Annotated in this window: 67 protein-coding genes and 6 pseudogenes (2 of these 73 running past the window's edge); 47 read left to right on the top strand and 26 right to left on the bottom strand. The window is 38.9% G+C overall.

Translation table 11 applies throughout. The features are described from left to right. Both LJF29_RS05815 and LJF29_RS05810 read left to right on the top strand, forming a co-directional pair. A protein-coding gene (locus tag LJF29_RS05815; protein WP_229147514.1) for a Rap family tetratricopeptide repeat protein crosses the window boundary here: on the top strand, window positions 1-1074 show its 3' portion. It extends 42 nt beyond the left edge of the window; 1074 of the gene's 1116 nt are visible here — the last part of the coding sequence; the start codon falls outside the window, past its left edge; it ends in the stop codon at window positions 1072-1074. Then, entirely contained in the window at window positions 1071-1223 is a 153-nt protein-coding gene (locus tag LJF29_RS05810; protein WP_167552222.1) for a PhrK family phosphatase-inhibitory pheromone, read from the top strand. The genes LJF29_RS05815 and LJF29_RS05810 overlap by 4 nt, the downstream gene beginning before the upstream one ends. A gap of 921 nt (window positions 1224-2144) precedes the next feature. On the opposite strand, the pseudogene LJF29_RS05805 reads toward LJF29_RS05810, so the two are convergent. Both LJF29_RS05805 and LJF29_RS05800 read right to left on the bottom strand, forming a co-directional pair. Further along, window positions 2145-3153: pseudogene (locus LJF29_RS05805) on the bottom strand (site-specific integrase). A 344-nt stretch (window positions 3154-3497) separates the two neighbouring features. Beyond that, window positions 3498-4010, bottom strand: a complete 513-nt coding sequence (locus tag LJF29_RS05800) for a hypothetical protein (protein ID WP_116315469.1) — start codon at window positions 4008-4010, stop codon at window positions 3498-3500. Window positions 4011-4475: 465 nt separating this feature from the next. Between LJF29_RS05800 and LJF29_RS05795 the strand changes: the two genes are divergently transcribed. Further along, window positions 4476-4949 carry a hypothetical protein gene (locus LJF29_RS05795; protein ID WP_229147512.1) on the top strand — a complete coding sequence of 158 codons (474 nt, stop codon included), beginning with the start codon at window positions 4476-4478 and terminating at the stop codon, window positions 4947-4949. Between the two features lie 42 nt (window positions 4950-4991). On the opposite strand, the pseudogene LJF29_RS05790 reads toward LJF29_RS05795, so the two are convergent. Beyond that, window positions 4992-5869: pseudogene (locus LJF29_RS05790) on the bottom strand (thermonuclease family protein). A 178-nt stretch (window positions 5870-6047) separates the two neighbouring features. Between LJF29_RS05790 and LJF29_RS05785 the strand changes: the two are divergent. The 10 genes and pseudogenes from LJF29_RS05785 to LJF29_RS05740 all read left to right on the top strand — a co-directional run bounded on the left by LJF29_RS05785 (window position 6048) and on the right by LJF29_RS05740 (window position 13579). Then, a complete protein-coding gene (locus LJF29_RS05785; RefSeq protein WP_229147509.1) occupies window positions 6048-6299 on the top strand; it encodes a PH domain-containing protein in 252 nt (83 codons plus the stop codon). Window positions 6300-6387: 88 nt separating this feature from the next. Beyond that, a complete protein-coding gene (locus LJF29_RS05780; RefSeq protein WP_229147506.1) occupies window positions 6388-6924 on the top strand; it encodes an SMI1/KNR4 family protein in 537 nt (178 codons plus the stop codon). Between the two features lie 372 nt (window positions 6925-7296). Further along, window positions 7297-7436, top strand: a pseudogene (locus tag LJF29_RS05775) (T7SS effector LXG polymorphic toxin); the annotation flags it as partial. Beyond that, window positions 7436-7935: pseudogene (locus LJF29_RS05770) on the top strand (SMI1/KNR4 family protein); the annotation flags it as partial. The pseudogenes LJF29_RS05775 and LJF29_RS05770, both read left to right, overlap by 1 nt. Window positions 7936-7969: 34 nt before the next feature. Continuing rightward, entirely contained in the window at window positions 7970-8503 is a 534-nt protein-coding gene (locus tag LJF29_RS05765; protein ID WP_229147504.1) for a GNAT family N-acetyltransferase, read from the top strand. Between the two features lie 208 nt (window positions 8504-8711). Further along, entirely contained in the window at window positions 8712-8906 is a 195-nt protein-coding gene (locus LJF29_RS05760; protein ID WP_229147503.1) for a hypothetical protein, read from the top strand. Between the two features lie 560 nt (window positions 8907-9466). Beyond that, window positions 9467-10756, top strand: coding sequence for a Na+/H+ antiporter NhaC family protein (locus LJF29_RS05755; RefSeq protein WP_229147501.1), 1290 nt, complete (start codon window positions 9467-9469; stop codon window positions 10754-10756). 356 nt (window positions 10757-11112) lie between these two features. Beyond that, entirely contained in the window at window positions 11113-11406 is a 294-nt protein-coding gene (locus LJF29_RS05750) for a YolD-like family protein (protein WP_229147588.1), read from the top strand. Further along, window positions 11399-12649 carry a DNA polymerase thumb domain-containing protein gene (locus tag LJF29_RS05745; protein ID WP_229147499.1) on the top strand — a complete coding sequence of 417 codons (1251 nt, stop codon included), beginning with the start codon at window positions 11399-11401 and terminating at the stop codon, window positions 12647-12649. The genes LJF29_RS05750 and LJF29_RS05745 overlap by 8 nt, the downstream gene beginning before the upstream one ends. Window positions 12650-12823: 174 nt before the next feature. Next, window positions 12824-13579: a YqcI/YcgG family protein gene (locus tag LJF29_RS05740; protein WP_229147498.1), complete on the top strand. Its 756-nt coding sequence runs from the start codon at window positions 12824-12826 to the stop codon at window positions 13577-13579. Window positions 13580-13783: 204 nt separating this feature from the next. Here the strand turns inward: LJF29_RS05740 and bglS are convergent, their stop codons facing one another. Next, entirely contained in the window at window positions 13784-14515 is a 732-nt protein-coding gene (gene bglS / locus LJF29_RS05735) for a beta-glucanase (RefSeq protein ID WP_229147496.1), read from the bottom strand. Window positions 14516-15570: 1055 nt separating this feature from the next. Between bglS and LJF29_RS05720 the strand changes: the two genes are divergently transcribed. Next, window positions 15571-15954 carry a UPF0715 family protein gene (locus tag LJF29_RS05720; protein ID WP_229147494.1) on the top strand — a complete coding sequence of 128 codons (384 nt, stop codon included), beginning with the start codon at window positions 15571-15573 and terminating at the stop codon, window positions 15952-15954. Window positions 15955-16082: 128 nt separating this feature from the next. On the opposite strand, the gene alr is transcribed toward LJF29_RS05720, so the two are convergent. Continuing rightward, on the bottom strand, window positions 16083-17264 hold the full coding sequence (gene alr / locus LJF29_RS05715) for an alanine racemase (protein ID WP_229147491.1): 1182 nt from the start codon (window positions 17262-17264) through the stop codon (window positions 16083-16085). 574 nt (window positions 17265-17838) lie between these two features. On the opposite strand from alr, the gene LJF29_RS05710 reads away from it, so the two are divergent. Beyond that, complete coding sequence (locus LJF29_RS05710) at window positions 17839-18750, top strand: VanW family protein (protein WP_229147489.1); 912 nt, start codon at window positions 17839-17841, stop codon at window positions 18748-18750. Between the two features lie 300 nt (window positions 18751-19050). Here LJF29_RS05710 and LJF29_RS05705 read toward each other — a convergent pair whose 3' ends face one another. The 4 genes from LJF29_RS05705 to LJF29_RS05690 form a co-directional block, all read right to left on the bottom strand. Continuing rightward, complete coding sequence (locus LJF29_RS05705; RefSeq protein ID WP_229147487.1) at window positions 19051-19842, bottom strand: DUF817 domain-containing protein; 792 nt, start codon at window positions 19840-19842, stop codon at window positions 19051-19053. A gap of 99 nt (window positions 19843-19941) precedes the next feature. Further along, complete coding sequence (locus tag LJF29_RS05700) at window positions 19942-20163, bottom strand: helix-turn-helix domain-containing protein (RefSeq protein WP_229147484.1); 222 nt, start codon at window positions 20161-20163, stop codon at window positions 19942-19944. A 10-nt stretch (window positions 20164-20173) separates the two neighbouring features. Next, window positions 20174-20656, bottom strand: a complete 483-nt coding sequence (locus LJF29_RS05695) for a DUF2975 domain-containing protein (RefSeq protein WP_229147482.1) — start codon at window positions 20654-20656, stop codon at window positions 20174-20176. A 316-nt stretch (window positions 20657-20972) separates the two neighbouring features. Further along, window positions 20973-21647: an SOS response-associated peptidase gene (locus tag LJF29_RS05690; RefSeq protein ID WP_229147479.1), complete on the bottom strand. Its 675-nt coding sequence runs from the start codon at window positions 21645-21647 to the stop codon at window positions 20973-20975. Window positions 21648-21691: 44 nt separating this feature from the next. Here LJF29_RS05690 and LJF29_RS05685 point away from each other — a divergent pair, with 44 nt between their 5' ends. Further along, window positions 21692-21901, top strand: a complete 210-nt coding sequence (locus tag LJF29_RS05685; protein WP_229147476.1) for a hypothetical protein — start codon at window positions 21692-21694, stop codon at window positions 21899-21901. A gap of 176 nt (window positions 21902-22077) precedes the next feature. Here LJF29_RS05685 and LJF29_RS05680 read toward each other — a convergent pair whose 3' ends face one another. From LJF29_RS05680 to LJF29_RS05670, 3 genes are all read right to left on the bottom strand, one after another. Continuing rightward, complete coding sequence (locus tag LJF29_RS05680; RefSeq protein WP_168747931.1) at window positions 22078-22800, bottom strand: YrpD family protein; 723 nt, start codon at window positions 22798-22800, stop codon at window positions 22078-22080. A 301-nt stretch (window positions 22801-23101) separates the two neighbouring features. Then, window positions 23102-23305: a spore coat protein CotC gene (gene cotC, locus LJF29_RS05675; RefSeq protein WP_168747932.1), complete on the bottom strand. Its 204-nt coding sequence runs from the start codon at window positions 23303-23305 to the stop codon at window positions 23102-23104. A gap of 192 nt (window positions 23306-23497) precedes the next feature. Then, entirely contained in the window at window positions 23498-23686 is a 189-nt protein-coding gene (locus tag LJF29_RS05670; protein ID WP_010334390.1) for a twin-arginine translocase TatA/TatE family subunit, read from the bottom strand. A 258-nt stretch (window positions 23687-23944) separates the two neighbouring features. Here LJF29_RS05670 and LJF29_RS05665 point away from each other — a divergent pair, with 258 nt between their 5' ends. After that, on the top strand, window positions 23945-24346 hold the full coding sequence (locus LJF29_RS05665) for a hypothetical protein (protein WP_168749435.1): 402 nt from the start codon (window positions 23945-23947) through the stop codon (window positions 24344-24346). Between the two features lie 130 nt (window positions 24347-24476). On the opposite strand, the pseudogene LJF29_RS05660 reads toward LJF29_RS05665, so the two are convergent. Then, window positions 24477-24844 (bottom strand): annotated as a pseudogene (locus LJF29_RS05660) (SRPBCC domain-containing protein). A 187-nt stretch (window positions 24845-25031) separates the two neighbouring features. Here LJF29_RS05660 and LJF29_RS05655 point away from each other — a divergent pair. The 7 genes from LJF29_RS05655 to LJF29_RS05625 all read left to right on the top strand — a co-directional run bounded on the left by LJF29_RS05655 (window position 25032) and on the right by LJF29_RS05625 (window position 30037). Further along, window positions 25032-25301: a hypothetical protein gene (locus LJF29_RS05655; RefSeq protein WP_010334393.1), complete on the top strand. Its 270-nt coding sequence runs from the start codon at window positions 25032-25034 to the stop codon at window positions 25299-25301. 26 nt (window positions 25302-25327) lie between these two features. Then, window positions 25328-25516 carry a hypothetical protein gene (locus LJF29_RS05650; protein WP_010334394.1) on the top strand — a complete coding sequence of 63 codons (189 nt, stop codon included), beginning with the start codon at window positions 25328-25330 and terminating at the stop codon, window positions 25514-25516. A gap of 65 nt (window positions 25517-25581) precedes the next feature. After that, entirely contained in the window at window positions 25582-26391 is an 810-nt protein-coding gene (locus LJF29_RS05645; protein WP_229147474.1) for a hypothetical protein, read from the top strand. Then, window positions 26388-27008 carry a DUF4166 domain-containing protein gene (locus LJF29_RS05640; RefSeq protein WP_229147472.1) on the top strand — a complete coding sequence of 207 codons (621 nt, stop codon included), beginning with the start codon at window positions 26388-26390 and terminating at the stop codon, window positions 27006-27008. Before LJF29_RS05645 ends, LJF29_RS05640 begins: the two co-directional genes overlap by 4 nt. Next, window positions 27002-28630: a YndJ family protein gene (locus tag LJF29_RS05635; RefSeq protein WP_229147470.1), complete on the top strand. Its 1629-nt coding sequence runs from the start codon at window positions 27002-27004 to the stop codon at window positions 28628-28630. The genes LJF29_RS05640 and LJF29_RS05635 overlap by 7 nt, the downstream gene beginning before the upstream one ends. 109 nt (window positions 28631-28739) lie before the next feature. Continuing rightward, window positions 28740-29051, top strand: a complete 312-nt coding sequence (locus LJF29_RS05630; protein ID WP_026014714.1) for a hypothetical protein — start codon at window positions 28740-28742, stop codon at window positions 29049-29051. Window positions 29052-29278: 227 nt separating this feature from the next. Further along, entirely contained in the window at window positions 29279-30037 is a 759-nt protein-coding gene (locus tag LJF29_RS05625) for a poly-gamma-glutamate hydrolase family protein (RefSeq protein ID WP_229147469.1), read from the top strand. 22 nt (window positions 30038-30059) lie between these two features. Here LJF29_RS05625 and LJF29_RS05620 read toward each other — a convergent pair whose 3' ends face one another. From LJF29_RS05620 to LJF29_RS05610, 3 genes are read right to left on the bottom strand one after another with little or no spacing between them, the layout of a single operon-like run. Next, window positions 30060-30512: a YndM family protein gene (locus LJF29_RS05620; protein WP_229147466.1), complete on the bottom strand. Its 453-nt coding sequence runs from the start codon at window positions 30510-30512 to the stop codon at window positions 30060-30062. An 8-nt stretch (window positions 30513-30520) separates the two neighbouring features. Then, complete coding sequence (locus LJF29_RS05615; RefSeq protein ID WP_010334401.1) at window positions 30521-30820, bottom strand: spore coat protein; 300 nt, start codon at window positions 30818-30820, stop codon at window positions 30521-30523. Beyond that, window positions 30817-31029, bottom strand: a complete 213-nt coding sequence (locus LJF29_RS05610) for a DUF892 family protein (protein ID WP_410033825.1) — start codon at window positions 31027-31029, stop codon at window positions 30817-30819. Before LJF29_RS05610 ends, LJF29_RS05615 begins: the two co-directional genes overlap by 4 nt. A 293-nt stretch (window positions 31030-31322) precedes the next feature. On the opposite strand from LJF29_RS05610, the gene fosM reads away from it, so the two are divergent. Both fosM and LJF29_RS05600 read left to right on the top strand, forming a co-directional pair. Next, entirely contained in the window at window positions 31323-31745 is a 423-nt protein-coding gene (fosM, locus tag LJF29_RS05605) for a FosM family fosfomycin resistance protein (RefSeq protein WP_010334403.1), read from the top strand. An 81-nt stretch (window positions 31746-31826) separates the two neighbouring features. After that, window positions 31827-32255, top strand: a complete 429-nt coding sequence (locus LJF29_RS05600; protein ID WP_229147463.1) for a hypothetical protein — start codon at window positions 31827-31829, stop codon at window positions 32253-32255. A 393-nt stretch (window positions 32256-32648) separates the two neighbouring features. On the opposite strand, the gene lexA is transcribed toward LJF29_RS05600, so the two are convergent. Beyond that, entirely contained in the window at window positions 32649-33266 is a 618-nt protein-coding gene (gene lexA / locus LJF29_RS05595) for a transcriptional repressor LexA (RefSeq protein WP_010334405.1), read from the bottom strand. A gap of 155 nt (window positions 33267-33421) precedes the next feature. Here lexA and yneA point away from each other — a divergent pair, with 155 nt between their 5' ends. From yneA to LJF29_RS05565, 6 genes are all read left to right on the top strand, one after another. Then, window positions 33422-33733 (top strand): cell division suppressor protein YneA, encoded by a 312-nt coding sequence (gene yneA, locus LJF29_RS05590; protein ID WP_229147462.1) that lies wholly within the window; start codon window positions 33422-33424, stop codon window positions 33731-33733. A gap of 17 nt (window positions 33734-33750) precedes the next feature. Next, complete coding sequence (locus tag LJF29_RS05585) at window positions 33751-34404, top strand: YneB family resolvase-like protein (protein WP_010334407.1); 654 nt, start codon at window positions 33751-33753, stop codon at window positions 34402-34404. A gap of 63 nt (window positions 34405-34467) precedes the next feature. Then, window positions 34468-34701 carry a DUF896 domain-containing protein gene (locus tag LJF29_RS05580; protein WP_029441406.1) on the top strand — a complete coding sequence of 78 codons (234 nt, stop codon included), beginning with the start codon at window positions 34468-34470 and terminating at the stop codon, window positions 34699-34701. A 174-nt stretch (window positions 34702-34875) separates the two neighbouring features. Further along, a complete protein-coding gene (gene tkt, locus LJF29_RS05575; RefSeq protein ID WP_229147460.1) occupies window positions 34876-36879 on the top strand; it encodes a transketolase in 2004 nt (667 codons plus the stop codon). 152 nt (window positions 36880-37031) lie between these two features. Continuing rightward, window positions 37032-37478 carry a sporulation inhibitor of replication protein SirA gene (sirA, locus tag LJF29_RS05570; RefSeq protein ID WP_029441408.1) on the top strand — a complete coding sequence of 149 codons (447 nt, stop codon included), beginning with the start codon at window positions 37032-37034 and terminating at the stop codon, window positions 37476-37478. Between the two features lie 85 nt (window positions 37479-37563). After that, the gene (locus tag LJF29_RS05565) at window positions 37564-37782 is read left to right on the top strand and encodes a YneF family protein (RefSeq protein WP_003221221.1); all 219 of its coding nucleotides are present in this window, start codon (window positions 37564-37566) and stop codon (window positions 37780-37782) included. Window positions 37783-37855: 73 nt separating this feature from the next. Here the strand turns inward: LJF29_RS05565 and ynzD are convergent, their stop codons facing one another. Next, complete coding sequence (ynzD, locus tag LJF29_RS05560) at window positions 37856-38029, bottom strand: aspartyl-phosphate phosphatase YnzD (protein ID WP_024121579.1); 174 nt, start codon at window positions 38027-38029, stop codon at window positions 37856-37858. A gap of 220 nt (window positions 38030-38249) precedes the next feature. Between ynzD and LJF29_RS05555 the strand changes: the two genes are divergently transcribed. The 3 genes from LJF29_RS05555 (at window position 38250) to LJF29_RS05545 (ending at window position 39980) form a co-directional block, all read left to right on the top strand. Beyond that, window positions 38250-38957 (top strand): cytochrome c biogenesis protein CcdA, encoded by a 708-nt coding sequence (locus tag LJF29_RS05555; protein WP_229147458.1) that lies wholly within the window; start codon window positions 38250-38252, stop codon window positions 38955-38957. 89 nt (window positions 38958-39046) lie between these two features. Continuing rightward, window positions 39047-39409 carry a response regulator gene (locus LJF29_RS05550; protein WP_229147455.1) on the top strand — a complete coding sequence of 121 codons (363 nt, stop codon included), beginning with the start codon at window positions 39047-39049 and terminating at the stop codon, window positions 39407-39409. Window positions 39410-39488: 79 nt separating this feature from the next. Beyond that, on the top strand, window positions 39489-39980 hold the full coding sequence (locus LJF29_RS05545) for a CcdC family protein (RefSeq protein WP_081720869.1): 492 nt from the start codon (window positions 39489-39491) through the stop codon (window positions 39978-39980). 30 nt (window positions 39981-40010) lie between these two features. On the opposite strand, the gene LJF29_RS05540 is transcribed toward LJF29_RS05545, so the two are convergent. The 4 genes from LJF29_RS05540 to sspO all read right to left on the bottom strand — a co-directional run bounded on the left by LJF29_RS05540 (window position 40011) and on the right by sspO (window position 41465). Next, window positions 40011-40439 carry a DUF2621 domain-containing protein gene (locus tag LJF29_RS05540; protein WP_229147453.1) on the bottom strand — a complete coding sequence of 143 codons (429 nt, stop codon included), beginning with the start codon at window positions 40437-40439 and terminating at the stop codon, window positions 40011-40013. A 230-nt stretch (window positions 40440-40669) separates the two neighbouring features. Then, the gene (cotM, locus tag LJF29_RS05535; protein WP_229147587.1) at window positions 40670-41062 is read right to left on the bottom strand and encodes an outer spore coat protein CotM; all 393 of its coding nucleotides are present in this window, start codon (window positions 41060-41062) and stop codon (window positions 40670-40672) included. A gap of 78 nt (window positions 41063-41140) precedes the next feature. Further along, window positions 41141-41287, bottom strand: coding sequence for a small acid-soluble spore protein P (locus tag LJF29_RS05530; RefSeq protein WP_003221237.1), 147 nt, complete (start codon window positions 41285-41287; stop codon window positions 41141-41143). Window positions 41288-41318: 31 nt separating this feature from the next. Beyond that, a complete protein-coding gene (gene sspO / locus LJF29_RS05525) occupies window positions 41319-41465 on the bottom strand; it encodes an acid-soluble spore protein SspO (RefSeq protein ID WP_003244839.1) in 147 nt (48 codons plus the stop codon). 226 nt (window positions 41466-41691) lie between these two features. Between sspO and acnA the strand changes: the two genes are divergently transcribed. The 7 genes from acnA to LJF29_RS05490 all read left to right on the top strand — a co-directional run bounded on the left by acnA (window position 41692) and on the right by LJF29_RS05490 (window position 46516). Further along, window positions 41692-44421: an aconitate hydratase AcnA gene (gene acnA, locus LJF29_RS05520; protein WP_168747947.1), complete on the top strand. Its 2730-nt coding sequence runs from the start codon at window positions 41692-41694 to the stop codon at window positions 44419-44421. A 73-nt stretch (window positions 44422-44494) separates the two neighbouring features. Then, entirely contained in the window at window positions 44495-45004 is a 510-nt protein-coding gene (locus tag LJF29_RS05515) for a redoxin domain-containing protein (protein WP_229147447.1), read from the top strand. Window positions 45005-45082: 78 nt separating this feature from the next. Continuing rightward, window positions 45083-45208, top strand: a complete 126-nt coding sequence (locus LJF29_RS05510) for an FbpB family small basic protein (protein ID WP_003244964.1) — start codon at window positions 45083-45085, stop codon at window positions 45206-45208. A gap of 64 nt (window positions 45209-45272) precedes the next feature. After that, window positions 45273-45419, top strand: coding sequence for an acid-soluble spore protein N (locus LJF29_RS05505; protein WP_010334417.1), 147 nt, complete (start codon window positions 45273-45275; stop codon window positions 45417-45419). Between the two features lie 33 nt (window positions 45420-45452). Continuing rightward, window positions 45453-45704, top strand: coding sequence for a small acid-soluble spore protein Tlp (gene tlp, locus LJF29_RS05500; protein ID WP_229147446.1), 252 nt, complete (start codon window positions 45453-45455; stop codon window positions 45702-45704). A gap of 80 nt (window positions 45705-45784) precedes the next feature. Then, window positions 45785-46213: a YbgC/FadM family acyl-CoA thioesterase gene (locus LJF29_RS05495; protein WP_229147440.1), complete on the top strand. Its 429-nt coding sequence runs from the start codon at window positions 45785-45787 to the stop codon at window positions 46211-46213. Between the two features lie 3 nt (window positions 46214-46216). Next, the gene (locus tag LJF29_RS05490; RefSeq protein WP_229147438.1) at window positions 46217-46516 is read left to right on the top strand and encodes a hypothetical protein; all 300 of its coding nucleotides are present in this window, start codon (window positions 46217-46219) and stop codon (window positions 46514-46516) included. A 32-nt stretch (window positions 46517-46548) separates the two neighbouring features. Here the strand turns inward: LJF29_RS05490 and LJF29_RS05485 are convergent, their stop codons facing one another. Together LJF29_RS05485 and plsY are read right to left on the bottom strand one after the other, a co-directional pair. Further along, complete coding sequence (locus LJF29_RS05485) at window positions 46549-46836, bottom strand: HesB/YadR/YfhF family protein (RefSeq protein WP_029441412.1); 288 nt, start codon at window positions 46834-46836, stop codon at window positions 46549-46551. A 93-nt stretch (window positions 46837-46929) separates the two neighbouring features. Beyond that, a complete protein-coding gene (gene plsY / locus LJF29_RS05480) occupies window positions 46930-47511 on the bottom strand; it encodes a glycerol-3-phosphate 1-O-acyltransferase PlsY (protein ID WP_010334422.1) in 582 nt (193 codons plus the stop codon). 168 nt (window positions 47512-47679) lie between these two features. Between plsY and LJF29_RS05475 the strand changes: the two genes are divergently transcribed. The 3 genes from LJF29_RS05475 to parC all read left to right on the top strand — a co-directional run bounded on the left by LJF29_RS05475 (window position 47680) and on the right by parC (window position 52866). Continuing rightward, complete coding sequence (locus LJF29_RS05475) at window positions 47680-48087, top strand: CoA-binding protein (RefSeq protein WP_229147436.1); 408 nt, start codon at window positions 47680-47682, stop codon at window positions 48085-48087. A 390-nt stretch (window positions 48088-48477) separates the two neighbouring features. After that, window positions 48478-50445 (top strand): DNA topoisomerase IV subunit B, encoded by a 1968-nt coding sequence (gene parE / locus LJF29_RS05470; protein ID WP_229147435.1) that lies wholly within the window; start codon window positions 48478-48480, stop codon window positions 50443-50445. Between the two features lie 3 nt (window positions 50446-50448). Then, a complete protein-coding gene (gene parC / locus LJF29_RS05465; protein WP_229147433.1) occupies window positions 50449-52866 on the top strand; it encodes a DNA topoisomerase IV subunit A in 2418 nt (805 codons plus the stop codon). A gap of 52 nt (window positions 52867-52918) precedes the next feature. Here the strand turns inward: parC and LJF29_RS21165 are convergent, their stop codons facing one another. Together LJF29_RS21165 and LJF29_RS05460 are read right to left on the bottom strand one after the other, a co-directional pair. Continuing rightward, window positions 52919-53044 (bottom strand): hypothetical protein, encoded by a 126-nt coding sequence (locus tag LJF29_RS21165; RefSeq protein ID WP_010334426.1) that lies wholly within the window; start codon window positions 53042-53044, stop codon window positions 52919-52921. Between the two features lie 24 nt (window positions 53045-53068). After that, window positions 53069-53422, bottom strand: coding sequence for a hypothetical protein (locus LJF29_RS05460; RefSeq protein WP_229147432.1), 354 nt, complete (start codon window positions 53420-53422; stop codon window positions 53069-53071). A gap of 479 nt (window positions 53423-53901) precedes the next feature. Here LJF29_RS05460 and LJF29_RS05455 point away from each other — a divergent pair, with 479 nt between their 5' ends. Further along, window positions 53902-55299 carry an alanine/glycine:cation symporter family protein gene (locus LJF29_RS05455; RefSeq protein ID WP_168747955.1) on the top strand — a complete coding sequence of 466 codons (1398 nt, stop codon included), beginning with the start codon at window positions 53902-53904 and terminating at the stop codon, window positions 55297-55299. Between the two features lie 330 nt (window positions 55300-55629). Next, window positions 55630-56206: pseudogene (locus LJF29_RS05450) on the top strand (cellulase family glycosylhydrolase) (it continues 922 nt past the right edge of the window).

Genomic DNA, 56206 nt, shown 5'->3' with positions numbered 1-56206 from the left:
GAATGGTATATGGCCATAAAACAGCAGAATGTTGAGGCTGCTGAAAAATATTTTAAAGAAGTCAAATCTTTATTTGATGACATGGAAGAAGATCAGGAAGTATTAATGTATTACTCTCTACTTGAAGAAAGACATAAAATGATGATGTATCAAGTTAAAGGAACAGATTTCCCAAAGCATTCATACTTCAATAAAAGACATGCAAGAGAAATTCAAAAAACAGATAACATGATTGAGTACTACTTCTTTTTGTTTGAAGCGTTATACGAATCCTACAATCGAAACTTTGAGAATGCCATTAGCTTATTTAAAATTGCAGAGAAAAAGTTATCGATTATTCCCGATGAAATTGAAGTCGCTGAATTTTATTCTAAAGTTTCGTCAATGTACATGATGCTACGTCAAAGTATTGTTTCATTAAATTATATAAACAACGCACTCAACATATATAAAGGGAATGAAAATTACAAAAGGAAGTATGCAACTGCACTTATGGTTGTAGGAACTAACTATACAGATCTTGGCCAATTTGATAAAGCTGAAGAAGCTTATTTCCAAGCAATTAGAATTTCAAAAGAGCTTGATGATAAATTTTTCGAAGCGCAAATCCATCACAATTTAAGTATTACATACTCAGCAGCAAACAGATCCCAAGACTGTCTCAACGCACTGAGAAAAGCCATAAGAAATAAAGAGTGGAGACATTCAGTTTATTACATTAACTCTCTTTACATGGCTACCAAAGAGTTATTCCTCATGGATCAAAAAGATAAAGCTGTATATTATTACAAAAAAGGACAGGAAAATTTAACCCAGAAAGAGAATAAAGTGTATGAGGCTAAAATAAACATCATTTATGCACTTCTTCAAGATAATCAATACGAAACCATTGAGCAATGTTGGAGTTACATTCATTTCCTTCAAGAAAAGAATGACTTAGACAGTGTTCTTGATCTTTCCTTGATTATCTCACAGTACTGCGAGAAGAAAGAATGTTATAAGGATGCTCTTGAATTTTCTAAGCGAGCTATTTTAGCCGAAAAGAAAATGAGGCAGTTGGAGGGAATAGGATGAAAAGATTAATACTTCGTGTGTCTGTTACAGCTATTATCTTAAGTGGGTTAGCTGCTGGCGCTAGTTTGTTTACTAAGTCAGACATTCAATTTAGTGAAAAGCCAGTCGGAACTGATATTCAAATTGCAGAAAGACCAGTTGGAACTTAATAAAAAGTGAGGGGCATAAGATGACAAAAGGCGTTAAAATAACGTTATGGAGCATCCTAGCCGTATTCATCGTGTTAGCAATAATAGGAGTTGTATCTTATTATCAGACTCCGTCAGCGTAAGATAGCAGATCTCTAAAGTGCAGCCCAATAATGGGCTTTTTTGTATTAGATAAGAACTTGAGCTATTAAGTGCGAGGTGAAAAAGATGAGCAAAAAGATAAAAATAAAAGAGCTGATGAGGCACTAAAAACAATAATAAAAAGGCCCTTCTTATATGAGAGAGCCTTTTTTATTTAACCACCTACTCTTATCTCACGACCTAATCCCATTCCTACAGGTGGGTCATGATGTGTTCCTACAGGTAACTCACGTTGAATTTTCATCTTGATCACTCCTCTCAATAATGACAAATACTACATCTTTCCCAATTCTCCTTTTTTAATTTAAATAGATTCCGTAAAAGATTTGTAGCAGTAACATCCTCTGAATTTTAGCCGACTTGTGCTGATCTTACTTTGCCGAGAATCATATCGGATACAATCTCCATTTTCTAAGTAGTTACTATAAAATGCATCAGAGCTTTTTTCAGCTTGAAAGTTTTTGACCAAAATCATGACCAAAATTTGACCAAAAAATATTGAGATTTATAAAGATTCTATTTCAGATTAAAAATAATAAAGCACTGAAAAATCCTTTGTTTTCAAGGGTTCTCAGTGCTGTATATTATTTATTTAAATTGAAAGTTATGTTCCGCACACAAGTTCATCCTTGGGAGCGCGAACAGTATATGTCTCAATATTAATCTGATAAACCTTGATTTGATAGGGTTTTAGATTAATAACTAGGTGGTCAAGTCAAGTGGGATAACTAGAAACAACTAGTTTAACCACTTTTTGACCACCAAAAAAATTAAAAAAATTTAGGACAAAAGTGAATTCATGTAGTCTTCATAACCATCCACTGATGTATTTTCAAGCTTCTCAGATATATGAGAGTATACGTCCGATGTGATGGTTATATTTTTATGTCCGAGTCTTTCTTGAACAAACTTCATACTTGCACCTGATTCTAGAAGAAGGACAGCATGAGTATGCCTTAAACCATGAATTGGCATTTTTTCTAATCCGGCTTTCTTCAGAATGCGATTGAGTGCATTGAAGAGGGTAGACTTTGGTAAAGGTTTTCCATCCTGTCTTACAAAAAACAAGATCTAAATCATGCTCGTAAATCTCATTGAAAACTATTCTATTATCATTTAAATAGTTCATGTGTGTTGTTAACTCTTTTGCTAATGAATTGCTGATTTTAATTCTTCTTTCGGATTCATATGTTTTTGTTTCCCCGAATATTTCTTCTCCTTCTTTAACCTGGAAGTCTAAAGAGTTGTTAATGTTGATGAAGTTATTTTTTAGATCAATATCCTTTCTTTGTAAAGCAGCTGCTTCTCCCTTACGCATTCCTGTTTCAAGTAAAGTTTTAAAGAAGATATAGTACAAATAATTATCTTGTCTTGCAACTTTAAGGAAGAGGGAAATATCATCTGACTTAATGTATTCTAACTTTTCTTTTTTCTTAGATTTAGCCCTTGGAATTGTTACCCCTCCCTGGTCTGCTAAATAATTAATAAATTTTTGATAACGTAAGGGTTTAATATCTTTTAGTTTAATCTCCTTAAAATAGGGGAGAATTTTTGTATTAACATTTCGTTCATGAAGAATGTAAGTGTTTTTCCTAACATTACCTTGTTTGTATTGAGCGAGCCAATCTTTAAGATAATGCTTTAAAAGGGTTTCTCCTCCGTTAATTTCTAAATCACCTATCAATCTTTGCTCTTCTTGTCTTGCAGCTATCTGTGCCTCTTTTTTTGTTTTAAATCCACTTTTGGAGACTTCGATTTGTTCTTGAGTTAAAGGGTCTTTATGTTTTATTCTGTATTGCTATGTAGTTCCTCTTTTTCTGAAACTAGCCATATTATTCCACCTTTCGTTTGTAACATATCCCATTTTAGCACTTAGTTTTTTGAGGGACATCAAAAAATTCAGATAAGTAAGTCTCTAGCATGTTGGAACATTTCTCCTCTTGACTCTAAATAAAATTCCCATTTTTATTCAAACCTAAAAGCTGCTTGAATACATCCTAAATTTAAAGTATCCTGTATATGTATCATAGTTGGTGTATCAACCACTATAGGCCAGAGAGTTCCCTCACATACTCTCTGTCTTTTTGTTTAAAAAGCTAAAAAGCCCTATAAAAGGGCTTTATATCTGACATATTATCTAGGGGTTCTGAAAACTTTATAATCATAACCTATTTGTTTGCTATATTTACTGTCTTTGTAGACGTACATATCAACGATTGTGTATCTATACTTTTTGTCGTAGGCTAAGTATTGGGTTGTTGAGTAATAACGAGTTGGTTTTTTGTGATAAAATGTTCCAAACACAGCTTGAGCGAATATACCAGCCCAGGAGTATTTAAGACCAGGTAATCCTGCAGCAATTCTTGCTCCTAATTCAGCTGCAGTGTCTATGTTCTTAGAGTTCCCTCTAAAATGATCTACAACCTTCCATTTTGTTGATGGTGGTACAGCTTGAATTGAAATTTCTCCATTCTCTTGGATGACTGGAACTGATGATGTTTTAACTAATTCTTGAAGTGGTGTTGAATTAACCTGAGTGATATAACTTGGTGTAGGTTCTGAGATGGATTCTGCATGGCTAGTTAGTGGAGCCACTGTTGAGAATAGGAGTCCGAGAGATAGTGTAGTTAGAACTGTTTTTTTCACTAACAATCATCCTTTCAAGTTTTTTAATGCTTATGACTATCTGGATGCTGTATAATTATAACATATAATATACATATTTTGGAGGTTGAAATTATGAACTTTGATGACAAAAAGAGTATATTAAAGACTGTAGGGAACATATTTATGGTTCTTGTTCTTATCTCTTTATTTGTTTATGCATTCTCCAATGAATCTATTGGATGGTATGTTAAGGTCACTTCTATTGTGATGTTAACTATCTCTTATATTTGCTACGCTTTAATTTCTTTGCAGGAAAAATGGTTCATTTTAACTTTGATTATCTCCTGGCTTGTGATTATTTTTTGGGTATTCTAAATCAATAAGGCTGCCGTTCATACTTCCGCAATAAAAAAGGAAGGTAAACAGCAGCCATCTTTATTATTGTGGGAAACTTGTGTTCTAACAGCAGGAGATGCGAAACATGAGCCAAAGGAGGACAACACTGTGTGGAAAGTTTTAAGACAGTTACTTAAGAAACAGAAAAATCAAAGTCCTCTCGATGAAGGTTATTTACAGATTCCAGGAAAGGATATAAATCTAGAATTAAAACAAATGATATTTGAGCTGGAGAGCCTGGGGGAAGTAGTATCCGAAAAGCTGCAAAATAAGTATATAGATGTTTTTAAAGCTCAGGGTAAACCAAATCTTAGCATCAAAGTTTGTAGAGACATAGATGGAGATGTAATAAATGATTTAACGGCTGAGAGATGCTTGGAAAAAGAATACCGTTCACAAATAACAATTAATTTTTATCAACCTGCAAAAGCCTATGATGAAGATCTAGACTGCATCACCATGGATTTGTGGTATTACTACGGTGGCTTTATAGGAAGCGGTTGTGGAACATTATTTAATTTAAATAATAATGACTTAGAAAAAGAAATTGAAGAAGTTCTAATATTTTTACTCAATGATTAACAAATCCTAGAAATAAAAAAGAAAGCCACAAAGGGCTTTCAATTAACGTTCACAAGCATAGTTGTCATGATCCCTGTCCATTTTTGATTGGTAAGCAGGGTGGGAGCTAGGCACTCCATTCGGATATTTCTTTCTTAACTCTGTACAATTTTTAAACGTTTCTGTTTCTCCAGTTGACGCTGAAGATGCTTCGTTTTCAGTTGTAGTCGAAGTTTCACTTGATGCCTTTGGAGTAGTAGGCTGTTTAGCTGCCGGTTTAAATGTTGTCGCCTTTTTAACCGCAGCATCTTTCTGTTTAACACAGCCATTAAATCCTTTGTCAGTCACATAACCATTCTTACTCCACTTATAAAAAGCTTTTCTGATTTTGCCTCTTGCTCATCTTTCCTGAATTGATCTATGTATTTCGTATTTGGCTCATAAACATATGCTACTCTGGCTAATCCTTCTTTTAACAATGTTTCTTGAACAGACTTACCATCGATATAAACGTAAGCTAACAATCTCTCATATTTATCTCGGTGGTCACCTTTATCAAATTCTAATTGCATTTTGCCGTCGCTAACCATTTTTTGTTTCTTTTAGATGCATCCTCACCGTATGGCTGAACACAAGAGTCTGGCTTTTTAGACTCAGGAGTCTCAACTGTAAGTAACGAACTGTATCAACGTTCCCGTTGTATTTCACCTTAATCGTATCTCCATCAACAACTCTATCTAATGTAACATCTACCAATTCCTTATTGTCTTTTGCCTTAGATTTGTCAGCAGCCTTTTCTTGTTTAGCTTCCTTTTGTTCTGTCTGTTTAGCATTCCTAGAAACTTGTTGTGTTTCTTTAGGTTCTTCAGTATCATTTGAGCCGCCGGCAGCCAATGAAAGCTTAAAGTGAATACAGCAAAGCCTAATATTACTTTCTTCAATTTCATTTCCCTTTTTAGAGTGTTTGTTCTCTAACTATATCGGTAGGTCATCAATTATTATAATCCTGTATCCAATTATTGTGAATTTAATTTTTCCTTAACATGTTTTTATTTCAGTCTAAGATTGATTAGATCATGTTAAAATTTTACTGATTCATAATTAAAAGGAAGTGAGATTATGCTAGGGATTAAAGTTGAGAAATCAAATGATAACTTAATTATCAATTGGCAGCTATCCAAAATTGAAATACCAATTAAAGAAATTAGCGATGTATTCCTTGATCAAAACTATGGAGGAGAGGAGAAAAGCGCAGTAAGGATTGGGTTTCCTTATGGATCTACAGATAGGGTAGTGATTAAAACAGTAAATAACACTTACATTTTGTTCACCACTAATGCTGCTTCTTTAATGAATAAAATTGTTTCCTAGTATCACATTGCTGTCCTATTAGTAATACTTTCATTGTAACTGCATGACATGGTGAAATCTAGAAAATTGATGATAGAGGGGGGAGGATATGGAAGAAGGCAAACTTATTCATTTGACACTGGCCGGTATTAAAGAAGCTATTTCGAAGTATGGCAATTTTCCAATGATTCAACCAGGCGGTTTCGTATTAGAAGATGCTACATTTGAATTTAAAGAACCCGCAACAGAAGGAGAAATTAGAAAATTAGAGTCTCATTTTAATGTAAGTTTACCGAAGGACTATAAGGAGTTACTAGCTCTACATAATGGATTGGAGTTTCTTGATGGAATTGAAATACTCAGTATTGATGATGTTTTGAAATACAATGAAACAGAAGACCTTCCAGAAAAGTGTCTTTTGATTGGGTATCATTTTGATGGAAGATATGTTATAGATTCGAATAGATATGAAAAAGGGGACTTAGATTACTTATTTTATTTGGATTCGATTGATCATTTTGATGAAGCAGTAGATTTAAAAGCGAATTTTGAAATTTGGTTTGATCGGCTTTTAAGCTCAAACGGAAATAAGTATTGGGAAGTTGAAAGGAATATTAAAGCTTATTATGAAAACATAGATGAGTAAAGGACTCTAATTATAGTCCTTTATTACTTATAATTAGTAAGAAGCCCACCATGGATTGACTTCTGTTCTACGGAAGCTCTTATCCAAAGGAATTAAATTCCCAGTCATATTTCCGCTGCCATATTCCCTTGAAAGTTGATGGTGGTTTTCAAAATTAGCCCAAGTTTTTTTGCCATATTCTTATCGTACCAATTTCTATACGCTGTACGTTCTTTAGTTCCCCATTTAACTCTTTTCTCTTCTAGGATCTTCTTCCAAAAAATATGTGATGGTGCTAATAGATTTAATCCTGATTGTTCAAGTTTGCTTGAGGTATCAGTGATCTCTTTTTTGGAGCTGTTTTCACTGGATTGGAAATGAAGGTTTTTATTTGCAGATGACAAACGTAAAAAACAATCAATAAGCTAAACAAGCTTGATGAGGATTTAAAAACAGAATACGCTGAAACAGAATCAAACAAACTATTTATTCAGCAAGACTTTAAAAAGCTGCAGGAATCAACAGGCAAAGGAATGGACAACTCAAAGAGATTGAAATGAATATAGGCAATCAATTACCTTCAGATTAAAAGGACTTTTTGAAGAAATATGGAGGATGTTATCTAGAAAGTGAAAAAACAACAGATGAGATTGAGTATGACGTTTGCTATAAACCTATAGAGAAGGAACCTTGGATGGGTAAGGACGATGATACACAATTGTTAAAGGGTTTTTATGGTTTAGCGAACGATTATAACAGCCTTCAGAAAGCGCGATACATATTCTGATCGCTTTCCTAGAAATATAATTCCTATTGCAAGCTGCAGGCGGGAATGAAATATGCATGAACATCGATAGTGAAAAGGTATGGTTTTGGGATCATGAATTAAGTCATCCAGATAAAGACTTTTTCCTGATTGCCAATACGTTTGAGGTGTTTATCTTAAGTTTAGTTGATGAACCAGTTGAAGCTGATGAAGAAGATGATGGAATTCTCTACATTGAATTAGATGATGACTTTCTAAACAGTTAAGCAAAGTATGGAGATAAATGGAGGAAAAGTTAAAATGGCAGTTACTTATTGGACAGGGGAAAATCTTACACTACGAGCGATTCAACCTGAAGATATCGTTATATTTGAATCATTAGAAGATGAAATTTTACGAAATATGGACTCGCTCCATTTTCCTCGTTCAGCTAATAAAATGAGAGAATGGATAGAAGAACAATTGGAAAAAGATGATTTCCGTTTTATTGCAGTTGATAGAGATAATAATATCGTTGGTATGATTGAAACCTTTGATTGTGACAGGAAAAATGGTACCTTCGATTATTATCTGGCTGTATTTGAGCCATATAGAGGTAAAGGATACGCCAAAGAAATGATCTTGATGGTTCTTCGCTTTTTCTTTTTAGAGCTAGCCTATCAAAAAGTAAATATAATTGTATATTCTTTTAATAATCCATCCATGCGTTTGCATGAAAAATTAGGTTTCATGAAAGAGGGACAACTAAGAAATATCATTTTCACTAAAGGAGCTTATTATGATGGTATTTGCTTTGGGATGACAAGAGAAGAATTTGAACTGAATCATGGATAATATCACTTGGTCATCGATAAAGTCCTGTGTTCCAAATAAAATAATCGTTTTATCCATAAAGCAATAGTAGGTGTTGGCGCACCTCGGCTCTGGTTACAGTGGTAATACCAGAAGGCTGACACCTGTCCTAAATCAAAAAGGACTATTTAATGGAATGATATATGTTAAAATTAGAGAAAATGAAATCATAAATGAAGGAGGCTTAAATATGTCTACAGAAATGATTTTCATAGTGGCTATAGCATCTATAGTTATATGGAGTGCGGTATCCCGAGAGCTGGTAAAATCTTCGAAAGAGAATGGTAAAGGGAAAAACGGACGAAAAATAATAACTTTAATGTCTGCCGGTACCCTATCAACACTACTTCTGACCATCTCACTTTTTCAGAATATTCATTTTTGAAAAATACGGTTTAGCTGACAATGAGAAATAAATTCAAAAAGAAATGACAGCAAGTGATGCATAAATAAACAGCTGCACCAATTAGGTGCAGCTGTTTTAATCTACATCGATTTCATCTCATAACTGTTGATTCCAATGTTTTCTATTTTGAACCCAGTATACATTATAGACGTATTTCAGTCAGATCAATTTCTTTTCTGATTCTTGTCCAATTTGCAAATAGTTTCATAGCTTCCTTAAACAGACCGAAATAAACAATCAGTGGCTTTTCTTTCATGAAAGCGAGGATGGTCATCCCGAAAAAACTGCCCATCCAAGGGCTTGCTCGTTGTTTAATCTAAGTAGACCTAACCTTATTTGTATAGGATCTTCCAAATAATCTGTGGATGAGGTGTGTTTTTTCCTCTCCTTGAAAAATCCTTCTTTCAATTCTGTTATTAATTTAATAATTATTATACTATTTTCCCGCTTGACTTTTTTACTGTAGCCTTTTAAAGTATGGAATGTTGCTTAGACTGTGTTTAACGGCTTTGATATTGAAATTAGAGGTGGCTACTTAGATGAAACAAAATGGAAATCCTTGGGCGCTATTGCCACTAGTATTATTTGTAGGGCTTTTTGTCGGCTCCGGTGTATTGACTGGAGATTTCTATAAATTGCCAATATTGATTGCGGCTATTATAGCATCTGCTTTTGCGCTTTTATTTAACCAGAAGCAATCGCTCAATCAGAAAATAGAATGGTTTGCTTCCGGTGCGGGACATCCTGATATCATTATTATGGTTATCATCTTTATATTAGCAGGTGCTTTTGCTTCTGCAGCTGAGGCGATGGGAGCGGTACACTCAACCGTCAACCTTGCTTTGAGCATTATTCCGCAGCAGTTTATACTGCCAGGGCTTTTTATCATTGCTTGTTTTATTTCTGTTTCGATGGGAACATCAATGGGGACGATTGCAGCAGTTACTCCAATTAGCGCCGGTTTGAGCGGAGAACTTGGCTTGCCCACTGCAATCGCTATTGCAGCTGTTGTCGGGGGAGCTATGTTTGGAGATAATCTTTCTTTTATTTCGGACACAACCATCGCGGCAGTACGGTCACAAAAAACACAAATGATGGATAAATTTAAAACGAATTTTTTGATCGTTTTGCCTGCTGCTATCATAACAGTCATTTTATTATTTTTTATACCGACAGGACATGTGGGACATATCGGAGCTGAATCTTACAGCTGGTTTAAAGTACTTCCTTATGTTGCCGTGTTAGTTTTTGCGTTAATTGGTTTTAATGTGGTGGCTGTCATTTTTGGCGGATTGATCTTAACAGGAATTATAGGGTTTGCAAGCGATAGCTTGACGCTTGAGTCTTATTTTAAATCAATTACGGATGGAATTGCCGGAATGTCTGATCTTATTATCCTTTCCATGTTAATTGGCGGAATGGTCGGCATTATGAAACAAAATGGAGGGATCGACTTTTTACTGGGGGTTATTTCTAAAAGAATCCATTCGAAAAAAGGTGCTGAAGCCGGTATTGCCGGATTGGTCAGCGTTACGAACCTAGCTACTGCCAATAATACGATTGCTATTATTGCAGCTGGGCCGATTGCCAAAAATATCTCTGATGAATTTAAAATCGACAATAGAAAGTCGGCAAGTATCTTAGATATCTTTTCCTGCGTGATACAAGGCCTAATTCCTTATGGCGCGCAGATGTTGTCGGCCGGGAAGTTTGGAAATATTTCACCTGTCAGCATCTTGCATTACTCTTTCTATCCTGTTTTAATCGGGATCTGCGGCATCCTAGCCATTATATTCGGACTACCAAAATTCACAAGAAATACGAAATAAAGATAAAAAAGGTACCAAACGGTACCTTTTTCTTTTTTAATCTATAATTCGTCAAAACATATAGAAATGTTAAAAAGGAAGATAGAGATTGTAATAAAACAAGCTTTCATAATTTATTATGTTGAGGGCCTAGTGGGTGAATAACCAGCCCTCTCGGCCACATAAAAAATAACAAGGGTTTTGTCGCCCTTGTTATTTTTTGTGTCTTTAGATAGGAAATAGTATTACCAACATTTACATCGAACTTTTGTTCTTGTTTATATTGAATAGAGAACATTCGTTCTGTTAATATTAGATCAATAAAGGAGTGAGCCTAATTGCTTAGAGATCGAGGGACAATCAAATGGACATCAATGATGCTCCCAGAACACTTAACACAGCTTAAACAAGACTTACTTGATGTATCAAAAATTGAAAAGCCGTCCTTAGACGCTCAACAAATTGAAGAGATGGATATTCTTGTTTCTGAAGCGCTTGAATTTAATAAAGAGCTGGTATTGAAGCTTTTTAACAACGGATTCGTTGAAAATGTCACCGGCAGAGTCCATTACATTAATTTTGAACAACAAAAGCTACACGTTAAAGATCAGAACGACAATACAGTCTATATCAACATGAATAACATCATAGGAGTCACATACAATGATTGATTACTCACAATTTCCACGTAAAAATATACTTTGTGTCGATATGAAATCCTTTTATGCTTCTGTATCGGCTGTCACAATGGGTTTGAACCCCTTAACATGCTATCTTGCTGTTGTAGGGAATACGGAGAGACAGGGAAGTGTAGTATTAGCTGCATCTCCTGCACTTAAAAAAGATTTTGGAATCAAAACAGGATCGAGACTGTTCGAGATACCTGAAGATCCAAGAATAAACATTGTAAATCCGCAAATGAAGCTTTTCATCAGAGTTTCGACTGAGATTACAAAGCTGTTTTACAGATTTGTTCCTGAGAAATGTGTCCATACGTATTCAATTGATGAATCTTTTTTAGATGCAGGAAAAGAAGATCCTGAAGAAATGGCTAAAGCAATACAAAGCAGCATGTGGAGAGAATTTGGGCTTATGTGTACAGTTGGGATTGGTGACAATATGTTGTTAAGTAAGCTTGCACTTGACCTGGAGAGTAAGAAAACGAAGAGTGGCATTGCACGTTGGAGATATGAAGATGTGCCAAATAAACTCTGGAAGGTTCACCCGTTGTCTAAAATGTGGGGAATAGGAGGGAGGATGGAAAGAAACCTGAACCGAATGGGGATATCAACTGTAGGTCAGTTAGCTAAATTTCCCTTAGAGTTGCTTGAGAAGAGATTTGGAATAATGGGGAACCAGTTGTATTATCATGCTCATGGAATCGATTTATCTGAAATAGGTGCTCCGTTGATGCAGGGTCAAATTAGTTTCGGTAAGAGTCAGATTTTACTGAGGGATTATACAAGGAGAGAAGAGATTAAGGCTGTTCTGTTAGAGATTTGTGAGGAAGTCGCAAGAAGGGCACGTACGCATAATAAAGTTGGCCGAACAATCAGCCTGGGAATTGGATACAGCAAGGATGAGCTTGGTGGTGGTTTTCATCGATCCAAAACAATTGATCTTCCCACAAATATCACGATGGATATTTATAGATGCTGCTTGATGCTTTTTCAAACGTTTTACTCGGGTAAGACTGTGCGAAGTATCTCAGTCACACTGTCAAATATTGAGGATGATGTTCATCAGCAGTTGAGTTTATTTGAAGTGGATAACGAGAAGAGAAGGAAGCTTGGATTCGTTATGGATGGAATTAGAAGCAAATACGGATCGAAAGCGATACTAAGAGCAGTTTCTTACACACCTGCAGGAACTGCGCTTCACAGAGCTGGGCTTACTGGTGGACATAAATCATAAATATAAATACTGGATTATTGAGATGAACCGAGCCAAACTCTGGTTCTTCTTTAATTTAAAAGTGGGAGACCGTACAACCATAGGAGTGTTATAAGAACAGTGGCCCAATTACTTCTAGGACAATCACCTATGCAACACTTTTGCAATAGTCTATTGAAGTTAGGAGGCTATTGTATGACAAACTTAATTAGAGGTAGTGAAGACTTTTGCCAAGAATGTCTTTTACCTTGGCAAAGGGATGCACTGAATGCTTTTCGTAACAAAATGAAAGACAAAGAACATCTTTTTCCATGTATTCCAGCTACTCAATCTTTCTCACTTGGGCATCTCAGGTATGGATTTGTAGGCCAACCTCAAAAAGATCAAACATCCCTAGAACTAGCCAATTTACTAAAAGAGTTCACGATAAACTGTAGGGATTACGGAAAGTATACAACGTTGATTATATTCTTTGACACACCTCAAGAACTTATTAATAACAGCAGTGTAGAGGATTTTGAAAAATTGTTCTGGGAGCAACTTAACAAATTGCATGATCTAGATGAGAAGGATTGGCCCATTCATATTCCTCAAAATCCATCAGAACATGAATGGGAATACTGTTTTCATGGGGAACAGTATTTTATGTATTGTGCCACCCCTAAGCATGAAGAGAGAAAGAGTAGGCATTTTCCTTATATGATGATGGCCATTACTCCACGTTGGGTTCTTCAAGAATTTAATAAGAACGAAAAATACGCTAAAAAGATTAAAGAACAGGTAAGAAAAAGAATTACTAAATATGATACCATTTCCATTCATCCTGCTTTAAACAGTTACGGAAATGTAGATAATCACGAATGGAAACAGTATTTCCTAAGAGATAATGATACAGAACTATCTAAATGTCCATTCTTAAGAAGCTTAACTGACAAAGAAAATAGAAACTAGTTTTCTCATTTTTGAAATGAATTTTTCAAAAGTTAGAACAAATTATCAAGATGTGCAAAACATTTATAAAAATTTTTCTGTTTTTACAAGTGTATACGTATTCGAAGGCAATCCGGAAGCTTACAGAAGTGTGTAATCGGCATCCACATTACAATCATAAGAGCCTGGCTAGATTGCGGCAGCAGGCTCTTATCACATTTGGCATTATTTTTTTGTATAGCGCACCCAGTCGTAATGAGCGTATAGCGGTGTCACACCATTATAGGAACCGAGCCATTCATCTACACCCGTACCATTCCACAAGTTCATCATGATCTTACCTGGTGTTGTCGGAATTTGGCTTGTCGCAGTATGTTTTAATTGCCCATCGACATACCATTTAATAGAGTTTGGCTGCCAATCGAACGCATACGTATGATAGGCGTTGGCAGCATCAAATCCGAGATCCACGAGCTTCTCATGGTTTCCTACACCATTTGTATAATAGTTAAATTGAACCTTTGTTGTGTCTTTTCCTAAAAATTCGATATCAATTTCATCCCAAGGAGTTCCATCCGTTGGGCCTGTGTAAGTGAAGAACGATGAAACAATCCCTGCGTTTTTAGCTGGTTTCATCCTGACTTCATAAAGTCCATAGCCATATGTTTGAACAGAGCGGTTTTCCCCGCAGTCAAACTTGTTATAAGATGGACTTGTTAGCGCCAAACGCATTTCCCCTAATGGCGTCATTGATACGTTATTTGCACGCCAAGTACAGTTGAACATATTTCCATTCGAATAACCATTTGCTTTTTGCCAAAATCCAGAGTTGTAGCCATTAAAAGGGTCAAAAAACGATCCACCTGTTTGAGCCGAGGCAGTAGAAGTGAATGCAGACAAACTCATAAACAACCCAGTAACAAGAAGCAACAACACTCGTTTCATACGATTAGACATGTTGGTATCCCCTTTCTTTTGAAAGCGTTTTCTGTGTCGATCATACATGATTCTTTTAAAAGGGAACATCGGTCAAAATAATGATAATAACGAATTTTTTACTAGAATCCTGTAAGTTTGTGACGATTCTCCTCGTGAGGAATACAGCAACATCTTGTGTCTTTCTTCTAATCAACTGTAATTTGCAAGAACTTCTTGATCCTCTCCATTTCTTCAAACAGTTTCTTTATCTCTGAGTATAGAGCGTCCATTGTTTTTCAATATAATCGTAGATCAGTACTTAATAAGGGTCATTCAGTCGGGAACATTGAGAATTAAGAAAATGTTAAGTAATTGTTGCAACAAACAGTGCGCATTTGATTTCATACATAAAAGACCGCATAGTAAGAAATATCTTGTTTAAAACAAGTGAAAAAGGAGCTGAAAAGCTCCTTAAGTTTAAATCACTTTTGTATATATAGCTATGTAAAACCCGATTGAGTAATCATTAAGGGTATAAGTATAGCTGCTCATGCAGGAACCGCGGAAATTAGCATGCCAAATGATAAAGCAGAACTAAATAACATTTTTTAAGGTTCAATTACACCACTCCATTTACATTTATATACATGTGTTGTATGTTAACTGGAAGATGTTTTGGAAGTGAATTATGGGTCATAAAAGGCTGAAATCTTGATTTTAAAGGAATTGGTGCAGTAGGCGACAGTCGTTATAAATGTAAATTAGAAACTATCTTGCTCGGTAGGGAAACGGTCGTATTTGTTTTTTGCTACATTCTTTCCGGATCAGGATTCACAATCGCTCATTTAATAGACTGTAGCAAATTACACTATTTCATTTCTTTATCCATTTAGTTGCGGTAAATATGATTATCGCTTTCTTTTATGAATCTTTTCTGAGGAATTAACTTTTCGAGGGACAGTGTACTCTCTAAACAGGGGAATTAACTGTTTATCCTTGCTCCTACGACCAATTCTGTTTGTGCATACACCAAAAAAGACATCGAAAATGTGATTAAGACCAAATCTAATTAACTGAATGAATGGGGTAATAACATGCAAGTTTTAAGGATCATATTTGTTCATGTCTTGTCAGCGTTATCAGCCGCTGTTGTTTATGTTTTTGGCATTAATCATGATGGCTACATTCCATACTTCTTAATAAGTGTTATTCTCTATCTCTTATATTTAATGTTTGCGGCACCTGTTCAATATTTCTTAAATCGCAAGCCAAAAAGGTTTAACCTCAATTATTTACTCATATACATATTCTTTTCCTTCTTAGTATGGTTATTCTTTGCTGTGATAACTGACTCAAAAAATACCTTAGACTTTCTAATGGAATACGAAATTTACTTATTGAGCATCTCATTTGCTGTAATCTTTTGGATCTGGGACTCAATTTTTCTGCAAAACAAGGCAAAGACAGCAGCTAAGTAACGTAAGTATCACAATATCAATCGAAAAGTAAATCTAAAATTCCCATTGATATTGTGATACTCTTTTTTCAATTGCAAGGGATAGGGGGTAAGTGTGTAAAAATGAATCCCTCTTATTAAGCAAAAAATCTACACGTACATTACTGGAGTTGATACCTTGAAAATTTCGCCATCTCTTATATAAAAACGGGGGATGCGGCGGCTTAATGTAGACACCACTTCATAGTTGATCGTATTAAGCATTTCAGCAACTTCATCAACGGGAATCTCAGCTCCTTTTTGATGACCGTAAATCACAACTTCCTCTCCTTGTTTGCCTTCACTCTCTCCTAAACTAACCATGATCATATCCATTGTCACTCTTCCTACCACCGGCACTCGTTTTCCGCGATGAAGAACAAACCCGCGATTGGAAAGTGCGCGAGAATAACCGTCAGCATAGCCGACCGGGAGTGTAGCAATGACTTCTTCGGGTTCTGCGATGTATGTAGCACCATAACTAATGGTTCGGGGTTCTGTCCGCATGGTTTTCACATAAGCGATGCGTGCCTTTAAACTTAATGCAGGTTCGAGCTTAACGAGGTTTAGTTGTTTGATATAGTCTGAAGGATATAAACCATATAAACCGATACCTAAACGAATCATATCAGCACAATATTCAGGAAAAGCGATAGCTGCAGCCGTGTTGCTCATGTGCACGGTGGGCAGTTCAATGCCGCGGTTCTTTAGAAAGCTGAGAAAATTGATGAATTTTTCATGCTGTAGCTTAGTTAGTGTGGTGTCAGCTTCATCAGCTGTAGAAAAATGTGTAAAGATACCTGACCATCTTAGGAATTTACTTTCTGTTAATGCTTCCACTACTGCTAAAAGCTTTTCTTTTGTGCGTACACCTAATCGACCCATTCCAGTATCCACATTTATATGAATACCCAAACGACTAGTACTCTCTTCGTTTTCCAATATTCTGTTAGCTTTTTTAATCCAATCAACCTGAAATGCTGATAATTCTATATTCCAAGCTGCTGACTTTTTCACACAACTAAGGGATGTAAAACCAAGCACAAGGATAGGTGCTGTAATTCCCGCTTTTCGTAAAACGATTCCTTCCTCTACGCTGGCCACAGCGAGCTCACTCGCCCCGTGTTCCAGTGCATGTCGCGCCACTTCTACTGACCCATGACCATAACCGTTCGCTTTCACGACAGCCATAATTTTGCTCTTTTTTGGTATATGATGGCGTATTGCTCGCACATTTTTTTTTATGGCATCAAGATTTACTTCGATCCAAACTTCTCGGCAAAGCTTTGTCATCGACGCTTCCTTCCTTCTTATAGAGTAGTATATAGCGCATTTAGCCGTTCAATAAATTCTTAATATCAATGGTTGGATGCTTTCAATTTGATTTTATTCAACCTTAACTGAAATCATTCAACAGCAAACACTTCATCTAACGAGTAGATGCTAACCGACGGCCGAAGCTGTCAGTACTCTCGTTTTTAATTCTTTTTTGCGGATTGTTCACTTTTGATTTCTTTACTTCGAGCAACTGATACATAAGGCTTGTAAAGAGATGAGGATCGATACGGTGACCGAGGATCAGATAGTACTGCTAAATAAAAATAGTGCCCATGATTCTGACATTTGTTTTGATGTCAGCCAATGGGCAGTGAAGAGATATGGTGGATGCTGAAGCAGACATTGACTAAAATCTCTTAAGCAAAAGAACTGCAATTACAATTGTTCAAGCTTTCTTAGCGAGGGCACTGATTGTTTGCTTTGACTTTTGTGTTCAAACAAAGACCAGGCGCTTGAGAACGCTATGATAAGTTGAAATACATCAAAGGATAAGCTCCTGCTCATACTAATTGTCGGGAGGTGCCGACTTATGATACAAATTTGGATCACCGGCCTTTTATTATTAGCTCAGCCAAGCGAGCCATCTGACAGTTTAACAATCACACAACAAGGACGGAAAATTGCCACAGTTAACCGCGAAGATTTTACGATGCCTCTTCCCGGGACCCCAATGATTGATCATGAAAAATACCGTAAGTTCATCAAACGGCTTGATCAACAAATTTACCGGGAGCCCATAAACGCCAAGCTTAACGATCAAGGAATCATCATCCCGGGGAAAATGGGTTACAGACTTTATCAACAAGCGTTTAAGGAGAAATTTTACGCCTATTTCTTTGGTCATGGCCCATCCAATATAGAAGTGCCGGAATTAAACATTTATCCGAAAGTTGACAGCGAGTTGCTTGCTCATATCAGTACGCAGCAGCTAGGCCAGTATGTAACTTATTTTAATTCAAGCAATAAAAGCCGATCACACAATATTTCCCTTTCTGCAAAAGCAATTGACAATCATGTTGTTTTTCCTAATGAGACGTTTTCTTTTAATCAAGTTGTTGGGATGAGAACGCAGGACAAAGGTTACATGCGAGCGCCTATTATTGTGAAGGGTGAGTTGTCCGAAGGTGTAGGTGGGGGAATTTGTCAGGTGTCATCAACTTTATTTAATGCTGTCGATCGCGCGGGGCTGCAAATCGTTCAGCGCTATTCTCATACAAGAAGCGTACCATATGTGCCGTCCGGACGTGATGCCACAGTAAGCTGGGGAGGCCCTGACTTTCGCTTTCATAATCAATATAACCAACCGGTCTTAATTCGGGCCAAACGAAATGAGGGAAGTATGATTGTTACACTTTATTCCTCTGATGTCATCAATAACAAACTGCGAAAAGTTCCCAAAGCGCCATCACAGCTTCCAAAAGAAATAAATGCCGAGCGTTAAATGACATAAGCTATTCATTCACCTTATTCAACCTGACGACTTCCTTTATGGAGGTTGAGTTAGAAAGACATAAGATTAAGTCCAAACGACTGAGCTCTCTAAACGAGAGCTGATGTTGATTAAATCATTACTGCCTGGTCGAAATCTTACTGAAATAGCCCTCTATTTTTCCGGCAGCTATTTATAAAGAAAAAAGCAACAAATTAAACGTTGCTTTTTACAGTTTATCTTATTCAGAATTTCGTATGCCAATTCCTTACTATGTAGGATCCGACTTTTATAAAAGAAGATTCTTAACAATTATAAAAATGGACTAGTATCTACCCTGGTGGAATTTTTTCCCTTCACTTGTTTTAACGTTGCGACTATAAGAAAGCTGACAATCACTAACAAGAGCCATGAACTCACTTTTCCTAGATGAACAAGACTCCATGCATCGGTTTGGTTTGGGTATTCCCAAGCCCCAAAAAACGTTGCAATATTTTCGGCTATCCATATAAAAAATCCGATGAGCATAAATGAAAGGGCGAGTGGCATACGATAACGAGTTCCATTCACCTCATATGTGACCCATGATTGCCAAAAGACGATCATGACAAGTCCGGATAACCAAAAGCGGACGTCAATCCAATAATGGTGGAGGAAAAAATTTAAATAAATCGCAGCGGCAAGAGGTACCACGGTCCAAAACGGCGGCCACTTAACCAGTTCAACCTTTAGCCTCCTCCATGCCTGGCAAAGATAACTGGCTACACTTGCGTACATGAAGCCGCTATACAAAGGCACTCCAAAAATTTTGGAATATCCCTGCTCCGGATAAGACCAGGAGCCCATATGTACCTTGAAAAGTTCAAGAGCAAGTCCAATCAGGTGGAACATTGTGATTACCTTTAATTCATCCCGAGTTTCAAGTCCAGAATACACCATCCACAATTGCATGAAGAGGCAGATGATGAGCAGCCAGTCATACCGTGGCAGGAGGGGAAGCGGTATGATTTGTGTAATTGCCAAAGAGGCAAAAATAACGACAGGAAACAGACATGATAGGGCCTGCTCCCAACCAAAACAAATGAGCTGTTTAAATGCTTTCATGAATTTTTGCCTCCAAAGTTAGCTAAATAGACATAGGGTTATGTGCATAGAATCACTGCCGAGTCATTATCTTTTCCATTCATAATGATTCCTGCTTTATTAATCATGGGTGTCTTCATCACTTTGGTATTCCAAAATATCTCCTGGTTGACATTCTAAAGCCTTACAAATCGCCTCTAAAGTTGATAATCGAATAGCCTTTGCCTTTCCATTTTTCAATATAGAAAGATTAGCCATCGTGATTCCAACCTTCTCGGACAGTTCCGTTACGCTCATTTTCCTTTTAGCCAGCATCACATCAATATTGATTATAATTGCCATTGTTTTCACCTCAGACTGTTAAATCATTTTCTGATTTTATATCTATAGCTTCTTGCAAAAGCCTTTGGAGAACAGCAGCAAAGACTGCGATAACCATTGAGGCAAATATAAGGACCAATCCGATTAGTATGATACCTGGAGCGTCGTCCATCTCCGCGATGAGATAGAAGAGTGGCATGCCTGCCATAAGTAAAAGACTGATTGTGATTGCACTGTATTTTATTTTCTTTAAAGCTCTTACTGATAATTCCGAGAAAGCTTTATTCCGGTCAATATAGCTTAAAAGTGTAAAGGCTTGATACAGAGCGAAATAAAAAGGTATTGCCGCTGCATACAAATCGATATAAACGAGATATTTTAGATAAGAAATATCTGGATACAATTCCGCTGCAAAGTTCGCTATCTCTGGCACCAAAAATATGCACAAAGCAAGAACTGGAATTCCAATCAGAATAACAGCTATCCTTAAAAAGAGTGTTGATCCTCGTTTCATAAAAAGCACCTCACCTAATATTGTCGATTTGAATGTAGCACATTATTTATCGTTTTACAATAAAAAAACATTGAAATAGATGATTTTCTTGTTGTTTTATAGCTACCTTTTTCACTGTGGGCAAGAAAAAAGCATTTCTCATTACAGAGAAATGCTCTATATCTTTAATTGATTCAATTTAAAAATTGTGCGCATAACTGAACCATTGGTCTAAAAATAACGCATGGCACATAAGGGATTGTTTTTTGATCATGTACACGTTCGTTTTATAAAGCTTAGGCCGAAGGTGATATATAAAGCAATCTGGCAGCGGTGCTTAATGGGGTTCAATAAGCTCAGGTGAATTGTTTTTAGGTGAGTTAACGAATGATGAAACCTGGTATGCTTCCATGTCATCATCATCATATGGCAGCAGTAAGCTTTTGAGATAATCGGGATCTGTATTTTTAGGGTTCAGCCATTCTTTCTCATGTTCGCAACTCAAAATAACCGGCATTCGATCATGGATGTCCTCCATAAGCTCATTAGGTTTTGTCGTAATGATTGTGCAAGTGTAGAGCGGATGACCTTCAGGTGTATTCCATTTTTCGTATAAGCCGGCAAAAGCGAAAAGATTGGATGATTTCAGCTTGATTCTCATAGGAATCTTAGTTTTTGGATCAAGGCGTTTCCATTCATAAAAACTGTCAGCTGGGATGATACAACGTTTACTTACAAGTGGCTTTCGAAAGCTGGGTTTCTCGGCCAATGTTTCAGCACGAGCATTGATCATTTTATAACCGATCTTTTCATCTTTAGCCCAAGGAGGAATGAGACCCCATCTTAATTTTCCAAGGCGGTTGCTTGAGCCATCATTAATAATAGTAAGAATGTTTTGTGACGGCGCGATATTATAGCTTGGGTGATATTCGTCTTCAGGCAAGAAATGATCTATGTTGAATTGCTCAATGATGTCTTCAAATGCTGAGAATAAGGTGAATCTGCCACACATGTTCATCATCCTTTTGGTTTTTGAATATTGTACTGGATTGGTATATGAAAATCAAAAAGGGGATTGTGAAGCAGCAAAATGTTAAAGATTTGGTGTGTGGTTTAGGTGGAAGTGGAAAGAAAAAGCTATTTGGAGGAGAGCGGAATAGCAAATATCTGAAATGCAAAATAAGAACAGATCTACAGTGGTTGGCATGTAAAGAATGTAACTATTTCGAAAACCTTTCAGCTAAACAAAAAAAGGTAGATCTTTAAGTAATGCAGGAGGAAATGTGGAAAATAGCGACATGGTATGGAATGAGATTAATTATTTTAATCAGTGTGAGTGTATAAGGATTTCTATTTATCAGGCTTCTGAGGACAAATGAAGTGTTCAGGTTTTACAACGAAAAAAAGGCCGCCGGCATTGCCAGCGGCCTTTTGATGCTTCTTTATTTATTAACAGAAATCGTAACATTATTTCCAGAAGGGAGGACTTTTGCAAAATCCTGTGTATCTACGACAGGTGTCACTGCTTTATTGTCGATTGTAATATTGTTAAAAGTTGTTGAAAAAGTTGCTTTAATGGCAGAGCGCTGGCTTTCAGATGAAACCGCAGCGGTGGCAAGTGTTTTCCATTTCGATAGAGTGCCAATGTTCGTTCCTTGGATTTCCATGATAATACGTCCGGTATAGCCATCATTGTTCGTTCCCCAGAGGGTCATGCGAGTATTCCCGTTCAAGTTTTTGTAGATCGTCATTTGCACTGTGCTTCCGGGACGAAACCCTTTATTGTAAGTGAATTTCTCTTTTCCTTCGATATACGTTTCATCATTTTTAGAACCGACTTTCATGAGCGGTTTCCATACGTTGTATTGTTTGCTGTACTGAAGACCAATATCTGCTTCAGTTCCGTTTTTTGCGCTAAAGCCTGAATAAATATAAGGGGTAGAGACAGAGTCTTGGATGTTCACTGTGTCGGGAAGCTTAATTTTAGCCGTGAAAACAGCGCCTGTGCTGTTCAGGTAGGCGCGTCCGCCGATTCCCTTAGGCAGCTGGGAAGCCGCTTTGGCTACTTGAGTGTCTGCTCCTGGAAGGCCTGGAACACCTGAAGAAATGGTTCCAAAAAGAATAGCTGTTCCTACTGCACCTGCAATCAATACTTTTTTCAACAAAATTCCCCCTTTTAAAAGTGGTTTCGCTAATTATTATACCTTATTTTGGAACTTCTTTTATTAAGATAAATCGACAAAATCGTTAAAATCTCATGTTTATGAATGGGTTATGTTTATAAATTGACACCATAGGTCTATAATAAAACTAATTAAACTATGTACTAAATGTTCAATTTTTATTGATAAATCGGCATTAAGGAGCAAATAACATTAGACCTATAATTCATATAGACAGTTTTTTCTGCAAAAAAACCCCCGGCCATTGACCGGGGAAGCAAAATTGAGGAGATTAAATGGAGTATTAGCAGTGTTTTTTACGTTTTTTATACTCTACAACGTAGTCATAGTCTTTTTTGTCGTGATCATAATGTTTTTTGTCATAATCACAGTAGTAATCTTTTTTGTCATGGTGATCAGAATATTTTTTGTCATAGTCGTAATACTTCTTGTAATACGTTTTTTTAACCGTATAATACTCTTCTTTATATTTTTTGAAATAACCCATAAATACCCCTCCTTTTATGATCATACGCTTTATTATATGGAAGTTAGATTTTACGGATTGGACAGTTTAAATCACAAACTCAAAAAAGGGCTGTCCAAAAAAATTGAGGATAATCAGAGGAAAACCGAGGGATCGCGCAGAAACAAATCAATATAAAAAGCCGATGTTCATCGGCCGCCAAATCATTTTACCTTACATTTGCTTGTCTTCTTTGTGTTCTGAACCACTATTTCTTATGTCTTGAGTCAATCCGCTGGTCGCTTTTTTAAATTCTGTTAAGGCTTTTCCAGCGGCCCGGCCAAGCGCAGGCAGCTTATCAGGACCAAACACTAAAAAGCCTACAAATAAAATAACTAACATTTTTGTGACGCTTAATTCCATGATATTTTTCCTCCTCCTGTTTGAAGTACAACCTTATTAACAAATTATAAAAGATGGCGGTTCAAATGAGAATACGTCTGTTTCGAATGTTTTGTAAACAAAGGCGAATGGAGAATGATGTGGTTTCTTCAGGAAAAAATGCTGATGATAAAAACGTATGAAGCTTCCAATGCCTTACACATACCTGCGATTTTATTTAAAGGGGGTGATACAAATATAACTGTAACTTGCTATTATTATCATAAGGGAGAGATCGTAATGAAGAGATTCAACAAGCTAATAGGATACCTGTCTGTTTTCATGTTCGCTGCGGTTTTTCCATTATCGGCACATGCAGAAAAAGCGGGAACTACTGGAGCCGGAGAGTGGGATAAGCTTGGAACTTACACCTATACTTATTCAAGTCCGACGGTATACTCGAGCGGAGGCGATTTTAGAGTTTGTCTTTCAGGAAGTACACCTTTCTCTGTATCGCTGCACCTATATGAGGATGATCCTGGTGACAACCCCGATGAATATGTGGGCTCTAATTATTTTTCACCCGGAGAATGTCATACCTTTAGCAGTATAGGAAAATTTGTAGATGGAAGCAATAACAAGGCAGAATTCTTTGTTACTGATTACTCTGGTAAATCAAAAACAGTGACGTTTTACGATTGATTTGAGAGATAAAGTACAGGGAATATAAGTTTGTCAGAGTAAAAGAGAGAGGGGCTCTCTCTTTTTATACTGTATGAGGAATGAAATATCTCACTCTTGAACCGCCATGCGAAGGATTCACCATGCCTGTTCAGCAGTCATCCATCTTATCCCGAGCTTTACCAATCATTTCGTTCGGCTTTTTCCATCCGCTGAGGATGAGAGTAAATTCTGTTTTTTCCCTATGTCTGTTAATTGAAATGTAGCAATTCATCCAGCGGTATCCCATTCAAAAGAAAGCTCGCCGGAGGCATGAACCGTCCAAACTTTGCAAGGAGATGGTCCAAATGGTGATTGTAAATGAAATTTATATCCTTCCGGCAGCTGAAAATCATTCGGCATAATCCACTTTGCTATGCCTTCTGAAGTTGAGACTGTCTCCTAAATGTTTTGAATAGGCCCCTCTAATAATATATGTTTCGTAATATCCCATAATGTATTCTCTTGATATCCATATATTTCTCCTCATTATTCAATTTAGACTTTCACGCAAATTTTATATCATCTAACGAAATCATATCCATAGTGTGTATAAATGATGCTGAACGTGTTGTCGGCAAGTGTTTCAATAGATAAATTCCACGATTGAAATTGAATTGAGTATCCTTTTATTGTTATATTGTTGATGAAAGGCAGTGGAAGTCTCATGCGAAAATACGAAAATACAGCAAGAGAGTGGAAAGTATATATTATCATCTTTTCATTCTTCATTATTTGTGTGGCTGCAATAGGCTTTTTTGAACAAAGATTTCTTTTAAATCAATTAGCATGGCGGGTGTTTGATGCACTGATCAGCGTTGTGTTATTTGCCAATGTGCTGTTTTTCTGGAGAAAAAGGAAGAGCATAGCATATATTTCAGGCATTTTGGCTGTTGTTAATGTAATTTTGCTGATATCTCTGCTTTTTCTAACTTGATGAGATTGTAAATAGGAGGGTTCTGCATGCTCGGTAAAATTAAAGCGGCCATTGATAATAGTCCGGGAAAACCGGCCAAAATTGCAGTTAATGAAAGCGCATTTCAGCAGCTAAAAGAAGAGATGCGTTTTGTTTGCGTTTCCAAACCTAAAACCATTATGGGGATACCTGTGGAGGTTTCAGATGATGTAGAAGGCTTTGAACTCAGATTTTAATGATAACATATTTTTCTCCTATCTATATGAATATAGGAACTTCTTGAAAAGAAGGGGGGAGGGCTGTGAAACAGAAGCCGATTTATGTAGAAATTGAGATGACATCTGACCTGGACAAGCTTTGGGAATATACGCAAAACCCATCGCTACATAAGGAATGGGATCTGCGGTTTTCTGACATTACGTATTTGCATAGAGGGGTAAATGAACCGCAGAGGTTTCTTTACGAGACAAGAATTGGCTTTGGATTAAAGGTGTCAGGTGCTGGGGAAACCGCGGGAACGAAGTTGCATTCCTCTCAAAGAGTATCCTCCCTGGCCTTTTCCTCCAACCATCCGTTATCCCTGATTAAAAAAGGCAGCGGGTATTGGAAATACATACAGCATGATAACGGGAAGCTTACCTTTATGACACAGTATCAATATGAAACGGCATATGGCTTTCTGGGAAGATGGATTGACCGTTTATTATTTCGGCCGCTGATGGGCTGGGCAACAGCATGGAGTTTTGATTCATTGAGACTTTGGATTGAACAAAATAAACATCCGAAACAATTGATCCGTTATGCGTTTGTCTATATGCTGACGTGCTTGTTTTTTAGTCTGTTTTGGTTTTACCACGGATTTGCAGATCGTGAAACGAACAACATGGCAAGAGCAGCGATAATAGTTTTGGGCATTTTATGGCTGAGTCCATTAAAGAGAAAATGGATACTTCATGCTGTGCAGGCCTGTATCTTTGCTGTCTACGCTTTTCTGGATACCGGAATATGTTCTTTACTATTAAGTGTGGTTACTGCGGCAAGCGGCTTGATCAGTCTCCGGCTTCCAAGCGCTCGGCATACGGAACGAAAAAAGAAAGAAGTGAAATGGTGAGTTCATTGTATAAAAAAACAATTATAAATTATCATCTATTACATCCCCAGCTGCAGAAACGTTATCAATTAGACCGGTCACATACATTCAGCGGAAGAGGAACGATGTCAGAAATAAGCGGAGGTTCTTTTTTGGTCAGAATGCTGCTGAAGTGCGGGGTGTTTTTTAGATGTTTCTTTTCAGAGAGAGGAAAGGACATCCCTTTTACAATTAAAAACAGAACATGTCTTACGGAGCAAGAACATACGGGGGTTGAATGGAATCGGACTTTTGTCTTTAAAGATAAGAAGCGTTTCTTTGATGCAGTTATGGTATACGACGAAAGTGAAAAACGAATACTTGATTTTTTCGGCCAACCTCATATTTTGCTGTCCGTTTTAACTTTTGAAGCACTCTCTGACGGGTCTCTCCACATTACATCAGGAAAGCAATGGCTATTAATATGCGGGAAAAGGATTCCTTTGCCAAAATGGCTGAGCGGTAATTCCACTGTTTGCGAAACGTTTGATGAAAGCAACAACTGCTTCACGATTCAAGTTCATGTGGAAAATGCAATTCTTGGCACTCTTTTTTATTATAAAGGGACGTTTCAGGAAACAGAGGGAGAAGTATGTTAAAACGACACGGCATCATTCGTGCGCTTTGTTTCATCTGGTTTCTTGCATCTGAAGCTCCCGACATATCAGTTGCGGAGGCGCTTGTCTTGTTTTCCATTCTCTTTTTTGTGCCGGGAATTTTTCCTTTTGTTTTTCATCAATCGGTTCACAGGTCTATTCGATCTTTGGAAAAATTATTGATGCACATCTATCCTGCAGCAGCTGTTTTCGCGGTATTAGCCCTTGTGACAGATGTCGGGTATTTTGCACTGATCTGGTGGATATACACTGCTTTGTTGGCTCTGTATGGTATGTTACGGCTTTCGAAAACAAAAATACATAGAATAGAGGAAACATCTATCTTATATGGACTCGTTTATTTGGGAGGAGGGGGATTTTGGTTTTTTGCCTATGCTGCACATTTACAAATCCTGCACTTCGGTCCTCTCATTATTTTGCTCACAGCTGTTCATTTTCACTATTCTGCTTTTCTTATCCCGATCTTTAATGGTTTACTTGGCAGAGTCCATAGAGAAAAACGGGTTATGTACGGTTGGGGGACATGGATTATTTTACTGTCGCCGCTCCTCATCGCACTCGGAATAACATACTCAAAAACACTAGATATCTTGGCGGTTGGTATCTATATGGCGGCACTTTATCTCAACTCATACTTAATATTTAAGACAGCTTTTCGCAGTAAGACAGGCAAAGTGCTTATCCGAATGTCTTCTCTCGTTTTAATGATAACGATCTGTTTCTCTTTGGTTTACTCGTTCGGTGTATTTCGGCAAGAAGTCACGCTGACCATCAGCCAAATGATTTGGATACACGGTGTCGTGAACGCATTCGGTGTCATTTTGCCGGCTCTAGCAGGATGGAGAAAAGAAAATCCTCAGCCCTCGGATGCGAGTGTCAAGGTTTTCAGCCGTATATACGGAAAGAAAACTATCGGAAAGAACTTTTTGCACAACATTCACGCTGAGAATAACATTCAATATAGCGGACTTGTGGATGATATGAGAAACCTTCGTTCAAACGATTTTTCACCGGAGCATTTGAAACCGTTGATTGTTTCATTTTATGAACAGACGAAAGATTATGAGGTAAAAGCAAAAGTGACGTGGAGCACTTGGTTTCAGCCCTTTGCGAAAATGTATGAATACATCAGCAAAAGAACCGGACAAATACACCTGTCAACGAACCCTGACTGGTATAGGATGCACAGTACAATAAAAGGTGTCCATTCAAAAAAAGACGGAAGAAAAAAGGTGCGTGCCTGGATCAGAACAAATGAAAAAAACGAAACCATTTTCACCGCGCTGTATTCTGTATATCGCTCAAAAGGAGAGGGGTACATGAATATTTCTCTGCCGCTTCCTTTCAGTAACATGACAGGCATTTTAAAGCCTTATCATAACAAAGAGAACCTGATTTTGACCAGCAGGCGGAGAAAAAGCGGTGCTGGGGATGAAGGAATTTATCTTAGAACAAGAATCGGGACATGCCCGCTTCCATTATCTGAAACCTTTCTTATAAAAGCTCCGTGTGCAAGCAGGTTAACAGCTGTTCACGAAATGTGGCTGTTTGGGATTCAATTTCTAACTGTTAATTATGAAATTACATATTGCCCGTCCAAATGAAGAATATAAAACAAAGACAAGCGTTCATCTGACAGTTGCTCGTCCGGCAAACAATGGACCGGCGCATTTTAATTCTGCACCTCATACAGACGGGGAAGGAAGGGTTTTTATGTTGTATATCAGTTTATTTCTGATTGTATGGCTGGCTGCGGGATTTGCAGTGGGGATGAAGCAAGTTTATGTCGATCAGCTGTTTGATAAAGATGTGATCGAAAGACTTGAAAAAGAAGCAGGTGACCATGATCTTGTTGTCCGTTTTATTAAACACCGTTTCGTTTATATTGCAGCAGTTACTTTAAGCGGGTTTATTGCTGTTTACAGTGAAATAAAAGCCATTCCGCAAAAGCGGAGTATAAGAAAAATTGAAAAAGACATTAATAAGCTGAACAAAGTAAGGAAACGCGGAAATAACAGAAAGTAAAAGGTGCACAAGCCAGCAGGCGGGTGCATTTTTTTATTTAATGGAAAGCCGGTGCGATCTTACTTTTTTGCTAAGGAGTATAAATTCATAAATGTGAAGAACAGCACCCGGGCTAATGGTATATAATATTGTGAATTTAACAAAAATTTAACAAGGAGGACGAGATAATTCGTGCTAAAGCCTCAAAGAATCCAGCATCCTGTGTTTTTGGTTTTGAGGCGGAGTAGATGAAACCGGCCAAAGTATCCCTGCTCCGCCGTTTGCTCCATTCCTTGAAGCATGTTGATTGTAACATAGTCAAACGTTTTCCATCAACTTTAAAAAATGTAAAATTGTTGTTAATTTTTTTGTTGTTTGTTCCGGTTTCTTCGGTATGTGCAGAGGATATCTATCAGAATTTCGAGGAATTAAAGAATAACGAAGATTCTTCTGATTACAGCATTGTCACAAAAGAAACCGGCAGCCCTGTGCTTGTTTTAGCTATTCACGGGGGAGGTATTGAAGGCGGCACAAGTGAATTAGCGAGAGAGCTCAGCCAACAGTATTCCATGTATTTGTTTGAAGGTTTGAAGACGTCTGGAAATTCAGTGCTGCATATAACAAGCACACATTTTGATGAACCTCAGGCACTGAAACTTGTAGCAAGTCATGAGTATGTCATTTCATTGCATGGGTATGCAGGAGAGGACCAACAGATACAAATCGGCGGAACAGACCGATCAAGAGCGGCAGAATTGGTTTCAGAACTGCAGAAAGCCGGTTTTCCAGCTGAATTGCTTGGTACGGATCATCCGCATGCAGGCGTAAGTCCAAACAATATAGCGAATAAATCAAAAACCGGTTTGAGCATCCAGTTAGAGATGAGTACAGGTTTTAGAGAATCTTTGTTTGGCATCTTTTCTTTAAAAAGCAGATCCACGACTCAAAATGAGAGGTTTTATGATTTCACGGAAGTGTTGACCCATTTTATGCAAAACAGTTATTAAAATAAGGAGGCTTTGAGCCTCCTTATTTTTCATCCTTCTGATCAGGGGCTTCAGGGAACAATTCATCTGATGCCTCGGTTTGATATTGCAAAGTGTTATCTTTAACAGTCAGTTCGTTTCTGAATGTTTCATCCAACACATTTTTCAGCAAATACCGGTGAAAAAAATATTCAAAAACAGTCAGGCAGACAGAAGCAATAAGAGCAGCTGCAAACGGCGAGAAACCGTTTCTCGTTTGCGTTTCAAGAAAGACCCAAAGAATAACGAGTGAAAGTCCGAAGTCAGCCAGTGAAGCTGTCACATTGCTGGTTCTCGGCAAGATCAGGATGTCACCGGAAAGGTATGTTACAAAGCTTAAGAAAAATGCAATAAACAGCACACTTAAGAAGGAAGCATGGTATACTCTATCCAAAATCACATACAAGAGGGCAAGAGTTAAAGCTGTTTTAGAAGCAAGAGCGATAATATGTTTCATTTGATCACCTATATTTGAGGCAAATCTTTAGCGGTATCTGCAGCCTCAAGATCGACACTTATTTGCTGAGTTAAATCTTTAGAATGATAAAAACCCTTTGCAGCCATATAAAGATAAATTTGTTCATGGGTATTAATCGCGTCATGTAAATATTGCTGCAGCGTTTCTCTGACTTCTGGGGAAGAAGATTCTGTGATGGCAGCTGCAATATTCCTTACGCCTGTCTTTGCCGATATTAAAAAATCTGTTGCGATCACTTGTTCGGTCATGCTGCCCATTCCGGCTAATTTTTGAAAGAACTCATTCACGCTTGTTCACCTCTCACTGACAGCAATTCCTGCAAACGTGCAACCTGCTGTTTTGTTTTTTGAGCATCCTGTTCAAGAATACTCTTTAATTCTTCATCTTGTACAAGTCCCGTCATGGTTGAAGATTTTGTTAAACAAAGATTTTTAAACGTAAGCAATTCGTGCAATTCTAACGTTTCATGAAGGCCGTAGTCATTCATCACGGTCATTCCCTTTCTTAAGTAATATGGTTTATTTTGAGCAAATTGCTTTTGTTTACACTGGTATTTTTTGCTGTTGAATTGAAACTTTCTGACTGGAGCACCCGTACATAAGGGTGGGGATGAGCGTCTGAAAATAAAAATCCAGCATTCAATCTTTTGAAACAGGCTGAGTAAAAATTTGAAGAATTATACGCTTTTACTAAAAAAACCTCTTTATCCCAATGTCTGTATTGCATTATTGAAAGTCCCATATTTAAGTTTTTTAATCGGCTATCTATAAATACTGAGGAGGAGACACAGTGGAGATCAAAGGGATCAATCACTTGTTATTTTCTGTTTCTGATTTACTGACATCCATCGAGTTTTATCAAAATGTCTTTGATGCTAAATTGTTGGCCAAAGGAAGGAGCACTGCATATTTTGATTTAAACGGCATATGGCTGGCTCTCAACGAAGAGCGTGACATTCCCAGAAATGACATTAAGGCTTCTTATACCCATATCGCTTTTACAATTGAGGAAAGTAAGTTTGAAGAAATGTCCGCAAAATTAAAAGATCTTCAAGTTACTATTTTGCCTGGGAGAGAACGAGATGAACGTGATCGAAAATCAATTTATTTCACCGATCCTGACGGCCATAAATTTGAATTCCATACAGGAACTCTTCAAGACAGACTTCAATATTATAAGCAAGCTAAAACTCATATGGATTTTTATGATTGAAAAAGTACGGGAAACAGAGCAACAGAGGATATACATATTTATCTTTTGGGGGTAATATATGGTAAAGGAGGGGGATTGCATTTGAGAAATAAAATCTTGCTGATGACAGCTGTTTTGCTATGTGTTTTTGGAACCGGGACGATTCATGCAGCAACTTTACATTATGAATATAAAACCGATTTCATTCTAAATGATGAAACAAAAGCGCTTTATGTAGAAAACATTGGTGATATACCGGCAATTGACTATTTTTTAGGGTACCAATTTACGATACGAGGAGTGAATACTTGTTCAGTTGACATTAAGCTTCAGCGAATGGGACTTACAGGTAATTACACTACGTTAAGCGCCAAACAATTCACCGGTAATTGGTTTGATTTTAGCGCTCAAGATAAGGTTTCCATTGAACCGTATCATCGGTATCGAATAGTAGCTGAAGAACATTCCCCAAACTGTGGAAGTGTTCATGTAAAAGGGCGCTATGGTGTAGAATATTTTACTTTTGATTGATGCTCACATTTATTGAAAAGCAGTGAGCTTTTTTTGTGGAATAAATTAACTAAATAAACTATGTACTAAATATTCAATATATTCTTTTTGATCTCGCTCATGATAAAGGAGCAGAATATAACTAATCTTTTCACGTCCAAAATCGAAACATTTATAAGATAGGAACGTCTACATTTTTAAACAATATTTTTTAAAGAAAAAGTTTCGTTAAGGAAAGAAAATTTCTTGACTTCAACAATTAAATGATGGATAATTATGGTGTAAACATGATGTTCTTTTTCCTCCTATTCAGGTTCGCACCTAAGCCAGGGCGAACCTGCTTTTTTTAAAAACAAAACCCCCACTCCGTAAAGGGAGAGGGGGTTTATTCTTTGTAACTGATAGTTTGATAGTTTAATGGACAGTTCTGAACACACCAATTACTTTTCCTAATATGCTGACATTCTGCAGTATAATCGGAGCCATGGTTGGATTTTCAGGCTGTAGGCGAATGTGTGTATCCTCTTTATAGAAACGTTTTACAGTAGCTTCATCATCTTCTGTCATCGCCACTACGATTTCACCGTTATTCGCCGTGTTTTGCTGTTTTACAATAACATAGTCCTTATCAAGTATACCCGCGTCAATCATACTGTCTCCCATAATCTCCAGCATAAACACATGCTCATCCGGAGGAACCATACGGTCAGGAAGCGGGAAGTATTCTTCAATGTTTTCAACCGCTGTAATAGGTGATCCGGCCGTTACTTTTCCGATTACCGGTACATTAACGACTTGGCTCTTTGGAATCTCTACTTCTTCATCCAGAATTTCTATCGCTCTTGGTTTTGTCGGATCGCGTCTAATCAGCCCTTTTGTTTCCAAACGGGCCAAATGGCCGTGGACAGTTGAACTGGACGCAAGGCCGACAGCCTCTCCGATCTCTCTAACGGAAGGCGGATATCCTTTTGATTTAACCTCTGCTTTAATAAAACGGAGGATATCAAGTTGCCTTTTTGAAAGCTTCGTCATTTTTTGCACCTCTAAACGTCGATTTTAAGTAGATTATAGCATGATTTTCCTGACAGTACAAACATAGGTTCGAAAAAACAATTGACAGAAACGTTTGTTCGTATATACTGAAATTATAAAAATGCGAACAAACATTCTTGTTGGAGGTTGTTATCATGAGTAAAGAATCTATTATTTTTGTCGGCCTGTTCACTGTGATTCTAAGCGTGGTTATCCTTCTGTTGTCATATACAAGCAGCGACCAGGAGCTTAACCAGTATGTTAAAATAAAAGTTCAGCAGGGGGATACGCTGTGGTCGCTTGCCGACCAGGCGGCTGACTCAAAAAAGATAAATAAAAGTGATTTTATTGAATGGGTAGCTGAAAAAAATAATCTTCAGCCGTCTGAACTTCAGCCGGGAGATGAATTGGTGATTCCATTAAAAAAGGAACATTCGGCTGCATACGAACTGGCTACTGTTAAATAGAGAGGAAAGGTAGAAAGGTGAAAGCACTCATTTATGCCCGAGTAAGCACAAATAAAGAACAGCAAGAAACCTCATTAAAGCGGCAGGAGGAGGAGCTTACGGCCATTGCGGCTGAGAACGGCATAGAAGTCGTCAAAGTGATTTCTGAAAAAGCCAGCGGATATGAAATGGACCGGGATGGTGTATTTGATTTGCTTGATCATATCAAGAACTCAAATATTGATGTGATTTTAGTTCAGGATGAAACAAGACTCGGCCGGGGAAACGCGAAAATTGCACTTCTTCATTGTATTTACAGGGAAGGAGTGAAAGTATTTACGACCGCTCACAGAGGTGAACTTGAGTTATCGGAGGCTGACTCTATGGTGCTGGAAATCGTCAGTATTGTGGAGGAATACCAGAGAAAAATTCACAACATGAAAATTAAACGCGGAATGAAACGCGCAGTAAAAAATGGTTTTAAGCCTCAAAAGAACCTGAAAAACCAGCATGAAAACAGCGGAAAAGATAGAATAGAAGTTCCGATCTCGGAGATTGTCCGGTTGAGAGCGAATAAACTGACGTTTGCAGAAATCGCGGCTACGTTGAGAGGTTTTGGCTATGATGTGTCAAAGGCGACAGTCCATCGGCGTTTTCAAGAATACATAGAGAATGAGCAGACAGGCGAGTGAATCAGTTGTAAAACTCCTCGTGTTTTAGTAGTATATACACAAAATGCAATAAAGGAGTTTATCATGATTTCAAACGAAAAAATTGCCAGAATCAATGAACTTGCCGCAAAAGCTAAAGCTGGCGTTATCACAGAAGAAGAAAAAGCCGAGCAGCAAAAGCTCCGCCAAGAATACCTAAAAGGATTTCGTTCTTCTATGAAAAACACATTAAAAAGTGTAAAAATCATTGATCCTGAAGGCAATGACGTAACACCTGAAAAGTTAAAAAGAGAAAAAAAAAATAACAGACTCCATTAATATAAGAGGAATACGGCAATATCGTATTCCTCTTTTGTATATACTACAAACAGCAGGGCTTTCTACAGGTGACAAAATTCATCAAGTTTCTCTCAAATTTAAGCTGAAACAGTTGAGAAAAAGTCGTCAGACATTTATGATGAAAGGGTACAACATATAAGGAAGGGGATTTTTATGGATACAATTGAAAAGAAATCAGTTGCTACCATTCGCACACTATCAATAGACGCTATTGAAAAAGCAAACTCTGGTCACCCTGGAATGCCTATGGGGGCAGCGCCAATGGCATATACGCTATGGACAAAATTTATGAATGTAAATCCGGCAAACCCTGGGTGGTTTAACCGCGACCGTTTTGTTTTATCTGCGGGACACGGTTCAGCACTTTTATACAGCATGCTTCATTTAAGCGGGTATGATCTCAGTATTGAAGATCTTAAGGGATTCCGTCAGTGGGGCAGCAAAACACCGGGACATCCGGAATTCGGACATACAGCCGGTGTTGATGCAACAACAGGGCCGCTTGGACAAGGAATCGCAATGGCGGTCGGAATGGCTATTGCAGAACGCCATTTAGCCGAAACTTACAACCGCGATTCATTCAATGTAGTCGATCATTATACATACAGCATTTGCGGTGACGGTGATTTAATGGAAGGTATTTCTTCTGAAGCCGCTTCACTTGCAGGCCATCTTCAGCTTGGCCGTCTGATCGTATTATACGATTCAAATGACATCTCATTGGATGGAGATCTGGATCGTTCATTCTCTGAAAACGTAAAACAGCGTTTTGAGGCGATGAACTGGGAAGTTCTTTACGTTGAGGATGGAAACAATATTGAAGAATTATCTGCCGCAATTGAAAAAGCACGCCAAAACGACAAGAAACCTACATTAATTGAAGTGAAAACGACAATTGGTTTCGGTTCCCCTAACCGTGCCGGCACTTCCGGTGTTCACGGTGCTCCGCTTGGCAAAGAAGAAAGTAAATTAACAAAAGAATCTTATGCATGGACGTATGAAGAAGATTTCTACGTTCCGTCAGAAGTATATGAGCATTTCGCAAAAACAGTAAAAGAATCCGGCGAGAAAAAGGAACAGGAATGGAATGACCAATTCGCTAAATATAAAGAAATTTATCCGGAACTCGCTCAACAGCTTGAACTGGCTATCAAAGGAGAACTTCCGAAAGACTGGGATCAAGAGGTGCCTGTTTATGAAAAAGGAAGCAGTCTGGCATCCCGTGCCTCTTCAGGTGAGGTTCTAAACGGTCTTGCGAATAAAATTCCGTTCTTTGTCGGTGGTTCTGCAGACTTAGCAGGATCAAACAAAACGACGATTAAAAATTCCGGTGATTATACAGCGCTTGATTACTCAGGCAAAAATTTCTGGTTTGGTGTTCGTGAATTTGCTATGGGTGCAGCCTTAAACGGTATGGCGCTTCATGGCGGACTTCGTGTATTCGGCGGAACATTCTTTGTCTTCTCTGATTACTTGCGTCCGGCGATTCGCCTTGCAGCCTTAATGGGTCTTCCTGTGACATATGTCTTTACTCACGACAGTATCGCGGTCGGTGAAGATGGACCGACTCACGAGCCGGTTGAGCAGCTTGCTTCTTTACGCGCAATGCCTAACCTTTCTTTAATTCGCCCTGCAGACGGTAATGAGACAGCAGCGGCATGGAAGCTTGCGGTACAGAGCACAGATCATCCAACAGCACTCGTATTGACACGACAAAACCTTCCTACAATCGACCAAACAGCTGAAGAGGCATTGGCTGGTGTAGAAAAGGGTGCTTATGTTGTTTCTAAGTCTAAAAACGAAACACCGGACGCTCTTCTTATCGCGACGGGCTCAGAGGTTGGTCTGGCAATTGAAGCACAGGCTGAATTGGCGAAAGAAAATATTGATGTTTCTGTCGTCAGCATGCCTTCAGTAGATCGTTTTGAGAAACAATCTGATGAATACAAAAACTCCGTGCTTCCGTCAGATGTGAGAAAACGTCTTGCGATTGAAATGGGCGCATCATTTGGCTGGGGTAAATACACAGGGCTTGAAGGAGACGTGCTCGGCATTGACAAATTCGGTGCCTCCGCTCCTGGCGAAACGATCATCAATGAATACGGCTTCTCAGTTGCAAACGTTGTGGATCGAGTTAAAGCATTAATCAATAAATAAGGTTTTCAAAGGGGATGAGTCAAATCATCCTCTTTTTCTTGTTTATCCGACAAAAATAGTATTGGCTGGTTAACAGTAATAGACAATTCTTTCTTCTCTTCTTTTGTATAATAGATTGCAAATGAAATGCTGCTGGAAAAGGGGATGAGAAGATGGAACGTCACTACTATACGTACCTGATCAAAGAGGAATTTGCCAATCACTATTTCGGGCGGGAATCGGTTATGTTTGAGCTGTTTCAAGACTATCATTGGACAAGCCTGACGAGGCAGCAGTATGAAATGACAGAGAAACAAATTCAATATATTACGAAACCTATTCCGATTTTACATATGCATCAGCGGTTAAAAATGAATTTGAATAATACAAACTATACACAGCTGGATTATATTTATAGATTATCTCTGCCAAAAGCAAAGGGACAAGCGTCTTTTATGATGAGGGAACACATGATTGAAATTGTAGCTAACGGAGATTACGAGGCAGAAACGATATTTTTTGAAGTTCTTCGCAAAGTAAGCCCTTGCTTTCTCGCAATGGATTTCAATACGAAGCGGTATGGGTGGTTAAATCCGGTGAAAGAAAGAAATTTTGTCTAAAACCGAAGAAAAAGAGATGTAAATGTTGTATAATAGCTTTTGGTTTAGTACACTTTAAACTAGACAACATGAAGGAGGAAATAAAATGACTTTATGGGTTGGCATCCTAGTGGGCGTTGTTGCACTGCTCATAGGTGTTGCACTCGGGTTTTTTATTGCTCGTAAATATATGATGAGCTACCTTAAAAAGAATCCGCCTATTAATGAACAAATGTTACGCATGATGATGATGCAAATGGGAATGAAACCTTCTCAAAAGAAAATCAATCAAATGATGAAAGCCATGAATAATCAAACGAAATAATACGTAAAGATTATGATATAGAGAAACATGGTTATAAAATAAAAAACCCTTTATCGGGTTTTTTATTTTGCAATCATTCATCACCCGCTACTGCTCGAAGGCGCTGCTTTTGATATTGTATGAGAAGATGGTCAAGCTCCTGACTGAGTTCTATCGTAATATGAGATGTCATTCCGTTAGCCATGACAATTTGCAGCAGCTCTGCTCTTTTTTTTTCAATTTCATTTAATAGATGCTCTCTAATCACAGGGATGTATCCTTTCATACATTAGATCTTCAAAAGTGAATGTTTATATTATATCCATATTTATACTAATTTTCAAATGAGAAGGAGTACAATGTCTCAATGTCAAATTAAATTATATAAGTTTTTTTTGAAAATAGAAATCCTTCGAGTGAAAGTGTTAAAAAAATGAAATGATTTTGTCATAACTTGAAGGAATGTCAAATTATGAAGGGATGATGACATGGGAGATGTGAATTATCTTCTGACATTCGGGGCGGGATTTTTATCTTTTATTTCGCCTTGCTGCCTGCCGCTGTATCCGGCTTTCCTGTCATATATTACAGGAGTGAGCATGGATGATGTGAAAACAGAGAAACTGCTGCTGCAAAAAAGAAGCTTGGCTCATACGCTGTTTTTTTTGCTGGGGTTTTCAGTGATTTTTATTGCTTTAGGATATGGTACATCTTTTATTGGAACCTTGTTTAGGGATTATCATGATGCTATTCGGCAAGTGGGCGCTTTGCTCATTATTCTGTTCGGTTTTATCACACTTGGCGTGTTTCGTCCTGATGTTATCATGAAAGAGCGCAGAGTCCATTTTAAGCATAAGCCGGGGGGGTTTTTCGGTTCAATTTTAATCGGTATGGCTTTTGCGGCTGGCTGGACGCCTTGCACCGGTCCTATTTTGGGGGCTGTTATCACATTAGCAGGTACGAATCCTGGCTCAGCGGTACCGTATATGATGCTATATGTTCTCGGATTTGCCGTTCCGTTTGTATTATTGTCGTTCTTCATTACGAAGCTGAAGTGGATCAGGAAGAATCAGCTTTTGATCATGAAAGCGGGCGGCGTACTTATGATTGTAATTGGGATCCTGCTATTTTTTAACTGGATGAGCTTGATCATTATTTTGCTGTCGGATCTTTTTGGTGGTTTTACAGGTTTCTGACTGTTAAATTACTTTTGCACTACTACTAATCCTTTTGTTTTTGGTACAATAAGACTATTACCTGAGGAATTCGATTTTTGGAGGGGAATATGACAAGAGTTTTAGTTGTAGACGACGCCAAGTTCATGAGAGTAAAAATCAGAGAGATCTTGGAAGAGGCAAATTACATAATAGCAGGCGAGGCGGCGGACGGCGAACAAGCGGCTGACCTGTATAGAAAACTTCGGCCGGACTTAGTGACGATGGATATTACGATGCCGGTGAAAAACGGGATTAAGGCGCTTCGTGAGATCATATCCTTTGACCCTAAAGCAAAGATTATCATGTGTACCGCAATGCGCCAGCAAAGAATTGTTACGGAAGCCATTGAACTTGGGGCAAAAGATTTTATTGTCAAACCGTTTGAGGAGTCCAAAGTATTAGAAGCTGTGAATCGCGTTATGGGAAATTGAAAGTCATTTCTTTTCAAAATGGTTTTTTTTATTGTTTTGGAGTATAGTATATAGTGTCAACACTCCGAGAAACAAAGGAATGATAAGTATGATGATAATAGTTTCATCAATTGTTGCTGTTTTAATGGCTGCAGCTGTGATGGTGGTCAGAATTAAGTCTTCCGATAAACCTGTTTCAGCGAAAAAAATTATTCTTCCGCCGATTTTTATGAGTACGGGGGCGTTAATGTTTTTATTTCCGGTTTTTTGGGTAACGGGTGAAGAGTTTTTAGAAGCGATCACTTTAGGCGTGATTTTCTCTATTTTTCTTATAAAAACCTCAAAGTTTGAAATTAAAAATAATGAAATTTACATGAAACGGTCTAAGGCATTTGTCTTTATATTAATCGGCCTTTTGGTGATCAGAATTGTAATGAAATCAATTTTAAGCACATCGGTTGATTACGGCGCACTGAGCGGTATGTTTTGGATTCTGGCATTCGGTATGATTGTGCCGTGGAGAATCGCCATGTATCTGTCATATCGAAAACTTCAAAGCGAGCTGCAGTCAGCAGACATTCAAATGAATTAAAAAACCTTTCCTCTTCGCGGGAAAGGTTTTTTATTTAAGAAGGGCCTGATAAGGTTCAATATCGATATTCTTGTCTCTTAGATGCTTCTTTAAAAAGGTATGATCTCTTTTCGGAGTAGCCAGAATATAACCTTTGATAATAAGCCGCTGATCAATCGCTGCTACGTTTTCTTTTAATGCCAGCTCTCCGATTTTTCCGGCAATTTTTGCTCTCGCTATATCTCTGAACAGCTCTGGAACAGGTGTAACCAATTCATCGAGAAATTGTTTGTTTTCATTGCTCCATAGATGTCTGCTGTTTTCAATATAGTAATCCTGCCAATCCAGTTCAGATTTGCCGTCCTCTTTTGGTAAACGCTTTAAAAACTTTCGGAACATAAAAAAACCGCCGATTGATAACAAGACAATCATCGTGATCACCCAAAACAGAATAAACCACAAAAACCAGCCTTCCAGCATCAATCATTCCCCCTTATACTAACCATATTGTATATGAAGAAAGAATAGAAGAACAACGTTAAAAAAAATAGAAAAAAATGATAGACGTCTAGTCAAAAGAGATGATAGATCATATTCTATTGTATAGTGAATCTGCTATTTGGCCATGGGAGAGTCACTAGAGGGTATTTGACGATAAATGGACGGAAAAAAGTCACTTTCATAATAGGGGATGAAAGTGACTTTTGATTTTAGCTGAGAGGAAATTGAAGAGAAAAAGAAGAGCCTTCATTCATCTCTTTTTTGACAGCAACTGTGAGAATTTGATTTTCGCATTCAGTCTCAATCGACTTGTCATTCAAATAAAAAGGAAGCATTATTTGTTTTTCAAGAGTCTGTTCCGAGGATTTAACCGTTAGGATGAACTCACATTCGGACAAGGTAATTGTTATTTGTGTTGGCTGTAAAGACGATAGGTCTGCTTCAATAATATATTGCTGACTTGTTTCATATAGATCAATAGGTAATGTTTCGTCGTACCAGGCGAACGGATCTTCAAAAAATTGCCGAAGCCATTCCTCCATACCATCGAAATCATTAGCATCGTTTCGTTTTGAATGGGTCATGGAAGCATTCCTCCATATATCAACCTTGCTTTAGCTTATGCAGTTGGTCAGAAATGGGTGAACGCATAAAAAAACAGACACTAAGGTCTGCTTTTACTACATATCATGGCTTGAATTGTGCTTTTGTCTTGTGTGATTTCTGTTTTTTACTTTCTTGCTTCCGCTAAGAGGTTCCGGCTGACCCGGATTGTGTCCTTTAGGGGCGTTTTTATGCATATCTTTACTTGTATTTTTATTAGTCATAAAATGAGAACCTCCTTAAAAGAGTTCAACGTTATTGATTGGTTTTTCTTTTCTTGTTATTTTGGCGTTCTGCTTCAGTCAGTACAAGCTGATCGTTTTCTATATAGCCGGCGCCTTTTCCTTGGCTTTTCGCGTCATTCATCCCATTTATTACGTGATTTGCTTTTCTTTTGACCATCATTATCACCTCAATCATAATATGGCTTCTTTCAATGAGGAATATGAGAGAGCGCAAACAGTAAAATTTCCCGTTTTTTCGCCTGATAAGCCGATCTTATTGTATTTAATAAAAACATTGATATTTACTTATGTATGATTTTGTTTTAATATGAAATTGTGAGAAAATTGTGATGGAATGTAACGTTCATCTGAGAATGAACTGATCTGAAGGGGGATTTTGGAGAATGGCAAACGAGCAAAAAACTGTAGCACAAGACGTTTTCCAAGCGAGAAAAACGTTTACTACAAATGGGAAAACCTATCATTACTACTCTTTGAAAGCATTGGAAGATCTGGGGATCGGAAAGGTATCGAAGCTTCCTTACTCCATCAAAGTTCTTTTAGAGTCTGTACTGCGTCAAGTTGACGGATTCGTCATCAAAAAAGAACACGTGGAGAATTTGGCAAAATGGGGAACTGCCGAGTTAAAGGAAATCGATGTTCCGTTTAAACCATCTCGCGTTATTTTACAAGATTTCACTGGGGTACCGGCAGTAGTTGACCTTGCTTCATTACGAAAAGCAATGGCAGCTGTCGGCGGAGATCCTGACAAAATCAACCCTGAGATTCCTGTTGATCTTGTCATCGACCACTCTGTACAGGTTGATAAAGCAGGCACAGAAGATGCTTTGGCTATTAATATGGACTTGGAATTTGAAAGAAATGCAGAGCGTTACAAATTTTTAAGCTGGGCAAAGAAAGCGTTTAATAACTACCAGGCAGTACCGCCAGCAACAGGTATCGTTCACCAGGTAAACCTTGAGTTCTTGGCAAGCGTTGTCCACGCAGTCGAAGAAGACGGAGAACTGATTACGTATCCTGATACGCTGGTAGGAACCGACTCGCATACAACAATGATTAACGGAATCGGTGTACTCGGCTGGGGTGTCGGCGGAATTGAAGCGGAAGCCGGAATGCTCGGGCAGCCTTCTTATTTCCCTGTTCCTGAGGTTATCGGCGCGAAACTTGTCGGAAAGCTTCCGAACGGAACAACAGCCACTGACTTGGCGTTAAAAGTGACACAAGTACTGCGTGAAAAAGGCGTAGTCGGCAAATTTGTTGAGTTCTTCGGACCGGGAGTTGCTGAACTGCCGCTAGCAGACCGTGCGACAATCGCCAACATGGCTCCGGAATACGGTGCTACATGCGGATTTTTCCCTGTAGATGAAGAAGCTCTTAATTATCTGCGTCTGACAGGCCGCGATGCTGAACATATTGATGTAGTAGAAGCATACTGCAGAAGCAACGGCTTGTTCTACACTCCTGACGTAGAAGACCCGCAATTTACTGATGTCGTTGAAATTGATTTGTCTAAAATTGAAGCCAACCTTTCGGGTCCAAAACGCCCTCAGGATTTGATACCGCTTTCTAATATGCAGGAAACGTTTAAAAAGCACTTAGTCAGCCCTGCGGGTAACCAAGGATTTGGATTAAACGCCGAAGAGGAAGACAAAGAAATTAAATTTAAATTGCTTAACGGCGAAGAAACAGTCATGAAAACAGGTGCAATCGCTATTGCTGCGATTACAAGCTGTACGAATACATCTAACCCATACGTCTTAATCGGTGCCGGCCTTGTGGCGAAAAAAGCGGTTGAATTAGGCCTCAAAGTGCCTAATTACGTGAAAACATCACTTGCACCGGGCTCTAAGGTTGTTACAGGTTATCTTGTGAATTCAGGCCTTCTTCCATACATGAAGGAGCTTGGTTTTAACCTCGTAGGATACGGATGTACAACATGTATCGGAAACTCAGGTCCGCTTTCACCGGAAATTGAAGAAGCAGTTGCGAAAAATGACCTGTTGATTACGTCTGTTCTTTCTGGAAACCGTAACTTTGAAGGACGTATTCATCCGCTTGTGAAAGGTAACTACCTTGCTTCTCCGCCGCTTGTAGTAGCTTATGCGTTGGCTGGAACAGTGAACATTAACCTGAAGACGGATCCGATCGGTGTCGGCAAAGACGGACAAAAAGTGTACTTTAACGATATTTGGCCGTCAATGGACGAAATTAATTCACTTGTTAAACAAACCGTTACACCGGAGCTCTTCCGCAAGGAGTACGAAACAGTATTCGATGACAACAAGCGCTGGAATGAGATTGAGACAACAGACGAAGCGCTTTACAAATGGGATAATGAGTCAACCTATATCCAAAACCCGCCTTTCTTCGAGGAAATGTCAGTTGAACCAGGCAAGGTTGAACCTTTAAAAGGCCTTCGTGTAGTCGGTAAATTCGGCGATTCAGTCACAACCGACCATATCTCTCCTGCAGGGGCAATCGGAAAAGATACACCTGCCGGAAAATACTTGCAATCAAAAGGTGTGTCACCTCGTGACTTTAACTCTTACGGTTCACGCCGCGGAAACCATGAGGTTATGATGAGAGGAACATTTGCAAACATCCGCATCAAAAACCAGATCGCGCCGGGAACAGAAGGCGGATATACAACGTATTGGCCGACTGGTGAAGTGACTTCAATCTATGATGCCTGCATGAGATATAAAGAAGATAAAACAGGCCTTGCTATCTTAGCTGGAAAAGATTATGGTATGGGATCTTCCCGTGACTGGGCTGCAAAAGGAACAAACCTGCTCGGCATTAGAACTGTAATTGCTGAGAGCTTTGAAAGAATCCACAGAAGTAATCTGGTATTCATGGGTGTGCTCCCGCTACAATTTAAACAAGGTGAAAATGCGGATACACTCGGCTTAAGCGGTAAAGAAGCGATCGAGGTGGATGTTGATGAAAGCGTACGCCCTCGTGATATCGTTACAGTAAGAGCAATTGATGAAGACGGAAATGTAAAAACATTTGAAGCACTTGTGCGCTTCGATAGTGAAGTTGAAATTGATTATTACCGCCATGGCGGAATTCTGCAAATGGTTCTTCGCGAAAAAATGAAGCAATCATGACGTATGAAGAAGAGAAGGCGCCCTGCTTTCTCTTCTTTTTATGAGATAAGATAGCTCCGGGGGTGGATGACATATGCTGAAAAAATGGGTCGCAGGAATCCTGTTGATTGGGCTTGCCGGATACATGTGCTGGAACATCTATCAGCAATTTAGCAAAAAAGAAATAGGCATTGAACAGGGACAGCAAGCGCCTGACTTTACTTTGAAAACGCTAACAGGAGAGAGTAGCTCCTTATCAGATGTCAGAGGCAAAAAAGTTCTGCTTAACTTCTGGGCAACTTGGTGTAAACCGTGCCGACAGGAAATGCCGGCGATGGAGGAACTGCAAAAAGAGCACTCAGATTTAGCGGTTATTGCAGTTAATTTCACTTCAGCTGAGAAAAGCGAAAAACAGGTGCAAGCCTTTGCAGATACGTATCATTTAACCTTCCCCATTTTAATTGATAAAAAAGGTATTAATGCAGACTATAATGTGTTTTCATACCCAACTACCTATATTTTAGATGAAAAAGGCGTGATACAAGACATACATATCGGGACGATGACAAAAAAAGAGATGAAAGAAAAACTGGATATTCATTAGATTCAGTTTTTTTTGTGCGAACGTGCTTACAAATTTTCAGAATTGGAAAAAATAAAAGAATACGCGGAGGTGAGAAGAGTGAAGAAGATGAGAAAACGTTCTTTTCATGAGCTCGTCATGGAAAACAAAAAAGAGCTGATGACGAATACGGAATATTTAAATCAGCTTGAGGAAAAACTTGAACAGAGATTCAAGCAAAAATAACCTTTAATTTGTATTCATGTTTACCCCTCCTTTTGAGAATCCTATTTGTTGAGGAGGGATAAACATGGGAAACAACAAGAAAAACGGTCAGCCTCAATATGCTCCGAGCCACTTGGGTACAAAGCCTGTTAAATATAAACGCAATAAAGGGGAAAAAATGCACGATACTTCTGGTCAGCAGCCAGTTATCATGCAGACGAAAGGCGAGTAGCCGGATTGATTTTATTCAAGGAGGTTCATCCCAATGACAAAAAACCAAAATCAATATCAGCAGCCTAATCCTGACGACCGTTCTGACAACGTAGAGAAACTGCAGGATATGGTCCAAAATACGATCGAAAATATAGAAGAAGCAGAAGAATCAATGGAGTTTGCTTCAGGAGAAGATAAGCAGCGCATCCAAGAAAAGAACGCGAGACGGGAAGAGAGCATCGAAGCGTTTCGCAATGAAATTCAAGACGAATCCGAAGCGAGAGAAAACGGATACCGTTCCTAAAAACCAGGGAAACCTGGTTTTTTTCTTTCTGATTTGGATGTGGTAAAATGGGGCTAAACTGATTAAGGGAGCAGAGTATCTTGCATGTATCAAAAACAGAAATAGAAGTGCGTTACGCTGAAACAGATCAAATGGGGATCGTGTATCATGCGAATTATCTTGTTTGGATGGAGGTCGGAAGGACGGCACTCATTAAAGACTTAGGCTTTTTGTACAGTGATATGGAAAAGAAAGGCGTTCTTTCCCCAGTCGTTGATATCAATATTTCCTACAAAAAACCCCTTCATTATGGGGAAACTGCGGTAGTGCACACATGGATTGAGGAATACAACGGCTTTAAAACCATATATGGCTACCACATATATAATCCGGCCGGTGAGCTTTCTATTGAAGCGAAATCATCTCATATTTGTGTGGATAAAGAAAGTTTTAAACCGATTCAGTTTCGTAAGGCTTTCCCCGATTGGCACGCAGCATATGAAAAGGCCAAAAAACCGGGAAGTGAATGACAGATGGCATTTGGCGTGAAACGGGAGGAAGTTAACCGCTGGAAGAAGGCAGTCAAAAGAGGGGAAATCGCATTTTTAACACATTATTGGCTGGATGACCGTTTCCCGGAATCTAAAACCGTGACAAAAGCAGGCTGTGCAGATATTGATAAGCTGGTTCAATGGGGTGCGGCGTACGGTTTGAAGGAAGAATGGATACATAAAAAAAGCGAATTTCCCCACTTTGATCTTTTGGGCGAGATGCAAAAATATATCTTAGAACAAGAAAACCTGACCGATCATCTTACACGTTTTCATTTATAAAAAAAGAACGCATATGATATGCGTTCTTTTTCTTATTGATATTCAAATACAGGCTCATCAGCAGACTCTGAATAGCTGACGAGAAGATCATGGTTGTCAAAGTACCAAAGATCACTTTCTTCAATAAAGAAGGTGATGCCTCCGACTTCTGCCGTGACTCCTGCCTCTTGAGGAGCATCTTTTGTCACTCCTAGAGAAAAACCTTTTTGAACGTTGCTGCAGCCGCCATAGCGGACAAAAAAACGTACTTGGTCGCCGTTTTGTAAATCAAGCTCTTCTTTATACCAGTTCAGCGCGTCTTCGTTAACTGTCATATTCATAACAGAACCCCCTTTTCCCTTTGTTATCATTTGATTTTCTCTATTATAAACGTATTAGGCTACCTCGTGTCAAAATAGAAGTTTTTCAAACATTTATAACCATTTGACTTTAGGTTCTGTTTTATTGATAATTCGTTTGATGTTTGCCCGGTGCCGGTATATTACAAAAACAGTGAGCAGCGTGACGACAATCAATAAATACTTATCATGTACAAAGAGACTATATATGACAGTATATATCCCTGTTAACATTGATGACAGAGAAACAAATTTAGTCAAGTATAAAAAGATGAAAAAGACCGCAACCATTGTAATGAATAACAGAGGAGCATAAAACAGCAAAACGCCTCCCGAAGTTGCCACGGCTTTGCCGCCTTTAAATTTGGCGAAGACAGGAAACACATGGCCAAGAACCGCTATGACTCCCGCAAGGAGCGGATGAATATCAACATGCATGAGGTAAGGCAATGCAGCTGCCAGTGTCCCTTTCAAAATATCTCCGGCTATGACAATCGAACCAGCTTTTACGCCCAGTGTACGGAACGCGTTGGTAGCACCCAAGTTTCCGCTGCCATGCTCCCGAATATCAATCCCCTTGGCAAGCTTACCTACGATTAAGCCAGATGGAATACTGCCTATCAAGTAGGCCAAAATAATCAATAAAGCAATTAACATCTACATTTCTCCTTTTTCAATGTCCCTAATTTCTATTTTAACATGAGATGTCATGATCTGATGATAAGTTTTTTTGTAAAGTTTGCTTACAAATCTAATCATTCATACATCATGTTTTGCGTTCTTCCTTATCGGTCTTGTAGAATAAACAAAAAGGAGTGGTCTATCATGCAAAACCCATCCAAAGCGGAAATCAAAGAAATTCTTGATGGAAGTAAGAGAATAGCAGTTGTCGGGCTTTCAGATCGTCCCGAAAGAACATCGTATATGGTATCAAAAGCGATGCAGGATGTGGGATACGAAATCATACCGGTAAATCCGACGATCGAAGAGGCGCTCGGTGTAAAAGCCGTATCATCGTTAAAAGAAATTGACGGTCCGATTGACATCGTAAATGTATTCAGACGTTCAGAACAGCTTCCTGATGTCGCTAAAGAGTTTCTGGAGACAGATGCCCCGGTATTTTGGGCGCAGCAAGGCCTGGTAAACGAAGAGGCTTATCAGATGCTGAAGGAAGAAGGCAGAACGGTCATCATGGATCTGTGCATAAAAGTGGCACACGCTGTAACAAAATAGATGCAGAGCTGCAAAAATCCTTGTGAATTCAAGGATTTTTGCTTTTTTATGTAAAGATATTGTTTGCGAATTACTGTGAAACAGATACAATAAAGCTTGAACAGCTTTTTTGAATGCCTTGCTAAGCTGGGTTCCGGCCGTACGATTTGCGAAGGTCCGCTGCTTTATATATAATAAACAAACATACGTTCTTATATCGAAAAAACAGCACTTTTGGATGTTATACGGAATGATTCGTTAGCTGTATGTTGAGAATGGGATTACATTGGTTATAATGAAGAGTCCAAGGCAGAAGCGCACCGGCACAAGGATTTTGAAAAATACTTTTATACAATTGACAGGTAAACAATGAAAAAGAGAATGTTAGTTTTTTGAAAGGGGTTTGTACGTTTGGCTAGAAAACAGCAATTTGATTACAACGAAGATGCCATACAGGTGCTGGAGGGCCTTGAAGCCGTTAGGAAAAGGCCGGGTATGTACATTGGCTCAACCGACGCGAGAGGCTTGCACCACTTGGTTTATGAAATAGTAGATAACTCCGTCGATGAGGTACTTGCCGGCCATGGTGATCACATTATCGTTAAAATACATAAAGACAACAGTATTTCTGTACAGGATAGAGGCCGCGGCATGCCGACTGGAATGCATAAACTCGGCAAACCAACCCCTGAAGTCATTTTAACGGTGCTTCACGCCGGCGGAAAATTCGGTCAAGGCGGCTATAAGACAAGCGGAGGGCTTCACGGCGTCGGTGCATCTGTCGTGAATGCTTTATCTGAATGGCTGACGGTTACGATTGAGCGGGACGGCTTCGTCTATCAGCAGCGTTTTGAAAACGGAGGTAAACCGGTCACATCTCTCGAAAAGATCAGCAAAACAAAAAAGACAGGCACACTTACTCACTTTAAGCCTGATCCGACAATGTTCAGCACAACAACTTATAATTTTGAAACGCTTTCTGAGCGATTACGAGAATCAGCGTTTTTATTAAAAGGATTAAAAATTGAACTGATTGACGAGCGGAACGGCCAGCGTGAAGTCTTTTATTATGAGAACGGCATAGAAGCGTTTGTTGCTTACTTAAATGAGGAAAAAGATGCCCTGTCTGAAGTGGTCTCGTTTGAAGGAGAACATCATTCCATCGAAGTGGATTTTGCGTTCCAGTTTAACGACGGCTATTCTGAAAATATCCTGTCGTTTGTTAACAATGTCAGAACAAAAGACGGCGGGACTCATGAGTCAGGTGCAAAGACAGCGATGACGCGAGCCTTTAATGAATATGCGAGAAAAGTGTCTTTGCTGAAAGAAAAGGATAAAAACCTGGAAGGCACTGATATAAGGGAAGGTCTTTCAGCGATTATTTCTGTCCGTATTCCTGAAGAACTTCTTCAATTTGAAGGACAAACAAAAGGAAAACTCGGCACAAGCGAAGCCAGATCTGCCGTAGACGCAATCGTGTCAGAGCAGCTTGCGTATTTTTTAGAGGAAAACCGGGACACGGCTACACTTCTTGTGAAAAAAGCTATAAAGGCGAGCCAGGCGCGTGAAGCGGCTCGTAAGGCACGGGAAGAAGCCAGAAGCGGCAAAAAACGAAAAAAATCAGAAGCGACATTAAGCGGTAAGCTGACACCTGCGGGTTCAAGAAATCCGGCAAAAAATGAGTTGTATCTCGTGGAGGGTGACTCTGCGGGCGGTTCAGCAAAGCAGGGAAGAGACCGCAGATTCCAAGCGGTTCTGCCATTGCGCGGTAAAGTCATTAACACGGAAAAAGCAAAGCTTGCTGATATCTTTAAAAACGAAGAGATTAATACGATCATTCATGCAATCGGCGGCGGTGTTGGAGCTGATTTTTCAATCGACGACATTAACTACGATAAAATCATCATTATGACGGATGCCGATACTGATGGCGCTCATATTCAAGTGCTGCTTTTAACCTTTTTCTACCGCTATATGAAGCCGCTCATTGAGAATGGAAAGGTATTCATTGCTCTGCCTCCTTTATATAAGGTCAGCAAAGGAAGCGGGAAAAAAGAAATCATTGAATATGCATGGTCTGATGAAGAGATGGATGGAGTACTGAAAAAAGTCGGCAAGGGCTATACAATCCAGCGATACAAGGGTCTTGGTGAGATGAACGCGGATCAGCTGTGGGAAACGACGATGAATCCGGAGTCCCGTACGCTTGTAAGGGTCAAAATTGACGACGCGGCACGTGTTGAGAGACGCGTGACGACATTGATGGGCGATAAAGTAGAGCCGCGCAGAAAGTGGATTGAGAAAAACGTAGCTTTCGGCTTAGACGAAGAGAGTAATATTTTAGAAAATGAAAACTTATCGGTCGCTGAGGAGGTTTAATGATTGTCACAGCCAGAATTATTTCATGATTTACCATTAGAAGAGGTGATCGGCGACCGTTTTGGACGCTATAGTAAATATATTATTCAAGACAGGGCGCTGCCTGATGCGCGCGACGGTTTAAAACCCGTACAGCGCAGAATTCTGTATGCGATGCATACAGACGGAAACACATTTGATAAAAATTTCAGAAAAGCGGCCAAAACGGTCGGTAACGTCATCGGTAACTACCATCCGCACGGGGACAGTTCGGTGTATGAAGCAATGGTGCGGATGAGCCAGGACTGGAAAGTGCGTAATGTTTTAATTGAAATGCACGGGAACAACGGAAGTATTGATGGAGATCCTCCGGCGGCCATGCGTTACACAGAAGCGAAGTTATCTTCGATTGCATCAGAGCTTCTGCGGGATATTGACAAAAATACAGTTGAATTTGTCCCGAACTTTGATGATACAAGCAAGGAGCCCGTTGTACTTCCGGCTATGTTCCCTAACTTGCTGGTCAACGGATCTACCGGTATATCTGCAGGATACGCGACTGATATACCGCCTCATCATTTAGGAGAAGTCATTGATGCTGTGATTAAACGCATTCAAATGCCGTCATGCTCTGTAGACGATCTCATGGAAGTGATCAAAGGGCCTGACTTTCCGACAGGCGGAGTTATCCAGGGCGTTGATGGCATTAGAAAAGCCTATGAAACCGGAAAAGGGAAAATTATTATCCGCGGAAAAGCTGAGATCGAAGCGATCAGAGGCGGGCGTGAGCAAATTGTGATTACCGAAATCCCATTTGAAGTCAACAAAGCCAACCTTGTGAAAAAAATGGACGAATACCGTATTGATAAAAAGGTTGAAGGCATCTCCGAGGTCCGAGACGAGACAGACCGAACCGGCCTTAGAGTGGTCGTAGAACTAAAGAAAGAAGCAGATGCCAAAGGCATTTTGAATTACTTATATAAAAATACTGATTTGCAGATTACGTATAACTTTAATATGGTGGCGATTCATAACCGCCGTCCAATGCTGATGAGTCTGCCTGCTATTTTAGATGCATATATCGGCCACCAAAAAGAAGTGGTCACAAACCGATCTGTTTATGAGCTTCAAAAAGCAAAAGACAGACATCACATTGTAGAAGGTCTTATGAAGGCTTTATCGATCTTGGATGAAGTCATCGCAACGATTCGCTCCTCAAGCGATAAACGTGACGCCAAAAACAATTTAATGGCGAAATATGAATTCACTGAGCCTCAGGCTGAAGCTATCGTGTCCTTGCAGCTATATCGTTTAACAAATACAGATATCACAGCACTCAAGGAAGAGGCTGAAGAGCTCAGCAAAAATATTGAAGAACTTGAATCAATTCTGAGCAATAATAAAAAGCTGTTAAAGGTCATTACAAACAGCTTAAAAGCGCTGAAAAAGAAATATGCGGACACGAGACGCTCTGTCATTGAAGAAAAAATTGAGGAAATCAAAATTAATCTTGAAGTCATGGTTGCCTCTGAGGATGTATACGTGACCGTTACAAAAGATGGCTACTTAAAGCGCACAAGCCAGCGTTCCTTTGCCGCTTCAAACGGGCAGGACTTCGGAATGAAGGATACAGACAGGCTGTTGCATCAGTTTGAAATGAATACGACAGATGTGCTGCTGCTTTTCACAAATAAGGGAAGCTACATCTATTGTCCGGTTCACCAGCTGCCTGATATCAGATGGAAGGACATGGGCCAGCATTTTTCAAACATAATCACGATTGAACGGGACGAATCTATTGTTAAGGCCATCCCGATAAAAGAATTTGATCCGTCTGCTTATCTTTTATTCTTCACGAAAAACGGCATGGTGAAAAAGACAGAACTCACGCATTACAAAGCACAGCGTTATTCTAAAGCGCTTGTAGCGTTAAATCTAAAGGGTGAAGACGAGCTGATTGATGTACACGTGACAAATGGTGACAGTCAGATCTTGATGGCGACACATCTGGGGTACGGCCTATGGTTTGGAGAAGATGAAGTGAATGTTGTGGGTGCACGTGCAGCAGGCGTTAAAGGAATTAACTTGAAAGATGGAGACTTTGTCGTGTCAGGAGAAATTCTGCATGAATCCGATTCTCTTGTATTGTTCACACAAAGGGGAGCGGTCAAACGTATGAGTCTTTCTGAATTTGAAAAGACCTCCCGTGCAAAACGGGGAGTCGTTATGCTGCGGGAGCTGAAGAAAAATCCACATCGTGTCGTTTCGCTGTTTGCATGCGGACTTAATGAGCGGTTTATGGCAGAAACGGAAAAAGGGGACAGAAAAGAACTGCAGGCTAAAGAATTGCGAACAAACGACAGATACAGCAATGGTTCATTCTTTATTGATGAAGAAGAATCAGGCAAGATCACAGCTGTCTGGCGTCTTAAAACTGAATAATCATCATTAAAAAACCCGCTCACATATCGTGAGCGGGTATATTTGTTTTTCATCAGCTTTCATGGCTGGTGAATAAGTCTGTCACGGCATGAATGACTTCAATCCCTTGCCATACAAATAAGTTCAGCGCTGTGAAAGAGAATAAGCCTAAAATCACCATTCTTAAGATAAACAACATGTTAACAGCCTCCTCATATTTTCGTTATATATTCGGGTGATGTTGAACATGAAGTTTGTCGAAATAAGACGATTGATAAAATTTGGCCAGTATAAAGCTTTTTTTCCGCTGGCGCCTGCGGGAGTATCCCGTACTTTTGCTTTCGGCGGTCAGAAGCAGAACAGCCATTGCCCATAAAGCAGTCAGCGCAAATGCTCCTGTGATGGATTTCTTCTCATCATCAGCATTTTGGCCGGCTTTCATCTCATGCATTTCCTGCTGGTCGGCTACGGCTTTATAATGATGGCCGATATCAAAGGCGTGGGGAATTGAGAACAAATGAAAACTGGCAATCGCCAAAAATAAGATGGACGCTTTCAGTATCGTTACTTTTTTCAAATGATCTCCCCCCTTTTAATATTACTGAATATTTTTATAATAATACCCTAATCCATGCTGAAAGTAAACCTGATTTATTAAATTTAAAAATAAATTTCACTTTGTTAAGTATATATCTTTTTGCTTATTTTTGAAAGAGAAATTTCTTTTATTAGTGTATGTATACCCGGTCTAAGGTGTGAATAAAAACACATTTTAAAAGATATGTTGGTTGTTTAGAATTTATTACTTTTGGAATCAAAGGAAACAGAAAATGTCAGGCAAGAGAGGACTCTTATTTACAAGCTTATTTTAAGAAATTTTTTATTCATAGAAAAATAATAGAGAGGGAGACCGAAGGAGTAACTTCAATCTAGAACAATATTCTTCCCGAAAAAACTTCCTAATTCGACATAATGTGATATAATAAGACTCGATATGTTAAAAAATCTAACATCAAATTTAAATTTTTTATGAATTGATGAAAACGGGAGGTAAATATGGAGTCTTTTTTCAACAGTTTGATTAATATTCCAAGTGATTTTATCTGGAAATATTTATTTTATATTTTAATAGGACTTGGATTATTTTTTACACTTCGTTTTGGTTTTATCCAATTTCGTTATTTTATTGAAATGTTCAGAATAGTAGGAGAGAAACCTGATGGAAATAAAGGTGTTTCTTCTATGCAGGCATTCTTTATTTCTGCCGCATCCCGAGTCGGTACAGGAAATTTGACTGGTGTTGCCTTAGCAATTGCGACAGGCGGACCGGGCGCTGTATTTTGGATGTGGGTTGTAGCTGCTGTAGGTATGGCTTCAAGCTTTGTTGAGAGTACGTTGGCACAGCTTTATAAAGTGAAGGACGGAAACGATTTCCGCGGTGGACCGGCCTACTATATTCAAAAAGGTCTTGGAGTCAGATGGCTCGGCATCGTATTCGCTGTCTTAATTACCGTATCATTCGGTTTAATCTTTAACGCTGTTCAATCCAATACAATTGCAGGAGCGTTAGATGGCGCATTTCATGTGAACAAGATAGTTGTAGCTATTGTTCTTGCTGCTTTAACGGCTTTTATTATTTTCGGGGGTTTAAAACGTGTAGTTGCAGTGACACAATTGATTGTTCCGGTTATGGCTGGTCTTTATATTCTCATAGCTCTATATGTTGTATTCACCAATATTTCTGCATTCCCAAGCGTTATTGCGACAATTGTCAAAAATGCTTTGGGATTTGAACAGGTTGTCGGCGGAGGAATAGGAGCGATCATCGTCATCGGTGCACAGCGCGGACTTTTCTCTAACGAAGCAGGAATGGGTAGCGCGCCAAACGCTGCTGCGACAGCTCATGTTTCGCATCCGGCAAAGCAAGGCTTTATCCAGACATTAGGCGTGTTTTTCGATACATTTATCGTATGTACGTCCACAGCGTTTATTATTTTGCTGTACAGTCTAACACCAAAAGGTGACGGCATCCAAGTCACACAGGCTGCTCTGAACCACCATATTGGAGGATGGGCACCTAGTTTTATAGCCGTCGCAATGTTTTTATTCGCTTTCAGCTCAGTTGTCGGAAACTACTATTATGGCGAGACAAACATTGAATTCATTAAAACAAGTAAAACATGGCTGAACATTTACCGTATTGCGGTTATTGCTATGGTTGTCTTTGGATGTGTAGCCGGTTTCCAAATTGTTTGGGACATGGCAGATCTCTTTATGGGGATTATGGCGCTGATTAACTTAGTTGTAATCACGCTGCTGTCAAACGTAGCATACAAAGTCTATAAAGATTACGCGAAACAGCGCAAACAAGGACTTGATCCTGTGTTTAAAGCTAAAAATATCCCAGGGCTGAAACACGCTGAAACTTGGGAAGAAGAGAAACAAGAAGCATAAATGATAAAGAACGGCTGCATTCAATGATTTGAATGCAGCTTTTTATTTGCCGAAAAAAAGCGGAATCTTTTGATTTCATTAAAAAATAACGTGCAAAGTCCTGATCAAACACTTTTATCCCTGATACACATGTATCAGCTGTATACAAAACAACACAAAAAGAGTCAATAGACAGGCTTTTAAGCCGCCTAAAAACAAGAAATTAGGTTGATAGACAAACATAAGAAAGATTTTTACAATGAGTCCGTGTTTAAAAAACGAAAGGGAGGGAGTGCGGCAGCTAATAGGCATACGTTTTACATGATTATTTGGAGGAGGAGAGAATGCTATATGAAACGTTCAGTCTCTATCTTTATCGCATGTTTAGTAATGACAGTATTAACAATTAGCGGTGTCGCGGCACCAGAAGCATCTGCAGCAGGGGCGAAAACGCCTGTAGCCCTTAATGGCCAGCTTAGCATTAAAGGTACTCAGCTAGTCAATCAAAACGGAAAATCGGTGCAGCTGAAGGGGATCAGCTCACACGGTTTGCAGTGGTTCGGCGATTATGTCAATAAAGACTCTTTAAAATGGCTAAGAGACGATTGGGGAATTACCGTCTTCCGAGCGGCAATGTACACGGCTGAAGGCGGTTATATAGAGAATCCGTCTGTGAAAAATAAAGTTAAAGAAGCTGTTGAAGCGGCAAAAGAGCTCGGGATATATGTCATCATTGACTGGCATATTTTAAATGACGGCAATCCAAATCAAAATAAAGAGAAGGCGAAGGAATTCTTTAAGGAAATGTCCAGCCTTTACGGAAGCACACCAAACGTTATTTATGAAATTGCTAATGAACCGAACGGTGATGTAAATTGGAAGCGCGATATCAAACCGTATGCGGAGGAAGTGATTTCCGTTATCCGTA

This window comes from Bacillus sp. LBG-1-113, assembly GCF_020708615.1.
In the GTDB taxonomy this organism is placed as follows: domain Bacteria; phylum Bacillota; class Bacilli; order Bacillales; family Bacillaceae; genus Bacillus; species Bacillus mojavensis.
The sequence above is the reverse complement of the archived record's forward strand: the minus strand, read 5'-3'. Positions and strand labels throughout refer to the sequence as shown.

Bases quoted from the DNA above. Each gene is read 5' to 3' on its own strand.
- LJF29_RS05750 (WP_229147588.1), top strand. From the start codon at position 11,113: ATGCTCCCAGAACACTTAACACAGCTTAAACAAGACTTACTTGATGTA.
- LJF29_RS05490 (WP_229147438.1), top strand. From the start codon at position 46,217: ATGGCATTTGGCGTGAAACGGGAGGAAGTTAACCGCTGGAAGAAGGCA.
- LJF29_RS05765 (WP_229147504.1), top strand. From the start codon at position 7,970: ATGGCAGTTACTTATTGGACAGGGGAAAATCTTACACTACGAGCGATT.
- LJF29_RS05620 (WP_229147466.1), bottom strand. From the start codon at position 30,512: ATGAAACATATTATCGCTCTTGCTTCTAAAACAGCTTTAACTCTTGCC.
- LJF29_RS05670 (WP_010334390.1), bottom strand. From the start codon at position 23,686: ATGGAATTAAGCGTCACAAAAATGTTAGTTATTTTATTTGTAGGCTTT.
- LJF29_RS05610 (WP_410033825.1), bottom strand. From the start codon at position 31,029: ATGACCGTGATGAATGACTACGGCCTTCATGAAACGTTAGAATTGCAC.
- LJF29_RS05745 (WP_229147499.1), top strand. From the start codon at position 11,399: ATGATTGATTACTCACAATTTCCACGTAAAAATATACTTTGTGTCGAT.
- LJF29_RS05785 (WP_229147509.1), top strand. From the start codon at position 6,048: ATGCTAGGGATTAAAGTTGAGAAATCAAATGATAACTTAATTATCAAT.
- LJF29_RS05540 (WP_229147453.1), bottom strand. From the start codon at position 40,439: ATGCTGGAAGGCTGGTTTTTGTGGTTTATTCTGTTTTGGGTGATCACG.
- LJF29_RS05655 (WP_010334393.1), top strand. From the start codon at position 25,032: ATGCGAAAATACGAAAATACAGCAAGAGAGTGGAAAGTATATATTATC.
- lexA (WP_010334405.1), bottom strand. From the start codon at position 33,266: ATGACGAAGCTTTCAAAAAGGCAACTTGATATCCTCCGTTTTATTAAA.
- LJF29_RS05475 (WP_229147436.1), top strand. From the start codon at position 47,680: ATGCAAAACCCATCCAAAGCGGAAATCAAAGAAATTCTTGATGGAAGT.
- tlp (WP_229147446.1), top strand. From the start codon at position 45,453: ATGACAAAAAACCAAAATCAATATCAGCAGCCTAATCCTGACGACCGT.
- LJF29_RS05780 (WP_229147506.1), top strand. From the start codon at position 6,388: ATGGAAGAAGGCAAACTTATTCATTTGACACTGGCCGGTATTAAAGAA.
- cotC (WP_168747932.1), bottom strand. From the start codon at position 23,305: ATGGGTTATTTCAAAAAATATAAAGAAGAGTATTATACGGTTAAAAAA.
- LJF29_RS05705 (WP_229147487.1), bottom strand. From the start codon at position 19,842: ATGAAAGCATTTAAACAGCTCATTTGTTTTGGTTGGGAGCAGGCCCTA.
- plsY (WP_010334422.1), bottom strand. From the start codon at position 47,511: ATGTTAATTGCTTTATTGATTATTTTGGCCTACTTGATAGGCAGTATT.
- LJF29_RS05760 (WP_229147503.1), top strand. From the start codon at position 8,712: ATGTCTACAGAAATGATTTTCATAGTGGCTATAGCATCTATAGTTATA.
- bglS (WP_229147496.1), bottom strand. From the start codon at position 14,515: ATGTCTAATCGTATGAAACGAGTGTTGTTGCTTCTTGTTACTGGGTTG.
- LJF29_RS05580 (WP_029441406.1), top strand. From the start codon at position 34,468: ATGATTTCAAACGAAAAAATTGCCAGAATCAATGAACTTGCCGCAAAA.
- LJF29_RS05455 (WP_168747955.1), top strand. From the start codon at position 53,902: ATGGAGTCTTTTTTCAACAGTTTGATTAATATTCCAAGTGATTTTATC.
- LJF29_RS05755 (WP_229147501.1), top strand. From the start codon at position 9,467: ATGAAACAAAATGGAAATCCTTGGGCGCTATTGCCACTAGTATTATTT.
- sirA (WP_029441408.1), top strand. From the start codon at position 37,032: ATGGAACGTCACTACTATACGTACCTGATCAAAGAGGAATTTGCCAAT.
- LJF29_RS05720 (WP_229147494.1), top strand. From the start codon at position 15,571: ATGCAAGTTTTAAGGATCATATTTGTTCATGTCTTGTCAGCGTTATCA.
- LJF29_RS05550 (WP_229147455.1), top strand. From the start codon at position 39,047: ATGACAAGAGTTTTAGTTGTAGACGACGCCAAGTTCATGAGAGTAAAA.
- LJF29_RS05690 (WP_229147479.1), bottom strand. From the start codon at position 21,647: ATGTGTGGCAGATTCACCTTATTCTCAGCATTTGAAGACATCATTGAG.
- LJF29_RS05710 (WP_229147489.1), top strand. From the start codon at position 17,839: ATGATACAAATTTGGATCACCGGCCTTTTATTATTAGCTCAGCCAAGC.
- LJF29_RS05505 (WP_010334417.1), top strand. From the start codon at position 45,273: ATGGGAAACAACAAGAAAAACGGTCAGCCTCAATATGCTCCGAGCCAC.
- LJF29_RS05515 (WP_229147447.1), top strand. From the start codon at position 44,495: ATGCTGAAAAAATGGGTCGCAGGAATCCTGTTGATTGGGCTTGCCGGA.
- LJF29_RS05685 (WP_229147476.1), top strand. From the start codon at position 21,692: ATGAAAATCAAAAAGGGGATTGTGAAGCAGCAAAATGTTAAAGATTTG.
- LJF29_RS05565 (WP_003221221.1), top strand. From the start codon at position 37,564: ATGACTTTATGGGTTGGCATCCTAGTGGGCGTTGTTGCACTGCTCATA.
- LJF29_RS05740 (WP_229147498.1), top strand. From the start codon at position 12,824: ATGACAAACTTAATTAGAGGTAGTGAAGACTTTTGCCAAGAATGTCTT.
- yneA (WP_229147462.1), top strand. From the start codon at position 33,422: ATGAGTAAAGAATCTATTATTTTTGTCGGCCTGTTCACTGTGATTCTA.
- LJF29_RS21165 (WP_010334426.1), bottom strand. From the start codon at position 53,044: ATGTTGTTTATCTTAAGAATGGTGATTTTAGGCTTATTCTCTTTCACA.
- LJF29_RS05545 (WP_081720869.1), top strand. From the start codon at position 39,489: ATGATAAGTATGATGATAATAGTTTCATCAATTGTTGCTGTTTTAATG.
- alr (WP_229147491.1), bottom strand. From the start codon at position 17,264: ATGACAAAGCTTTGCCGAGAAGTTTGGATCGAAGTAAATCTTGATGCC.
- LJF29_RS05650 (WP_010334394.1), top strand. From the start codon at position 25,328: ATGCTCGGTAAAATTAAAGCGGCCATTGATAATAGTCCGGGAAAACCG.
- tkt (WP_229147460.1), top strand. From the start codon at position 34,876: ATGGATACAATTGAAAAGAAATCAGTTGCTACCATTCGCACACTATCA.
- acnA (WP_168747947.1), top strand. From the start codon at position 41,692: ATGGCAAACGAGCAAAAAACTGTAGCACAAGACGTTTTCCAAGCGAGA.
- LJF29_RS05625 (WP_229147469.1), top strand. From the start codon at position 29,279: ATGAAACCGGCCAAAGTATCCCTGCTCCGCCGTTTGCTCCATTCCTTG.
- LJF29_RS05630 (WP_026014714.1), top strand. From the start codon at position 28,740: ATGTTGTATATCAGTTTATTTCTGATTGTATGGCTGGCTGCGGGATTT.
- LJF29_RS05665 (WP_168749435.1), top strand. From the start codon at position 23,945: ATGAAGAGATTCAACAAGCTAATAGGATACCTGTCTGTTTTCATGTTC.
- LJF29_RS05555 (WP_229147458.1), top strand. From the start codon at position 38,250: ATGGGAGATGTGAATTATCTTCTGACATTCGGGGCGGGATTTTTATCT.
- LJF29_RS05695 (WP_229147482.1), bottom strand. From the start codon at position 20,656: ATGAAACGAGGATCAACACTCTTTTTAAGGATAGCTGTTATTCTGATT.
- LJF29_RS05485 (WP_029441412.1), bottom strand. From the start codon at position 46,836: ATGAATATGACAGTTAACGAAGACGCGCTGAACTGGTATAAAGAAGAG.
- LJF29_RS05810 (WP_167552222.1), top strand. From the start codon at position 1,071: ATGAAAAGATTAATACTTCGTGTGTCTGTTACAGCTATTATCTTAAGT.
- sspO (WP_003244839.1), bottom strand. From the start codon at position 41,465: ATGGTCAAAAGAAAAGCAAATCACGTAATAAATGGGATGAATGACGCG.
- LJF29_RS05530 (WP_003221237.1), bottom strand. From the start codon at position 41,287: ATGACTAATAAAAATACAAGTAAAGATATGCATAAAAACGCCCCTAAA.
- LJF29_RS05635 (WP_229147470.1), top strand. From the start codon at position 27,002: ATGTTAAAACGACACGGCATCATTCGTGCGCTTTGTTTCATCTGGTTT.
- LJF29_RS05700 (WP_229147484.1), bottom strand. From the start codon at position 20,163: ATGGCAATTATAATCAATATTGATGTGATGCTGGCTAAAAGGAAAATG.